This window comes from Fundidesulfovibrio agrisoli (genome assembly GCF_022808715.1).
GTDB classification, from domain to species: Bacteria; Desulfobacterota; Desulfovibrionia; order Desulfovibrionales; family Desulfovibrionaceae; genus Fundidesulfovibrio; species Fundidesulfovibrio agrisoli.
Window position 1 is genome coordinate 1 of the sequence record NZ_JAKZKX010000010.1, and the last position, 56,353, is coordinate 56,353.

The 56,353-nt window shown below is 67.4% G+C and carries 49 protein-coding genes (1 of these 49 cut by a window edge); 22 read left to right on the forward strand and 27 right to left on the reverse strand.

Annotated elements, in window-relative coordinates; all coding sequences use genetic code 11:
• Positions 1-156 precede the first annotated feature (156 nt).
• Positions 157-498 carry a hypothetical protein gene (locus MLE27_RS09065; RefSeq protein WP_243311743.1) on the forward strand — a complete coding sequence of 114 codons (342 nt, stop codon included), beginning with the start codon at positions 157-159 and terminating at the stop codon, positions 496-498.
• Between the two features lie 603 nt (positions 499-1,101).
• On the forward strand, positions 1,102-1,860 hold the full coding sequence (locus tag MLE27_RS09070; RefSeq protein WP_243311744.1) for a helix-turn-helix transcriptional regulator: 759 nt from the start codon (positions 1,102-1,104) through the stop codon (positions 1,858-1,860).
• Here the strand turns inward: MLE27_RS09070 and MLE27_RS09075 are convergent.
• From MLE27_RS09075 to MLE27_RS09085, 3 genes are all read right to left on the reverse strand, one after another.
• Positions 1,831-2,142 (reverse strand): hypothetical protein, encoded by a 312-nt coding sequence (locus tag MLE27_RS09075; RefSeq protein WP_243311745.1) that lies wholly within the window; start codon positions 2,140-2,142, stop codon positions 1,831-1,833. The two genes, MLE27_RS09070 and MLE27_RS09075, sit on opposite strands and share 30 nt — an antisense overlap.
• 273 nt (positions 2,143-2,415) lie before the next feature.
• Positions 2,416-3,639 (reverse strand): aminotransferase-like domain-containing protein, encoded by a 1,224-nt coding sequence (locus tag MLE27_RS09080; RefSeq protein ID WP_243311746.1) that lies wholly within the window; start codon positions 3,637-3,639, stop codon positions 2,416-2,418.
• A 91-nt stretch (positions 3,640-3,730) separates the two neighbouring features.
• Entirely contained in the window at positions 3,731-5,410 is a 1,680-nt protein-coding gene (locus tag MLE27_RS09085) for a putative transporter (protein ID WP_243311747.1), read from the reverse strand.
• A 232-nt stretch (positions 5,411-5,642) separates the two neighbouring features.
• Here MLE27_RS09085 and MLE27_RS09090 point away from each other — a divergent pair, with 232 nt between their 5' ends.
• The 3 genes from MLE27_RS09090 to MLE27_RS09100 all read left to right on the forward strand — a co-directional run bounded on the left by MLE27_RS09090 (position 5,643) and on the right by MLE27_RS09100 (position 8,187).
• Positions 5,643-5,993, forward strand: coding sequence for a hypothetical protein (locus tag MLE27_RS09090; protein ID WP_243311748.1), 351 nt, complete (start codon positions 5,643-5,645; stop codon positions 5,991-5,993).
• Positions 5,994-6,149: 156 nt separating this feature from the next.
• On the forward strand, positions 6,150-6,512 hold the full coding sequence (locus MLE27_RS09095; RefSeq protein ID WP_243311749.1) for a response regulator: 363 nt from the start codon (positions 6,150-6,152) through the stop codon (positions 6,510-6,512).
• A 49-nt stretch (positions 6,513-6,561) separates the two neighbouring features.
• Positions 6,562-8,187 carry a chemotaxis protein CheA gene (locus MLE27_RS09100; RefSeq protein ID WP_243311750.1) on the forward strand — a complete coding sequence of 542 codons (1,626 nt, stop codon included), beginning with the start codon at positions 6,562-6,564 and terminating at the stop codon, positions 8,185-8,187.
• Between the two features lie 20 nt (positions 8,188-8,207).
• Here the strand turns inward: MLE27_RS09100 and MLE27_RS09105 are convergent, their stop codons facing one another.
• Both MLE27_RS09105 and MLE27_RS09110 read right to left on the reverse strand, forming a co-directional pair.
• Positions 8,208-9,227, reverse strand: a complete 1,020-nt coding sequence (locus MLE27_RS09105; RefSeq protein WP_243311751.1) for a GGDEF domain-containing protein — start codon at positions 9,225-9,227, stop codon at positions 8,208-8,210.
• Positions 9,224-9,841: a chemotaxis protein CheC gene (locus tag MLE27_RS09110; RefSeq protein ID WP_243311752.1), complete on the reverse strand. Its 618-nt coding sequence runs from the start codon at positions 9,839-9,841 to the stop codon at positions 9,224-9,226. The genes MLE27_RS09105 and MLE27_RS09110 overlap by 4 nt, the downstream gene beginning before the upstream one ends.
• Positions 9,842-10,093: 252 nt before the next feature.
• On the opposite strand from MLE27_RS09110, the gene MLE27_RS09115 reads away from it, so the two are divergent.
• Entirely contained in the window at positions 10,094-10,915 is an 822-nt protein-coding gene (locus tag MLE27_RS09115) for an enoyl-CoA hydratase-related protein (RefSeq protein WP_243311753.1), read from the forward strand.
• A gap of 54 nt (positions 10,916-10,969) precedes the next feature.
• Here the strand turns inward: MLE27_RS09115 and MLE27_RS09120 are convergent, their stop codons facing one another.
• The 6 genes from MLE27_RS09120 to MLE27_RS09145 are packed head-to-tail and all read right to left on the reverse strand — an operon-like array spanning position 10,970 to position 16,445.
• Positions 10,970-11,719 carry a hypothetical protein gene (locus MLE27_RS09120; RefSeq protein ID WP_243311754.1) on the reverse strand — a complete coding sequence of 250 codons (750 nt, stop codon included), beginning with the start codon at positions 11,717-11,719 and terminating at the stop codon, positions 10,970-10,972.
• 7 nt (positions 11,720-11,726) lie between these two features.
• On the reverse strand, positions 11,727-12,704 hold the full coding sequence (gene ybgF, locus MLE27_RS09125; protein WP_243311755.1) for a tol-pal system protein YbgF: 978 nt from the start codon (positions 12,702-12,704) through the stop codon (positions 11,727-11,729).
• Positions 12,701-13,009 carry an MTH1187 family thiamine-binding protein gene (locus MLE27_RS09130; RefSeq protein WP_243311756.1) on the reverse strand — a complete coding sequence of 103 codons (309 nt, stop codon included), beginning with the start codon at positions 13,007-13,009 and terminating at the stop codon, positions 12,701-12,703. Before MLE27_RS09130 ends, ybgF begins: the two co-directional genes overlap by 4 nt.
• Positions 13,006-15,165 (reverse strand): rhodanese-like domain-containing protein, encoded by a 2,160-nt coding sequence (locus MLE27_RS09135; protein ID WP_243311757.1) that lies wholly within the window; start codon positions 15,163-15,165, stop codon positions 13,006-13,008. Before MLE27_RS09135 ends, MLE27_RS09130 begins: the two co-directional genes overlap by 4 nt.
• The gene (locus MLE27_RS09140; RefSeq protein ID WP_243311758.1) at positions 15,162-15,824 is read right to left on the reverse strand and encodes a YeeE/YedE thiosulfate transporter family protein; all 663 of its coding nucleotides are present in this window, start codon (positions 15,822-15,824) and stop codon (positions 15,162-15,164) included. Before MLE27_RS09140 ends, MLE27_RS09135 begins: the two co-directional genes overlap by 4 nt.
• A gap of 3 nt (positions 15,825-15,827) precedes the next feature.
• On the reverse strand, positions 15,828-16,445 hold the full coding sequence (locus MLE27_RS09145) for a rhodanese-like domain-containing protein (protein WP_243311759.1): 618 nt from the start codon (positions 16,443-16,445) through the stop codon (positions 15,828-15,830).
• Positions 16,446-16,635: 190 nt separating this feature from the next.
• Between MLE27_RS09145 and lepA the strand changes: the two genes are divergently transcribed.
• Genes lepA through MLE27_RS09160 form a run of 3 tightly spaced genes read left to right on the forward strand, consistent with a single transcriptional unit; the run spans position 16,636 to position 20,634 of the window.
• A complete protein-coding gene (gene lepA, locus MLE27_RS09150) occupies positions 16,636-18,438 on the forward strand; it encodes a translation elongation factor 4 (protein WP_243311760.1) in 1,803 nt (600 codons plus the stop codon).
• A gap of 37 nt (positions 18,439-18,475) precedes the next feature.
• A complete protein-coding gene (gene lepB / locus MLE27_RS09155; RefSeq protein WP_243311761.1) occupies positions 18,476-19,078 on the forward strand; it encodes a signal peptidase I in 603 nt (200 codons plus the stop codon).
• A gap of 14 nt (positions 19,079-19,092) precedes the next feature.
• On the forward strand, positions 19,093-20,634 hold the full coding sequence (locus MLE27_RS09160) for a YifB family Mg chelatase-like AAA ATPase (protein ID WP_243311762.1): 1,542 nt from the start codon (positions 19,093-19,095) through the stop codon (positions 20,632-20,634).
• Between the two features lie 702 nt (positions 20,635-21,336).
• Here the strand turns inward: MLE27_RS09160 and MLE27_RS09165 are convergent.
• The 3 genes from MLE27_RS09165 to MLE27_RS09175 form a co-directional block, all read right to left on the reverse strand.
• Positions 21,337-21,858: a hypothetical protein gene (locus MLE27_RS09165; protein ID WP_243311763.1), complete on the reverse strand. Its 522-nt coding sequence runs from the start codon at positions 21,856-21,858 to the stop codon at positions 21,337-21,339.
• A gap of 124 nt (positions 21,859-21,982) precedes the next feature.
• Complete coding sequence (locus MLE27_RS09170) at positions 21,983-24,142, reverse strand: PAS domain-containing sensor histidine kinase (RefSeq protein ID WP_243311764.1); 2,160 nt, start codon at positions 24,140-24,142, stop codon at positions 21,983-21,985.
• Positions 24,143-24,266: 124 nt separating this feature from the next.
• The gene (locus MLE27_RS09175) at positions 24,267-24,659 is read right to left on the reverse strand and encodes a hypothetical protein (RefSeq protein WP_243311765.1); all 393 of its coding nucleotides are present in this window, start codon (positions 24,657-24,659) and stop codon (positions 24,267-24,269) included.
• A gap of 424 nt (positions 24,660-25,083) precedes the next feature.
• Between MLE27_RS09175 and MLE27_RS09180 the strand changes: the two genes are divergently transcribed.
• From MLE27_RS09180 to pstA, 3 genes are read left to right on the forward strand one after another with little or no spacing between them, the layout of a single operon-like run.
• Positions 25,084-25,893: a PstS family phosphate ABC transporter substrate-binding protein gene (locus MLE27_RS09180; protein WP_243311766.1), complete on the forward strand. Its 810-nt coding sequence runs from the start codon at positions 25,084-25,086 to the stop codon at positions 25,891-25,893.
• 60 nt (positions 25,894-25,953) lie between these two features.
• Positions 25,954-26,847 (forward strand): phosphate ABC transporter permease subunit PstC, encoded by an 894-nt coding sequence (pstC, locus tag MLE27_RS09185; protein WP_243311767.1) that lies wholly within the window; start codon positions 25,954-25,956, stop codon positions 26,845-26,847.
• Positions 26,848-26,860: 13 nt separating this feature from the next.
• Positions 26,861-27,730, forward strand: a complete 870-nt coding sequence (pstA, locus tag MLE27_RS09190; RefSeq protein WP_243311768.1) for a phosphate ABC transporter permease PstA — start codon at positions 26,861-26,863, stop codon at positions 27,728-27,730.
• Between the two features lie 549 nt (positions 27,731-28,279).
• Here pstA and MLE27_RS18150 read toward each other — a convergent pair.
• Complete coding sequence (locus MLE27_RS18150; RefSeq protein WP_243311769.1) at positions 28,280-30,928, reverse strand: methyl-accepting chemotaxis protein; 2,649 nt, start codon at positions 30,926-30,928, stop codon at positions 28,280-28,282.
• Between the two features lie 204 nt (positions 30,929-31,132).
• Between MLE27_RS18150 and MLE27_RS09200 the strand changes: the two genes are divergently transcribed.
• Positions 31,133-32,341 (forward strand): PhoH family protein, encoded by a 1,209-nt coding sequence (locus tag MLE27_RS09200; protein ID WP_243311770.1) that lies wholly within the window; start codon positions 31,133-31,135, stop codon positions 32,339-32,341.
• A gap of 179 nt (positions 32,342-32,520) precedes the next feature.
• On the opposite strand, the gene MLE27_RS09205 is transcribed toward MLE27_RS09200, so the two are convergent.
• Positions 32,521-33,270, reverse strand: a complete 750-nt coding sequence (locus tag MLE27_RS09205) for a sulfite exporter TauE/SafE family protein (protein WP_243311771.1) — start codon at positions 33,268-33,270, stop codon at positions 32,521-32,523.
• A gap of 9 nt (positions 33,271-33,279) precedes the next feature.
• Positions 33,280-33,654 (reverse strand): carboxymuconolactone decarboxylase family protein, encoded by a 375-nt coding sequence (locus tag MLE27_RS09210; RefSeq protein WP_243311772.1) that lies wholly within the window; start codon positions 33,652-33,654, stop codon positions 33,280-33,282.
• A 128-nt stretch (positions 33,655-33,782) separates the two neighbouring features.
• Here MLE27_RS09210 and MLE27_RS09215 point away from each other — a divergent pair, with 128 nt between their 5' ends.
• Positions 33,783-34,706, forward strand: coding sequence for a LysR family transcriptional regulator (locus MLE27_RS09215; protein WP_243311773.1), 924 nt, complete (start codon positions 33,783-33,785; stop codon positions 34,704-34,706).
• Here MLE27_RS09215 and MLE27_RS09220 read toward each other — a convergent pair.
• Entirely contained in the window at positions 34,703-36,196 is a 1,494-nt protein-coding gene (locus tag MLE27_RS09220; protein WP_243311774.1) for a GGDEF domain-containing protein, read from the reverse strand. The genes MLE27_RS09215 and MLE27_RS09220 overlap by 4 nt on opposite strands.
• A 155-nt stretch (positions 36,197-36,351) precedes the next feature.
• On the opposite strand from MLE27_RS09220, the gene MLE27_RS09225 reads away from it, so the two are divergent.
• The 7 genes from MLE27_RS09225 (at position 36,352) to MLE27_RS09255 (ending at position 43,499) form a co-directional block, all read left to right on the forward strand.
• The gene (locus tag MLE27_RS09225; protein WP_243311775.1) at positions 36,352-36,948 is read left to right on the forward strand and encodes a GAK system XXXCH domain-containing protein; all 597 of its coding nucleotides are present in this window, start codon (positions 36,352-36,354) and stop codon (positions 36,946-36,948) included.
• A gap of 92 nt (positions 36,949-37,040) precedes the next feature.
• Positions 37,041-38,216, forward strand: a complete 1,176-nt coding sequence (locus MLE27_RS09230) for a hypothetical protein (RefSeq protein WP_243311776.1) — start codon at positions 37,041-37,043, stop codon at positions 38,214-38,216.
• 70 nt (positions 38,217-38,286) lie between these two features.
• Positions 38,287-38,604 (forward strand): amphi-Trp domain-containing protein, encoded by a 318-nt coding sequence (locus tag MLE27_RS09235; protein ID WP_243311777.1) that lies wholly within the window; start codon positions 38,287-38,289, stop codon positions 38,602-38,604.
• A gap of 3 nt (positions 38,605-38,607) precedes the next feature.
• Complete coding sequence (locus tag MLE27_RS09240) at positions 38,608-40,263, forward strand: PhoU domain-containing protein (protein WP_243311778.1); 1,656 nt, start codon at positions 38,608-38,610, stop codon at positions 40,261-40,263.
• A gap of 20 nt (positions 40,264-40,283) precedes the next feature.
• The gene (locus MLE27_RS09245; protein ID WP_243311779.1) at positions 40,284-41,159 is read left to right on the forward strand and encodes a GAK system ATP-grasp enzyme; all 876 of its coding nucleotides are present in this window, start codon (positions 40,284-40,286) and stop codon (positions 41,157-41,159) included.
• Positions 41,156-42,226 carry an HprK-related kinase B gene (locus MLE27_RS09250; RefSeq protein WP_243311780.1) on the forward strand — a complete coding sequence of 357 codons (1,071 nt, stop codon included), beginning with the start codon at positions 41,156-41,158 and terminating at the stop codon, positions 42,224-42,226. The genes MLE27_RS09245 and MLE27_RS09250 overlap by 4 nt, the downstream gene beginning before the upstream one ends.
• Positions 42,227-42,302: 76 nt before the next feature.
• On the forward strand, positions 42,303-43,499 hold the full coding sequence (locus tag MLE27_RS09255) for a GAK system CofD-like protein (protein WP_243311781.1): 1,197 nt from the start codon (positions 42,303-42,305) through the stop codon (positions 43,497-43,499).
• A gap of 76 nt (positions 43,500-43,575) precedes the next feature.
• Here the strand turns inward: MLE27_RS09255 and MLE27_RS09260 are convergent, their stop codons facing one another.
• The 3 genes from MLE27_RS09260 to MLE27_RS09270 all read right to left on the reverse strand — a co-directional run bounded on the left by MLE27_RS09260 (position 43,576) and on the right by MLE27_RS09270 (position 45,143).
• Positions 43,576-44,016 (reverse strand): hypothetical protein, encoded by a 441-nt coding sequence (locus MLE27_RS09260; RefSeq protein WP_243311782.1) that lies wholly within the window; start codon positions 44,014-44,016, stop codon positions 43,576-43,578.
• A 3-nt stretch (positions 44,017-44,019) separates the two neighbouring features.
• Positions 44,020-44,244: a hypothetical protein gene (locus MLE27_RS09265; RefSeq protein WP_243311783.1), complete on the reverse strand. Its 225-nt coding sequence runs from the start codon at positions 44,242-44,244 to the stop codon at positions 44,020-44,022.
• A 122-nt stretch (positions 44,245-44,366) separates the two neighbouring features.
• Positions 44,367-45,143 (reverse strand): hypothetical protein, encoded by a 777-nt coding sequence (locus MLE27_RS09270; RefSeq protein WP_243311784.1) that lies wholly within the window; start codon positions 45,141-45,143, stop codon positions 44,367-44,369.
• A 149-nt stretch (positions 45,144-45,292) separates the two neighbouring features.
• Here MLE27_RS09270 and MLE27_RS09275 point away from each other — a divergent pair, with 149 nt between their 5' ends.
• On the forward strand, positions 45,293-47,629 hold the full coding sequence (locus MLE27_RS09275; protein WP_243311785.1) for a GGDEF domain-containing protein: 2,337 nt from the start codon (positions 45,293-45,295) through the stop codon (positions 47,627-47,629).
• Positions 47,630-47,633: 4 nt separating this feature from the next.
• Here the strand turns inward: MLE27_RS09275 and asnB (MLE27_RS09280) are convergent, their stop codons facing one another.
• From asnB (MLE27_RS09280) to MLE27_RS09305, 6 genes are all read right to left on the reverse strand, one after another.
• Positions 47,634-49,529, reverse strand: a complete 1,896-nt coding sequence (gene asnB / locus MLE27_RS09280) for an asparagine synthase (glutamine-hydrolyzing) (protein ID WP_243311786.1) — start codon at positions 49,527-49,529, stop codon at positions 47,634-47,636.
• A 172-nt stretch (positions 49,530-49,701) separates the two neighbouring features.
• Positions 49,702-50,847: a glycosyltransferase family 4 protein gene (locus MLE27_RS09285; RefSeq protein ID WP_243311787.1), complete on the reverse strand. Its 1,146-nt coding sequence runs from the start codon at positions 50,845-50,847 to the stop codon at positions 49,702-49,704.
• Between the two features lie 303 nt (positions 50,848-51,150).
• Positions 51,151-51,954, reverse strand: coding sequence for a class I SAM-dependent methyltransferase (locus tag MLE27_RS09290; RefSeq protein ID WP_243311788.1), 804 nt, complete (start codon positions 51,952-51,954; stop codon positions 51,151-51,153).
• A complete protein-coding gene (asnB, locus tag MLE27_RS09295; protein ID WP_243311789.1) occupies positions 51,951-53,828 on the reverse strand; it encodes an asparagine synthase (glutamine-hydrolyzing) in 1,878 nt (625 codons plus the stop codon). The genes MLE27_RS09290 and asnB (MLE27_RS09295) overlap by 4 nt, the downstream gene beginning before the upstream one ends.
• A gap of 5 nt (positions 53,829-53,833) precedes the next feature.
• Positions 53,834-54,796 (reverse strand): glycosyltransferase family 2 protein, encoded by a 963-nt coding sequence (locus MLE27_RS09300; RefSeq protein ID WP_243311790.1) that lies wholly within the window; start codon positions 54,794-54,796, stop codon positions 53,834-53,836.
• A gap of 58 nt (positions 54,797-54,854) precedes the next feature.
• On the reverse strand, positions 54,855-56,353 hold the 3' portion of the coding sequence (locus tag MLE27_RS09305) for a hypothetical protein (protein WP_243311791.1). 184 nt of this gene lie beyond the right edge of the window; the window shows 1,499 of its 1,683 coding nt (coding positions 185-1,683); its start codon lies off the right edge, out of view; the stop codon is at positions 54,855-54,857.

Here is a 56,353-nt window from a genome sequence, read left to right on the forward strand (position 1 = left end):
TCGGCTTGCTTCAGGATGCTCAGGATCTGACTGTCGGAGTAGCGGGACGTCTTCATGTAAAATCTCCTCGCCTGGGTTTACGAGAAAATTCTACTTTTCAGAACAACCTTTTATTGGGGGGATTACCAACACGGCAAGAGTGGCGGCCCTCGCCAGTTGAGCTTGTGGGGTGCGACGGCCAGGTCGGTCTCCAAGGCCGCCAAGGCCTTGGAAGAGCACTCCCTCAAAGAGGTCGCCGTACTTTGGACGCCCGCCGCGAAGAAGCTGGACTTGCCTGCCGTCCAGGAATTGGAAGCCAGGTGCCGGGCTCTGGCCGATTCGGTGACGAGCGGCGCTGCCGCCACCCACAGCACAATCAGAAACGCCGGGCTGACCCACCCGTCGGATGTGGCCGCCTACCTGACGCTCCGGGAGCTGGACGACAAGGGGCGGAGCGAAGTTCCGCAGCACAGGCTGCAGGTGATAGACTTCGGCGTGAAGGCCTTGGTCGGCAAGTAGAGGCAAAACCGAAGCCCTCGCTCGGGGCTTGCTTCTGGCTCTTCGTTGCGCGGGGCAGTAGAGCCAGTTGGCTGGACACCATGATCCATGTGGCCGGCCAATGTCTCGGCGCCCGTCGTCCCTGGAAACGCTTGAGGGTGGACTTCCGTCGCCGGAAGGGGCCTGTCAACGGGCGTCGGGGGCTTTCCTTGCCGAACGGACGCCTTGCGACATCACCAAGGCTGCCGAACCCTGTCCGGGGGCTTGCCGGAACGTCCGGCACGGGCGCGGTTTGCCCGCCCTCCTCGAAATTCGGGCATCATGTGTGCTATGCTACGCCGGCCCTGGTCCGGCGGTTGCGGCTATTGCTGCCATGCGGAACGTCACAGAGGCAATGCTGGGGGAAAAGACCGCGTCTGGACTGATTGCGACATGACTGGTGAACTTGACGCGGTATGTGTTTGCATATATTCAACTGCAAGAATTGTTGCGACAGCTGGCGGACGGTTGATGTCTGCATGGAATGCCTGCCAGGCCGAGTCAGTTTGATCGTAGATGGTAACGGCGCCTGCCGACGCACACGTTGCATTGGTAACAGGGTGTTTGACGTCAAAGGATCTTGGCATGCCGTATCCGTTGGATTTCCTGCCCGGGCACGAGGCGGCGTTTCTTCTGGAAGTCATTCAAAAGCTCATCACCATCGATTCCAAAGATGACTACATAGACCTTATCAAATCTCTCAATCATATCATTCCGTTTGATTACGCAACGTCGGGGCTGGTCACGCTGGACAGCGACGGCTGCGTCATCGGCTACGACCTGTTGAACATAAACTTCTCCGAGGACTGGATCACGTCCTATGCCGAACAGAAGATTTACAGCATCGACGTGACGGTTGCCGAAAACTTCAAATACTACAAGACGCAGTGCTGGCGGGAAACATACAAAAAGCACGACAATCCCAAGCGGCTCCTGTCGTTCGCGCACGACTTCAACCTGCTCAACGGCTATTCCTGCGGGGCCAAGGGGTTCGGGCTCTACAAAAAACCGAGCATGATCTCGTTCGTGTGGAATTTCGAAAAGAACAGCGCCCATATATCCGGGCTGATAGAATACCTTACGCCGTTCATCCACATCGCGCTCAGCAATGTGCTGTATGCGCAGGTGGCAGAGGCGGCAAACAATCTGTTGACCAGAAGGGAGAAGGAGGTTGTCTCCTGGCTCAAGGAAGGAAAAAGCTCGTGGGAGATGTCAGAGATATTGAACGTGAGCGAGGCGACCATCAATTACCACGTCAACAACATCATGAAGAAGCTTGATGCTGTCAACAGGACGCAAATTGTGGCGATTGCCCTACGAAACGGTATTGTCGAGCTTGACTGATTCGAGCGGCTTCAACTCAACGCGCGGGGAGCGGTCTGTGCTTGCTTTCCTGCCGCGTCCTTCCATCGCGCTGGTTGCGATGATGGCGGAAGTCTCTTTCTGAACCTGCCCGCTTGATCCGTTGCCGACGCGCTTGCTCGAGAGCAGGTGACGGATCGACTCGATCGTCCTGATCTCGATGATCTTCTGTTCAATGTCGAGTTTCTCCTTCGATACGAGGCTCCCGAGGTGGTACACCGCGCCGGCGATCAGCAGTACGAACAGGAAAACAAGAACATCCATTTTACGCGCTCTTTGTTGCTCAGTGCTCCGGGCCTTTCACAAGACGCCCGGCGGTTCGCCTCCGGCCGCTCGTGCCCTCTTGTGCGGCGAGGGAGGGGTGGCCCATTCTTTAGGAAAGCCGTGAGGAAGTGTCACCTAGCAGATTTTATAGGTGGCTCGGGGGGGGCGTTGCAGAGCCTTGGGGAGCGGACACCCGCATCCAGGGCGCTGGCGGCAAAACAAAAAGGCCGGGGCTTTCGCCCCGGCCTTTCGCGTTCCATCATGGCCGCCCGGCTAGATGTCCAGCCCGGCGTCGTTGGCGGGCGCGGCCGCGCCCTTGGAGGATTTGGCCAGCACCTCCTTGAGGCAGCGGCCCATGCGGGTGATGCCTTCCTCGATGCGCTCCGGCGTGGAGTTGGAGAAGTTGAGCCGGAAAGCGTTGTCCGTGCCGTCCACGTAGAAGGGGCGGCCGGGCACGAAGGCCACCTTGCTGGCGATGGCCTTGTTGAACACCTCTTCGGAGTCCACGTCCTTGGGGAGTTCGCCCCAGAGGAACATGCCGCCCTCGGGCTCGGTGAAGCGGACCTCCTCGGGGAATTCGCGTTTCATGGCCGCCACCATCACGTCGCGGCGTTCGCCGTAGGTCTTGCGGATCATGGCGATGTGGGCGTCGAGGTCGTTGGTCTCCAGGAAGCGGTGCAGCACGCGCTGGGCGAAGATGGAGGTGTGCAGGTCGGAGGCCTGCTTGGCCGTGACCAGCTTGTGCATCAGCTCGCTCCCCGTGGCGATCCAGCCGATGCGCATGCCGGGGCTGGCGATCTTGGAGAAAGAGCCCATCAGGGCCATGCGCTCGCCGTCCAGGAAGGCCCGCACGGGGGGCACGTCCTCGCCCTTGAAGCGCAGCTCGCCGTAGGGGTTGTCCTCCACGAGGATGGTGTCGCTGTTCTCCATCAGCCGGGCGACCTCGCGGCGGGTGTGCGCGTCGTAGGTGGCCCCGGAGGGGTTCTGGAAGCTGGGCACGGCGTAGAAGAGCTTGGGCCGGGCGCGCAGTTGTTCGGCCAGCTCCACCAGGTCGATGCCGTGGGGTCCGAGCGAGGCCGTGAGGAAGTTGGCCCCGTAGAGCGAGAAGGCCTGGATGGCGCCCAGGTAGCCCGGGCGCTCGATGAGCACGTCGTCGCCCACGTCGAGCATCACCTTGGCCATCAGGTCCAGCCCCTGCTGGGAGCCGGTGGTGATCAGGATGTTCTCAACCGGTACGTCCATGGACCACTTGTTCTTGTAGCGCTCCGAAATGAACTCCCGCAGCTGGGGGTAGCCTTCGGTGATGGAGTACTGCAGAGCCTGGGCGCCGCTGTCCTCCAATACTTCGGTGGCGGCGCGGGCGAAGGCCTTTGCCGGGAAGTGGTCGGGGCTGGGCAGGCCGCCCGCGAAGGAGATGATTTCGGGGTTCTGGGTGACCTTGAGGATCTCTCGGATGTAGGACCGGCGAACGCCGGCCATTCTGGCGCTGAACCGCACGATGGCCTCCGATGGTCGATTGGGTGCAAAGCTTGGACCCTAGCGGATTTGCCCTCCGCCCACAACCACGCAATGCTGAAACAGCCGCCCCTCAGAGGCCGGAGGCAAGCAGCAGCACCAGCAGTTGGCCCGCCAGGATGCGCAGGATCATCACCAGCGGATAGACCGTGGCGTACACCGCGGCCGGGGCGTCGCTGCCGAGCATCTGCCCGGCGAAGGCCAGGGCGGGCGGGTCGGTCATGCTGCCCGCGAAGAGCCCGCACATGGAGGCGTAGTTGCACTTGAGGAAGATGCGCCCGATGAGCCCGGCCACGAGCAGCGGGATGAAGGTGATGCAGGCCCCGGCGAACATCCAGTAGAGGCCGTCGCCGCTGGTCACGGCGCCGATGAAGCGGTCACCGGCCTTGAGCCCCACGCAGGCCAGGAACAGGCAGATGCCCACCTCCCGCAGGATCAGGTTGGCGCTGGCGGGCATGTACCAGACCATGCCCCCGAAGTGGTGCAGGCGCGACAGCAGGATGGATACCAAAAGCGGCCCGCCCGCCACGCCCAGCTTGATGCCCGAGGGCAGGCCCGGCAGGGCCACGGGGATGGCCCCCACCACCGTGCCCAGCAGGATGCCCAGGAAGATGGGCAGCACCTGGGGGTGCTCCAGCTCCTTGGCGGAGTTGCCGAGCACCGCCTCCACGGCGGCCAGCTGCTCAGGCTGGCCCACGCACTGCACCGTGTCGCCCATGTGCAGGGGCAGCTCCGGCCCGGGGGCCAGCTCCGTGCCCGCACGGGTGACGCGCGTCACGGTGACGCCGTAGCGCTGCGACAGGGCCAGCTCCGGCACGCTGCGGCCCAGCACCGCCTTGCGGGAGACCACGAAGCGCCCGATGGCCACCGGCCCGGGCACCTGGGGCAGGTCCGTTTCGGAGCGCGGCCCCACGAGCACCCGCAGCTTCTCCAGGTCGGCGGGGCGGCCAACGGCGTGCAGCAGCATCCCCGCGCGCAGCACCGTGCCGGGGGCGGCCGCGCTCACCTGCCCGGCGAGCATCGTGCGGGATATGGCCACGCCCATCTCCGCCAGGCCGGGAACGGAGCCGAGGGTCAGGCCCTCCAGATTGGGGTTGGCCACCTCCAGGGTCATGGTCGCAAGCGGCGGGGAGAGGGCCAGGGCCTGCTCCTGCATCTGGCGCAGCTCCTCGGCGGGGTCGATGCGGAACAGGGCGCGGATGAGCAGCATCACCAGGATGATGCCGAAAATGCCGAAGGGGTAGGCCACGGCGTAGCCCAGCCCGGCCTGGCCCACGGCCTGCTCGGCCAGTGCGGGCGACACCTCCTTGAAGGCCTGGGAGGCCGCCGCCAGGGAGGGCGTGTTGGTGGTGCCTCCGCTGAACAGGCCCACGGCGTAGGGCAGGGGGATGCCCCCGTAAACCGCGAAACAGACGGTGACGGCCACGCCCAGCAGCACGATCAGGGTGGCCACCGCGTTGAGCCGGAAGCCCCTGCGGCGCAGCGAGTCCGCGAAGCCCGGGCCCACCTGCATGCCGATGGAGTAGACGAAGAGGATCAGCCCGAATTCCCGGGCGTATTCCAGCACCTCGTGCTCAAGGGACAGGCCGAAGTGGCCCAGGGCCAACCCGCTGAACAGGACGCCGCCCACGCCCAGGCGGATGCCGCAGACGCGCACCTGGCCCAGGGCCAGGCCCAGCACCACGGCCAAACCGAGCACCACCACGGCCTGGGCCGCGCCGTGGGCGAGAAACAATTGGGTGAACCAGCTCATGGAGGCTCCGTCGGGAAGTCTGGGCCGGGGCGACCCGCCCCGCGCCTAGGCCGATGGTAGCCCACTTCACCCCGGAACAGGAAGAGAAACCGGACGCTTCCGGCGGCCGGGACAGGTCATGAGCTAAGCATGGACAAGCGGGCCGTTGACGCGCCCCAGCGCCGGGCGGTATGTTCAGAACATGCGCGGCGCCAGCCCAGGCGCGGCGCGCCACTCCAGGAGGCACGCCATCATGTGGCTATTCACCCGAGACGGATTCTTCTCCCTGGCGGTCACCCCGTTCTGCGAGCCCGGGGACGTGGCCGTGCGCGCCCGGCGGCGCGAGCACCTGGAGAACCTCATGGCCCGCCACGGCGTCCAGGCCGAGATCATGGTCTTCCCCGAGGCGGACTACCGCTACCGCATCCAGATCCCCAGGGCGCAGTGGGGCAAAATCATGCAGGCCGAGGGCGAAGGGCTGGACTACGAGTCCTTCAAGGACGCCATGGGCCCCACCGCCGACGACGCGGACTACATGCGGGCCATGTCCGCCACGCGCGCGGCCATCCGCAAGATCCAGATGCGGGCCCTGCCGCCGGAGTAGCCGCCAGCCCCGCACCTCGGCTGCCGCCCGGGCCGCCTCCGGGCGGCCGCGCTGGCCCGCACCCCGGCTGTCGCCTGGCCGCTTGCCGCCCGGGGGAATAGCCGCTACTGTCCGCCCACGTTTTTCAGGGGGCGGTTTCGCCCGAGGGTGTATCCAATGCCGCAGATTCTCATCGCAGACGACTCCATGTTCCAGCGTTTCGTGCTCTCCAAGCTCGTGAAGGATCTGGGCTGCGAGCCCCTCGAAGCCTCCAACGGCCAGGAATGCCTGGACATCGGGCTGGACTCCGCGCCGGACCTCATCGTCCTGGACCTGAACATGCCAGTGCGCAGCGGGCTGGAGGTCCTTGCGGAGTTCCGCAAGGCCGGGCGCACGGCTCCCACCCTGGTGGTCACGGCGGACATCCAGTCCACCACGCGCCAGCGTTGCGAGGAGCTGGGGGCGGCCCGGCTCCTGAACAAGCCCGTGGAGGAGCACGCCTTCCGCGAGGCCGTGCTCCAGCTGCTCGAATCGCGCTGAGCGCGGGCCTTACGTATCCTCTTTCAGGGGACGCCGGACCCGGGACGCCATGGACGAATCAGCGTTGTTCGAAATCTTCAGGCAGAGCAGCCTGCAGCAGTTCGCCCAGGCTGAAACGGCCCTGCTCGACCTTGAAGCGAGCCCCTCAGCCCCCGCGGGGCCTGCCCTCGAAGTCCTGTTCAGGGCCGTGCACACGGTCAAGGGCGACGCGGGGTCGCTCAAGCTCGCCAATCTCTCCCAGCTTTGCCACGGCGTAGAAACCGCCCTCTCCGGCCTGCGCGGCGAGGGGCGGACCCTCTCGGCCGAGGCCGTCACCAGCCTGCTCGCCGTTCTGGACGCCCTCAAGCAGGCCGTGGAGCTCGACCAGGCCCCGCAGGGGCGCCTGCCGCTGGAGGGGCTGCTCGCCAAACTGCTGGAGGACGTGGCCACCCATGCCCACGGGCAACCCGACCCGGCGGTGACGGCCGCCTGTGCGCCCGCCCTCCAGGAGGAGCCGCAGCCCCAGGAGCGCGGCGCCGGCGACTTCAGCGTGCAGGCCGAGCAGCTCGACCAGATGATCGGCCACGCCAACGAGATCATGCTGCTCCAGACCCGCCTGGCCGCCCTGGCCCAGCGCGACGGCCTGCACGAATACGCCGCCCTGGCCGAGGAGCTGGCCGGGCGCAACGCGGCCATGGGCCGCAGCGTCCTGGCCATGCGCATGATGCCCTTTTCGCGCGTGGTGCCCAAATACCGGCGCATCGTGCGCGACGTGAGCGTGCGCACGGGCAAGAGCGCGGAGCTGCGCGTCTCCGGCGAGTTGACGGAGCTGGACAAGACCGTGGTGGAGAAGCTCAACGTGCCCCTGGTGCACCTGCTGCGCAACGCCGTGGGGCACGGGCTGGAGACCCCGGAGCGGCGCGCCCGGGCGGGCAAACCGCCCATGGGCCTGGTGTCACTGGACGCCCGGCAGGAGGGCGGGGAGATCGTCATCACCGTCAGCGACGACGGCGCGGGTATCGACCCGCTCGCCGTGCTGGAGCGCGCCAAGGGCATGGGGCTTTCGCCCAGTGACCATGAGCCAACGCCCCACGAGGCTCTGGAGATGGTGTTTCTGCCGGGGCTCACCACCAGCGAAGACGTGGACGACATCTCGGGGCGCGGCGTGGGCCTGGACGCGGTGCGCGCCGCCCTGGCCGCGCTGGGCGGCTCCGTGTCCGTGGAGAGCGAACCGGGCCGGGGCGCGTGCTTCACCCTGCGCCTGCCCGTGGCCCTCACCCTCATGGAGTGCCTGCGCCTGAACGTGGCGGACCAGCACTATTTCCTGCCCCTGGAGTGCGTGCTGCACTGCCAGGAGGGCTCCGGCATGGAGCCGGGCGCCGAGGCGCACCTGGGCACCTTCACCCTGTTCGGGCGCAAATGCCCCTGCCTGGCCCTGGACGTGTATTTCGGCCAGCGGGAGCGCAGCGGGTCGCTCACCATGGTGGCCGCGCGCCAGGGCGGGGAGGTCTTCGGAATCTGTGTGGACGGCGTGCCCGGGCTCAGCCAGGTGATGGTCAAGCAGCTCGACCGGGCCTTGACGGCGGGAGGATGTTTCCTGGGGGCCGCGCTCAACGACGAGGGCGGCATGTCCCTCATCGTGGACCCGCGCCACGTCATGCGCCTGCTGCACCCGGTGGCTGAGCGGGCGGGCTGAGCGGGCGGGGCGCTTCGGGCTCAGGCCTGAAGCGGGGAGGGCTCCGGTTCGCCGGGGTCCACATGGACGCGGTTGCGCCCCCCGGCCTTGGCCGCGTAGAGGGCCTGGTCCGCCCGGTAGAGCAGGGCGTACATGTCCATGGTCTCCTGCAGGCTGGCCACGCCCAGGCTCACGGTGTAGCGCACCACGTCGCCGTTGTCCGTGATGTGCGTGCCCGCCTCCACCGTCTTTCTGATGCGTTCGGCCACCCTGGCCGCGTCCTGGCCGCAGGCGGCGGGCAGGATGATGAAGAATTCCTCGCCGCCCGTGCGGGCCAGCACGTCCGTGCCCCGAAGCCCCTGTGAAGCAGCCTCCGCGAAATTCCTGAGCACCTCGTCGCCCACCTGGTGGCCGAAGCGGTCGTTGATGGACTTGAACCGGTCCAGGTCCATGGCGACGAGCGCCAGGGGCTGCCCCGTCCTGCGGGAGCGGCGGATCTCGGCGTCCAGGCGGTCGAAGAAGGCCCGGCGGTTGTCCAGCCTGGTCAGGTGGTCCTTGGTGGCCAGCTCGATGAGCTTGGCCTCCATGGCCTTGCGGGCCTCTATCTCGGTTTCGAGCTCCCGGGTGATGCGCAGGTTGTCGCTCAGACGGGTGTGCAGCTCCGTGACGTCCTGCAGGGAGAGGATCACCCGCTCCACGCCGCCGTCGCCCCCCTTCACGCCGTAGGCCACCCCGTGCTGCAGGCGCAGGCCGCCGTCGGGCAGGGGGGAGGGGATCAGGTGGTTGTGCAGATGGTAGGAGAACACGGCCGGGGGCCCGCCCAGGAAAATGTCGTCCAGTCGGGGCAGCACGGTGCCGCGGGTCAGGTTGGGGAACACCTCCTGCACCTGGCGGCCGAGCACCTTGTCCCTGCGCAGGCCGGACCAGAACTCCAGGCAGGCGTTGAAGAAGCGGACGCGCATCCCCTGGTCGAGCACCAGGATGCCCAGGGGCAGGAAATCCATGTGGCGGAAGGCCGGCTCCTCGTCGATTTCCCCGGGGGCGCGAAGCAGTCCGTTCACGCCAGGGCCCCCCGCTGGATGATGGTGTCGATGGCGGTCAGGAGGGTCTCGAAGGTGGCCACCTGGAAGATGATGATGATCTCGCCCTCCACCACGCCGGATTCCAGGGCGAGGCGGGTCTTGATGAGGAGCACCATGTTCCGCTGGTCGATCTGGGGCGTGAACAGGCGGCGCAGGCTGATCTCCTGGTAGTCGGGGGGGAAGTAGTCCACCTGCAGGTTCAGCACGTTGACGATGGCGCCCATGACGCCGTTGAGCACGATGTTGCCCACTTCCTGGATGGTGCCCACGTAGAGCGAGTCCATGTCCATGGTGCTGGTGTCGAAATCGCCGCCCACGAGCTGGTTCACCAGCCAGTTGGCGCTGGATTTGGGGAAGAGCAGCCCGGCCCAGCCGCTGAAGCCGCCCTTGAAGCCCAGCCGCACCGAGGAGAGCGGGGTCTCGCCGCGCTGGGCCAGGAAGGCCTCGAAGGCCTGCGAGTCCCAGGCCAGGATCTCGGGGATGTCCAGCTGCACGTGGGCCTTGACCATCTGGTTGATCAGCCCGGCGGCCTTGCCGATGCCGATGTTGATCAACTCTCTGAGGACGTCGTGCTGGAGGGGGGTGAGATTCACTGGGCACTCCAAATTCCGGGGCTGGGCGCAAAGCTCTTTTGACGCCGGGGTTTGTAGAACTGTTGCCGGGCCGTTGCAACCCCACATTCGCCCCCGTGCCGGGTTTCTGCGTCGAAACGGATTGCTTCGCCTGCCGTAACACTACGGATTTTAAAAACTTCACTTCACGTCCGGCGTTGTTTGGGGCTATGGTGGGGCCGAAGGCCCGGGCACCCCGCCCTGGGAATAAGCTCAAGACCGCGGGAGCGAACCATGAAGACCCATGCGCGCCTCACCACCGACAACGAGCTGTTCACCTCCACCCTGGAAAACGGCGTGCTGGTCGTCAGGAAGAAGCGGCACATGCTGCACGTCGCCAAGGACATCGCCACCGTCTTCTCGTTCTACGAATACCTCGAGTCCATGCTGGCCAGCCGGGCCTTCAAGGCCCTGGTGGTCTTCGGCCATCCCGACGAGTCAGGCCAGCTGGCCCACGGCAAGTTCCTGTGCAAGGCGCTCTCCGCCTCGCGGGAGAAGGCCATGGACATGCTCATCAACGTGGTGAACAAGTTCATGCTCACCCTCTCGTCCCTCAACTGCATCACCGTTTACGCCGGGCGCGGCACCATGTCGCTGTTCAACCTGAACCTGGGCCTGGCCTACGACTACCGCCTGGTGGCCGACGACACGCTGATCGAGAACCCCAACGCGGCCCTGGGCATGGTGACCAAGGGCAGCGGCTACTTCATGCCGAGGCTGCTGGGGGTGCGCAAGGCGACCGAGGTGCTGCAGTGGAAGAGCTTCTCCGCCGAGGAGGCCCTGCAACTGGGGCTCATCGACCGCATCGTGCCGGCGGCCCGGCTGGAGCGGGAGACCATGGAGTTCGTGGCCCAGAACCTTGCGGGCTCGCCCTCCAACCTGCTGGCCATCCGCAAGCTGCTCAAGTGCGACCTGCAGGAGCTTGAGCGCTCCCTGCAACTGGAGGACCACCTCATCAAGGAGCGGCTGGAGTCCCCCGAGTTCAGGCAGGCCTTCGCCGAGCACTGCCGCAAGGCCTTCGGCTGCGACATGGAGGCCCTGCTGGCCCAGGAGTGATCGCGGGGGAAGGGATACGGGGCCGGATGAAGCGGGCAAGCTGGCGCGTCGCGCCTACTCCTCCTCCCCTTGCAGGCCCCGGAGCAGGCAGGGGAAATTGCCTTCGTACACGCGCCCGCCGGAGTGGGTGAAGCGGCTCATCACGTCGCCGTGGACCACGCCGCCGATGTCCGTCCAGCGCTTGCAGAAGGCGTAGTCCTCCGGGAGGTAGTCCCTGGTGTCGGGGTGGATCATGGTGTCGAAGAAGGCGTAGTTGTCGTACTGCTCGTCTTCGGAGTTGACGAAGCAGTTGTGGTAGAGAAGCTGCGGGTAGGCCCCGGCCATTTCCTCCAGCACGTGCCGCCTGATGAGCATGAACCCCGTGGAGCCGTACTCCAGGGGGATCAGCCCGTGGTCGTCCACGGGGAAACCCTTCCTGAACTTCACGGTGTAGCGCAGGGCCGCGGCCTCGGCCTCCAGGTCGCTCATGTCCGGTGGCATGCGGCGCAGCTTGGCGATGTCCAGGTGCTTCACCGGGTAGATGCCGCAGATCACGTCCTTGTCAGCCTCCAGGTAGCGCAGCACGGTCTGGGCCTCGAAGCCTATGTCGGCGTCGATGAACAGCAGGTGGGTGTACTCCTCCTGGCGCAGGAAGGCGTTGGCGATGGTGTTGCGGGCCCGGGTGATGAGGCTCTCGTAGGAGGGCGTCTCGAACCCCACGCGCACGCCGTGGGCGCTGAGCGCGTCCAGGGTCTCAAGCACCGAGCGCATGTAGGCGATGGTCACGGTGCCGTCGTAGCTGGGCGTGCCGATCAGGAGCTGCACGGCGGGCCTACTTGATCTCGCGCAGCTGGATCTGGGCGCTGCGGGCCTCCGGGCTGTTGGGATAGCGCTTGACCACGTCCTGGAAGAGGATCTTGGCCGCCGGGTTCTTGTTGAGCTTTCTGAAGGCCAGGCCCTGCTTGAGCATGGCCGCCGGGACCATGTTGCTGTTCGGGTACTTCTGGATCAGATCCTGGCAGAGCAGGGCCGAGCGGGCGAAGTCGCCCTGCTGGAAGTTGATCTCGGCCTGCCAGAACAGCGCCCCCGGGGCCTGCCTGGAGTTGGGGTAGCTCTTGAGCAGCTCGGAATAGAGGCTGTTGGCCCGATCGTAGTCGCGCTGGTTGAAGCTCTCCATGGCCATGTTGTAGACGGCCTCGGCCGGGTCCGTGGTGCTGGGTTCCTGGTAGCGGCCCGGGGCGGAGGCCTGCTGAGAGCGGCCGGAAACGGGCGGCAGGTTGGGGGGCCTGTCCTCGTCGTCGGGGTCGTAGGCCGGGGAGCCGGAACTGTAGCCCTGGTTGCCGGACGGGGCGACGTAGCCGCCCTGGTAGGCGTCGGGATACCTGCCGCCGGAGGGAACCCCGGAAGGCCCTCCCTGGTACGCGCCAGAAGGTCCGCCCTGATACGCGCCTGAAGGCGGCGTCGAGGAGGGGCCGGAAGGATAGCCGGAAGCGGGATAGCCCCCCTGGGGCGGGGCGGACGGGGCGCGCGCGCCCGTATCCACGCCCAGGGTGGCGGCGATGCGCGCCACGGTCTCCTCCAGGCGGGAGACGCGGGCGTTCAGGTCCTGCAGGGAGTTGGCGTCGCCCCGGTCGCCCAGGCGGCCCTCCAACTCCTCCAGGCGCATCCTGGTTTCCTGTTGTTTGGACTTGATGGCGTTTATGTCGGCGGCGGCGTTGGCCTGGGCCATCTGCTGGTCGTCCACGGACCGCGCCGGGGCGCAGGCGGCCAGGGCGCACAGCAGCAGGACGGCGGGAATGCTCCGGTTCATGTGTCGCTCCGCAAGTGGGTTGCGACGGCCTCGGTCTTGGATGCGAGGCCGCCTTGGCGGCCTTTGCGCCAATCGGCCTTGATCGTCAAATAAATCCTTTCGTGTCCGTTCTGCCTGAGGGCCTCGAAGCAGCGGTTCACCACGCTCATGACCTCCTCGAACTCACCCTCGATGCACGTGCCCATGGGGCCGAGCTGGTAGGGCAGCCCGGAGTCCCGGATGACGGCCACGGCCTTGGCCACGGCCGGGGAGAGGCCCCCGGCCTGGCCCATGGGGAAGATGGAGAGCTCCGCGATGACGCTCACTGCTTTTTCTCCTGGCCCTGGCTCTGGGCAGGAGCCTGATGCTCCTGGACCTGCTGCGGGCTGGCGGTCTGGGGCTTGGGCGAGCTCACTGCGGGCCATTCCGGCCTGGCGGACCACTCGGTCCAGCCCGCGTCGTAGTACTTCACGTTGGTGTAGCCCAGCAGGCGCGTGAGCACCCACCAGGTCTGGGAGGCCTGGTGCCCGGTGCGGCAGTGCACGATCACGGCCTGGTCCTTGGAGGGGATGATGGCCGCGTAGGCCTTCTCCAGCTCCTCCCGGGGCTTGATGACGGTGGCCTCGCCGGACTTGGCCTGATCCTCGGTGAAGGGGCGGTTGATGGCGCCGGGGATGTGCCCGGGCCGGGCCTCGTCGCTCTTGGCGCCGGAGAAGTAGTCGGCCGGGCGCACGTCCAGGATGATGGTCTTGCCGCCGGCCATGGCCGCCTGCACCTCGCGCCCGGTGACGGTGAAGCCGTCGGGGCCGTCGGGGGCGTGGGGGCGGATTGCGGCGGCCGCCGGGAGCTGGGTGTCCTTCGGGAGCCCTGCGGCGTTCCAGGCCTTCATCCCGCCCTGCAGGATGACGTAGCGCTTGTGTCCCAGGCGCTCCAGGGCCATGGCCACCAGGGTGGCGTCGATGGGGGCCTCGCCGCTGACGATGGCCACCAGGTCGCGCGCCCCGATGCCCATCTGCGCGAAGTGCTGGGCCAGCATGGGCGCGGGCAGCAGCATGGAGGGCAGCCCGGCCAGGTTGCCGCGCAGGCTCTCCACGTTGAGCGAGAAGCTGCCCGGAATGTGCCCGCCGTTGTACTGGGGCTGGGGCCGCAGGTCGATGACCTTGAGCCCGGGCTTGCCCAGGTTGGCCGCCAGCCAGGCGGGCTCCACCAGGGCGGGCAGGGCCGAGGGGGCCTGGAGCACGCCTGCCGTGGCGGTTCCGGCGGGAGCCGCAAGCTCGGCGGGCAGGAAGAAGCCCCTGGCCTCGGCGATGGCCTTGGCCTGCTCGGCGCTCATCGGGGCCTCGCGCAGGCTGGCGGGCTTGAGCACGCGCTCGAAGAAGCCGCGCAGCCCGTCGGTGAGCATGTACACGTTGGTGAAGCCAAGGCGCGCCAGCGAGTCGCGGGCCTGGGCAGGGTGGGTCATCCCGTTGGAGTAGAGCACGATGATCCCGTGGCCGCGCTTGGAGGCCAGCTCCTCGGGGAGCTGCTGCACGGGGATGTTCACAGCGCCCTTGAGGTGGAAGGCGTCGAACTCCGCCTTGGAGCGGATGTCCACCAGGGTCAGGGCCTTGTCGCCGCTCATGATGCGCCGCGCCAGCTCCTCGGGTTCGATGTGGTCCTTGCCGGTGGCCATGGCCGCCAGCATCTGGGCCTCGGGCGAGGCGGCCTGGCCGTTCATGCTCTGGGCCTGACCCTGGGCCTGGGTAGCCGCGGCGGGCGCGGGCTGCGCGGGCGCGCGCGAGGCCGTGAGCGCCTGGCCCGGTGCCAGATTGAGCCTTGGGAGGTTCAGGGCCACCACGGCGGCCAGGCAGAGCAGGATGCTGAACACGGCCAGGAACACGCGGCTCACGCCGGGACGGGCGATGGCCGGGCCGCGCTCGATGACCTCGCTGATCCAGAACATGACCACCGCGCCCACGGTCAGGGCCAGCACAAGCTGGTCGCGGGTGATGTCCAGCGACTGATGCAGGAAGACCACCCCGCGCGAGCCGTAGCCCGCCAGGGGGGCCACCCAGGGGTAGGCCTCGTTGTAGCCGATGGAGCCCAGCACGATGCCCGCCAGGAACACCAGGGCGTCCATCCTGCCGGAGCCCAGGCCCACGGCGGCCGTGCCCGGGCACCATCCGCCCATGGCGAAGCCCAGGCCGAACAGCGCGCCCCCGGCGGCGTGCGCCCCGAGGATGGTGGGCATGAGGAAGAGGTCGTCCTGGGCCACGATGCCCAGCTTCTGCGCGGCCACCAGGCCCAGCGCGGCGGTGACCAGGGCCGAGAACATGACCTTCACCACTGACATGTCCGTGAAGTAGAACACCCCGGCCAGCCTGCGGGAGCTGCCGAACCCGGCCTTCTCCAGGCACAGGCCGAAACAGAAGCCGATGGCCAGGGCGGCGGCGAAGCCCAGGGGGGCATTGAGCTGCCCGGTGGAGTAGAGGGTGGCGATCATGTCCACTGCCTCCTGAAGATCCAGGCCGTCAGGTAGCCCGTGGCGAACAGGCAGCCCATGAACAGGAAGCTGCCCGTGAGCAGCACGGCCCCGCCGGAGAGGCCCTGCCCGGAGGTGCAGCCCTGGGCCAGGCGCGAGGCGAAGCCCGCGATAACGCCGCCGATCAGGGCCAGGGCCAGGCGGCGGACGCGCGAGGCCGTGGGGCCGCGCTCGATCATCAGGCGCATCCGCCCGCCCGAGGCGGCGGAGACCAGCCCGCCCGCGAACACGCCCGCGAGCATGAACACCAGATAGTAGGAGAGCGGGTTGGGGAACCAGGGCCCGAAGTAGGCCGAAGCCTCGGCGCGCGCGGGCAGCAGGGCGTGCTCAAGCACGGCCCCCAGGCGGGCCAGGGCTCCGGAGGCCCCGAGCCCCGCGCCCAGGATCAGGTACGAGGTCATCAGGGTCAGGCCCAGCAGCACGCCCGCCAGGTAGGGGTTCATGGGGGCCTTGTCCTGCGGGGGGGCGACCTGGAGCCGGGGGGCCGCAGGGCGGGGCGTCTCGGGCTGCTGTTCGGGCGCCACCTGCTCAGGCTGCCGCTCGGGCGCGGCCTGCTCCGCAGGGGCGGCCTGGGCCTCGGCCTGCGGGGAAACGTCTTTTTCTTTATCGGTATCGCTCATGGTCTAGCATCCTGCGCTTTTGGAGGCCGGAGGTTGGGGAGTGTCGCCGGGCTGGCCCGGGGCGGCCGGTGCCGGTGCCGGAACTGGGGCCGGGGGCGCGGGCTGCGCGGGAGGAGCCTGCTTGGCGGGGGCTGCCGGGGCCGGGGATGCAGCAGGGGTCGCAGCGGGGGCGGGAGCGGAAGACGGGGCCGCCTGGTTCAGGGGCACCTCCTTCACGGCCAGGCCGACCTCGCGGGCCTCCCACCAGCCCGCCATGCCGCCGCGCAGCACCAGCACGGGGCGCGCGGTCTTCTGGGCCAGGGCTCCGGCCAGGGCCATGGCCGTGGTGCCGTCCTTGTCCACCAGGAGCAGCGGGCCCGCGGCGGAGAGGAAGCTCTCGTCGCCGAGCACGGCCGAGGCCTCGATGTTCATGCTGCCGGGCAGGGCGTAGTCGGCGAATTCGCCCTGGGGGCGTATGTCCACGATTTCGAGCCCGGCGGGGGGCTTGGCGAGCATGGCCGCCACTTCGTCAGGCGCGGCGGCGCGGGGCAGGTCCTGCTCCTTGGCCAGGGCCGGGGCGGAGGCCAGAGGGGCGAGCCCCAGCGCGGCCGCCAGGACCAGCGGCAAAAGCGGGCGTTTCATGGGTGTTCTCCTTGGCGCATTGGTACCACCGTGCCGTTTTTTTGCAACCTGGGCGGCCCGGCATGCGGCGCGGGCCGGGGGGAAAGCCCCTTTTGGGCGCGACAGGCGTGCCGGATTGTGCGAAGCTCCAATTGACCTTCCCCCCGCCATCTTTTAGAGGGCGTTTGCACATACGCCAACAGGTGAGTTCATGGTAGACAAGTCGCGCATAAGAAATTTCAGCATCATCGCACACATCGACCACGGGAAGTCCACCCTGGCCGACCGCATCCTGGAGGTCACCAAGGTGATCACCCAGAGGGAGATGCGCGAGCAATATCTGGACAAGATGGATCTCGAGCGCGAGCGCGGCATCACCATCAAGGCGCAGACGGTGCGCATCCCCTACCGCGACCCCGAACACGGGGACTTCGTGCTCAACCTCATCGACACTCCGGGCCACGTGGACTTCTCCTACGAGGTCTCGCGCTCCCTGGCCGCCTGCGAGGGCGCGCTGCTGGTGGTGGACGCCACCCAGGGCGTGGAGGCCCAGACCCTGGCCAACGTCTTCCTGGCCCTGGACAACGACCTGGAGATCATCCCGGTCCTGAACAAGATCGACCTGCCCTCCGCCGACGCGGACCGCGTGAAGTCCGAAATCGAGGAGGCCATCGGCCTCGACGCCAAGGACGCCGTGGCCGTCTCCGCCAAGACCGGGCTCCACGTGGACCAGGTGCTCAAGGCCATCGTGGAGCGCCTCCCCGCGCCCAAGGGCGAGGTGGACGCGCCCTTGCAGGCCCTGATCTTCGACTCCTGGTACGACGCCTACCAGGGCGTGGTGGTGCTCTTCCGGGTCATGGAAGGCTCCCTCAAGGTGGGCCAGAAGATCAAGATGTTCTCCACCGGCGCGGTGTTCGAGGTGCTGCGCCTGGGCGTGTTCTCCCCCGGCCCCGTGGACGTGGCCGAGTTCGGCCCCGGCGAGGTCGGCTTCATGAGCGGTTCCATCAAGAACCTGCAGGAAGCCCGCGTGGGCGACACCATCACCCTGGCGGAGAACCCCTGCGCCGCGCCGCTGCCCGGCTTCAAGGAAGTGAAGCCCATGGTCTTCTGCGGGCTCTACCCCGTGGACGCGGGCGACTACGAGCAGCTCAAGAACGCCCTGGAGAAGCTCCAGCTCAACGACGCGGCCCTGACCTACGAGCCAGAGACCTCGCAGGCCCTGGGCTTCGGCTACCGCTGCGGCTTCCTGGGCCTTCTGCACATGGAGATCGTGCAGGAGCGCCTGGAGCGCGAGTTCCAGGTGGAGCTCATCGCCACGGCCCCCTCGGTCATCTACAAGGTGGAGCGCACCGACGGCACCGTGATCTCCATCGACAACCCCTCCAAGCTGCCCAAGACGCAGGAGACGGCCACCCTCTACGAGCCCTACGCCCGGGTGGAGATCCACGTTCCCAACGAGTACGTGGGCAACGTCTTCAAGCTCTGCGAGGAAAAGCGCGGCATCCAGAAGGACATCCGCTACCTCACGGCCACCAGGGTCATCATCACCTACGAGCTGCCCTTCGCCGAGATCGTCTACGACTTCTTCGACCGCCTCAAGTCCGGCACGCGCGGCTACGCCTCGCTGGATTACGAGCTCATCGACTACCGCGCCTCCGACCTGGTGAAGCTCGACATCCTGATCAACGGCGACCCCGTGGACGCCCTGGCCGTGATCGTGCACCGCGAGAAGGCCTACTACCTGGGCCGCGACGTGGCGCTCAAGCTCAAGAAGGTCATCCCGCGCCAGATGTTCGAGGTGGTGATCCAGGCGGCCATCGGGGCCAAGATCATCGCCCGCGAGCGCATCGCGCCCCTGCGCAAGGACGTCATCGCCAAGTGCTACGGCGGCGACATCACCCGTAAGCGCAAGCTCCTGGAAAAACAGAAGGAAGGCAAGCGCCGCATGAAGCGCATGGGCAACGTGGAGTTGCCCCAGGAGGCATTCCTGGCCGCCCTCAAGGCCGGGGACTAGCCCCCGCATCAGAAGCCAAACAAAAGGACGCTACCGAATGAATCCCCGTTGGCAGAAAGTGCTCAAGGAATACGTCGAAGCCCTGGCCGTGGCCCTGGTGCTGGCCCTGTTCATCCGCACCTTCGTTGTCCAGGCGTTCAAGATACCTTCCGAATCCATGGTGAACACCCTGCTGGTGGGCGACCACCTGCTGGTGAGCAAGTTCGCCTACGGCATCAAGCTGCCCTTCGTGGACAAGCCCGTCATCGACACGGGCAACCCGGACCGCGGGGACGTGATCGTGTTCGAGTACCCCAAGAACCGCGAGCTGGACTACATCAAGCGCATCATCGGCCTGCCCGGCGACGTGATCGAGCTCAAGAACAACGTGGTCTACCGCAACGGCCAGGCCCTGGACGAGCCCTACAAGCGCCTGGACGCCACGCCCATGGGCGGGGGCATCAAGGCCAACTACGGCCCCATCACCGTCCCGGCGGACCAGTACTTCGTCATGGGCGACAACCGCGACCACTCCGAGGACTCCCGCTACTGGGGCTTCGTGCCCCGCGAGTACATCCGGGGCAAGGCCTGGGTGATCTACTGGTCCTGGGGCGGTGGCGCCGAGATCCGCTGGGACCGCATCGGCAAGACGATCCACTAAACTTAGGAGGCGCGGTGGCGCTGTCTCGGGTGCTTTCCGCCGCCCTGGCGGGGGTGGAGGCCCACACCATCGTCCTGGAGTGCGACCTGGCCCGCCAGGGCATGCCGTCCTTCACCATGGTGGGGCTGGCCGAAGGCGCCGTGCGCGAGAGCAAGGAGCGCGTGTTCGCCGCGCTCAAGAACCGGGGCTTCAAGCTGCCGCCCTCGCGCATCACCGTGAACCTGGCGCCCGCCGACATCCGCAAGGAGGGCAGCGCCTACGACCTGCCCTTGGCCTTGGCCCTGCTTTCCGCCGCCGAAATCCTTCCCGCATCGACCCTCACCGGCTACTTCCTGGCTGGGGAGCTCTCCCTCACCGGCGAACTCAAGCCCGTCTCGGGCATCCTGCCCCTGGCCATCCGCGCCCGGCAGGAGGGCGCGCGCGGCCTGCTGCTGCCCGCGGAGAACGCCCAGGAGGCCAGCGTGGTCAAGGGGCTGGACGTTTTCGCCATCTCCAGCCTGGACGAGGCCGTGCGCTTCCTGGCCGGGGAGCAGAGCCTCGCCCCCGTGGCCTTCGACGACTCCGTGCTGGCCCCGCCCGCCGAGGCATTCCCCCTGGACTTCGCCGAGGTCAAGGGCCAGGAGCACGCCAAGCGCGCCATCGAGATAGCCGCCGCCGGGGGCCACAACCTGCTGTTCATGGGGCCGCCGGGCTCGGGCAAGACCATGCTGGCCAAGCGCATCCCCACGGTGCTGCCGCCGCTGACCTTCGACGAGGCCCTGGAGGTCACGCGGGTCTATTCCGTGGCCGGGGAGCTGGCCCGGGGCGGCAGGCTCATCACCACGCGGCCCTTCCGCTCGCCGCACCACACCATCTCGGACGCCGGGCTCATCGGCGGGGGCGGGGTGCCCCGGCCCGGGGAGGTCTCCCTGGCGCACCGGGGCGTATTGTTCCTGGACGAACTGCCCGAGTTCAAGAAGAGCGTGCTGGAGGTGCTGCGCCAGCCCATCGAGGACGGCCGCGTGACCATCGCCCGCGCCGCCGTGAGCCTGACCTACCCGGCGGACTTCATGCTGGTTGCGGCCATGAACCCCTGCCCCTGCGGCTACCACGGCGACGAGCGCCACCCCTGCACCTGCACCGGCGCGAAAGTGCGGGCCTACCGCTCGCGCCTCTCCGGGCCGCTGCTTGACCGCATCGACCTCCAGGTGGAGGTGCCCGCCGTGCCCTACAAGGACTTGAAGGCCGACTCCGGCCGGGTGGACTCCGCCACCATGCGCCAACGGGTGCTGGCGGCCAGGGACGTGCAGGCCACGCGCTTCGCCGGAACCAGAATACTCACCAACAGCCAGCTCTCGGGCAAGGCCCTGGGAACCTTCTGCCCCATCGGGGAGGAGGGACACCGCTTCCTGGAGATGGCCAACTCCCGCCTTGGGCTCTCCGCCCGGGCCCATACGCGCATCCTGCGCCTGGGCCGCACAATAGCCGACCTGGACTCCAGCGCGGACATCCGCGTGGAGCACCTGGCCGAAGCCATCAATTACCGGAATCTGGACAGGGGCGCGGGCGCGTCCTGAGGCTGGGCATTGCCCGGAGCCGGTTGCCTCGGCTTGTTGACCATCAAGAGCGTACGCAATCAAGAAGGTTGCATATCGCAGCGTTTATACTTGCCTCACTATAACCGGTTTGGTATTCGTTCATTATCGCGGGCAGGCGGCGCATAAGCACGCTCCCGTGGGTTCATGGAGGCAGGTATGCCGAGCGAGGAACTGGACAGAACCAAATGGCCCCTGATGTCGCGAATATTCTATGAGATTGGAATTATCGCGGTGGGATTCGTGATTTCTGCGGTGCTTATATGGATTATTAATCGGATGCTGGGACTGTAGCGAGGGAGACATGGAAAACGGGAAAATGGATCGCGTGCAGAATCTGATTTATTCCCTCTATTTTTCCATTTTGATTCTTGCTGGGGCGTTCATCACAAGGCTAGACACGTGTGTATTTTGTTATTTTAGGTGGTAACATGTTTGCGAGTTATGATCTGCGGAGATTGCTTGGCGTCGTTGCGTTTAATATTGTTATTTATTATGTGTACATGTATGACAATTTTAAACTCTGCAAGCTGATGTGCTATTTGCCGAAATGAGGTTGGCACATTGACGCTGATTGACTCCAAATATATCAAGGCGGGGCATTGCCAATAGAATAAAGGCAGGCCGGGCGCGGAGTGAATTCGATTGGCCCTAGCCTGCCTTTTCTGCTGTCAGCCCCCTGTGTTAGTCCTGCCTATCGCAGGTGATACCATCGCAAGTACCAGGAATCGACCTGGTGCCTTCGACGATCTCATCCCAGTGATCATAAATCGGGGGAACCAATGCCGTGGCTAGGCCAGCCCAACCAGGCGTTGTGCCTGTTCCTCCGAGCATTTTGGAAATTGCCATCCCGGCTGAACCTGAAACGATGGATTTCCCCATTGATGTGGTCGCATCCTGCACAATGGAAGGCTTCTGTGGCGGCGTCGGCTTCCAAATGTCCGCTCCGATCCGCTGGGCTTCCTCGGGCACGGCCACCTTTGGGAAGTCGTCCCGCATGTCCTTTATTGTCGCCCTGCTGGCCGGGGTGAGGCCTTCCGCATTGCCAGGATCACCCGTGTTGTTCGCCACCTGGCGCGTGGGCGCGTTGAAATCCTCCATTGGCACAAGGTCAACGCCTCCGTTGAAGCCGTAGCCGTAGGGGTCACCGTCCCTTTCCTGCTGCCTGATGTAGCTCTCCGCAATCGGGTCGAAAGTCGATTCCATGTGTGTTCTCCTTGTGGGTTCCGGGTTTTCGCCGGATTGAAGAACACACATCATACCCAGGACGGGCGGCGTGTCTCCCCATATAGGGCTATGTGGGGAGAAAGTTGAAATTATCCGCTGCGCCTCACTCCCCCCCGAGCGGCAGCCTGATGATGAACGTGGTCCCCTCCCCGGGGGTCGAGCGCACCTGGAACGTGCCGTGGTGGTTGCCGGTGACGATGAAGTAGCTCACCGAGAGCCCGAGCCCCGTGCCTTCCCCCACGTCCTTGGTGGTGAAGAAGGGCTCGAACACCTTCTTGCGCACGTCCTCCTCCATGCCGGGCCCGTTGTCCTCCACCTCCAGCGCGGCGTAGTCGCTCCCGGCGCGCAGGCGCAGCGTGATGCGCAGGGGCTCGTCCTTGACGGGGCGGTCCACCCCGGCCTGGGCGGCGTTGTCCAGCAGGTTGAAGACCACCTGCTGGATCTCCTGGGGCGAGCAGGGCACCTTGGGCATGCCGGGCTGATAGTCCCTGACGATCTCGATGCGCCGGAAATCGTACTTCTTCTTCAGGTCGTAGTGGGTGGCCGCGATCTCCAGGGTGTTCTCCAGCAGTTCGGCCATATCCGTGGGCACATGCCGGGAGGAGCTCTTGCGCGTGAAGCTGAGCATGTTCTGCACGATCCTGGCGGCGCGCTCCCCCGAGTGCCTGATGGCCTCCAGGAAGCCGAGGATCTCCCTGTTCTCCAGGTAGCGGCGCATGGCCGCCAGGTCGAGCCCGGCCTCCTGTGCGGCCCTGGCGTTGGCGGGCAGCTCCGGCTCTATCCTGCGCAGGATGTTCTGCACGGACTGCAGTATCCCGGCCAGCGGGTTGTTGATCTCGTGGGCCACGCCCGCCGCCAGCCCGCCCACGCTGAGCATCTTCTCGGTCTGCACCATGAGCTCGCGCAGGCGGACGCGCTCGGAGATCTCCGTGAAACTGACCACCAGCATGTTTTCCCCGGTCCTGAAGGCGTGCACCTCGAAGGTCCCGGAGATGACGCCGTCCTTGTAGGTGGTCTCGAATGACTGCGGGGGAAGCTCCCCCAGGGCGACACGCAGGTATGTCTCCGGGATGTGGGTTTTTTGCAGGGCCGGGAAGGCCTGCAGCAGCGTCTTGCCGTAGAGCTCCTCGTGCGTGATGCCCAATAAGCGGTCCGCCGTGGGGTTGGCCAGGGTGAAGCGGAGCTCTCCGCTTTGTTCCAGCGTGTAGAGGTGCATGGCCGAAGGGGAGCTCTCCACGATGCTGCGGAACCGCTCCTCCGAGCCGCGCAGGGCCTCCTCGGAGCGGATGCGCTCCGAAAGGTCCACGAGCATGGCCACAACCAGCCTGCCGATGCGGGCCACGTGGAATCCGATGGTGTGGACCTTACCCGTCTTGTCGGTCACTTCCCGTTCGGTCGGGGGCAGCGTCTCGCCGGACGGCTCGGGGCTGCTGAAGCGATTGTCCCAGTCGCGCCGGACCCTCTCGCGCATGTCCGGGTCGGGGTAGGCCTGCGTCCACCAGGAATCGATCATGGGCACGTCCTGCGGCATGTAGCCGAGCAGCCTGGTGAAGGCGGGGTTGATGCTGAGCGAGCCAGTCGAGAGGTCCGTCACGGCAATTGGCAGGGGGGAGGCTTCGATGAGCCTGCGGGAGTATTCCTCCTGCTCGCGCAGCAGGAGCTCGGCGTGCTTGCGCGTGGAGATGTCCACGGTGAACCCGTGGATTGACTGTTCGCCGGTGAGCGGATCGGCCACCATGCTGGCGCTGGTGGATACCCATACCGTGCCCCCGTCGGAGCGCTTTCGCAGGCTCTCGAAGTTGTACACGGAGCCGTGTTCGCGCAGCCTCTCCAACAATTGGATGCGGCGCTGCGGGTCGGCGTAGAGGTCCTCGCCGATCTTCGTGACGGCGTGCAGGAAGGCAGCGGCGTCGGCGTAACCGTGGATGCGGGCCAGGGCGGGGTTGGCGAAGAGGAAACGGCCTTCCGGCGTGGAACGGAAAATGCCGATGGGCGCGGTCTCGACGAGGTGGCTCAGCCGTTCCTCCGCCATGCGCACGGCGGAGCCCTGTGATTCGGCTTGGCGCTTGACGCGCACCAGGGCCATATAGAGCAGGATCGCCGTGACCACCACGAAGATCCAACCTTTGAGCGTGCTCGCCAGGATGAGCAGCCTGGGGGCGTTGGCGAAGAGCGCCCCCATCAGCTTGTCGGACGTGAATATCCACAACGCGCTCAGCACGGCATAGGTGACGGCGACCCTTACAGGGGTCGGGTTGAACATGCTGCGCGCCTCCCGAAAAGCTGGTCGAAGACTTGGGGGGCCCAAGGCGAAAGCCCGGGTCGGGGGACAAGTTATACCATGGGGGGGAGGTGGTCCAGCCTCAAACCCCGATCCGGCATGAAGATCAGGCCACGGCCAGATAGGTCCTGCCGCGCGCGGCGTCGGCGCGCAGCAGGTCGCGGGCCTTGGCGTAGGCACGCAGGCCCTTGCGCCAGGCCGGGTCGGGATGATCGGGGGGCGGATCCGCCAGGGCGGGCCCGGCTTCGCTCCAGGATGCCTCGAACACGCGTTCGGAGGCCTTCTGGGCGTCGCTCCCGGCCTGCGCGGCCAATGCGGCCCGGGCCAACGCCCCGCCCAGGCCCGCGCCGCCCCGGCTGTCGGGGTCCACGAGCACCTCGCGGGAGCTGTAGTCCAGCCCGAAGCCGCCGATGCGCACGCCGAAAGCCCGCGTGACCACGCGCGCGGAGAGGGCGTCAAAGGGGGGATTGGCGGAGTTGCCGGTGCGTGAAACTTCCATGGACGGTCTCCTGGGGCGGCGGCCCCGAACAGTATGCGCCACGAGATGAGGGCGCGGTTCCCGTCCATGGAAACCGAGTGAGGCGAAGAAAAGATAGGATGGAGTCGGAAGTTTGGCAAGAGGTGGGAAAAATCTTCATCTCAAGCGAAATCCGTGCCATGGTGGTGCGGAATCCGGCAGGCGGGCGGACTGAACCCAGGCGATGGGCGACCGCCCAAAGGGATAAGCAGCGTCCGTAACATTCCGCTCGCCCGGCCGGCGTCCGTAACCGCTCGCCATTTCAGGGTTCCGGGTTTCCTTGGCGACAATGTCACGCATTCTCCCGGGGGGCGTAACAGAATCGTCACATGCGGTTCCTAGCTTCCGTGCGCCGCCGGGGGGCTTCTCCGGCCGTAACCCAACCAACCACAGGGAGGCTTATCCGATGAAGAAACTCTCCGCATTCCTCTTCGCCATGCTGCTCATGGCGGGTGTCGCCCAGGCCCAGTCCATCCGCGTCGACGGCTCCACCACCGTGCTGCCCGCCATGCAGAAGATGGTCGAGGCCTACATGAAGGCCAACCCCGGCGTGAACATCACCGTCTCCGGCGGCGGCTCCGGCAACGGCATCAAGGCCATCATCGACGGCACCACCGACATCGCCATGTCCTCGCGCGAGATGAAGCCCAAGGAATTCGACGCCGCCAAGGAAAAGGGCCGCGTGGTCAAGCCGGTGGAGATCGCCATGGACGCCCTGGCCCCCATCGTCAACCCGGCCAACCCCCTCACCGACCTGAAGGCCGAGCAGCTGCAGGGCATCTTCTCCGGCAAGATCAAGAACTGGAAGGAAGTGGGCGGCGACGACAAGGAGATCGTGGTCATCTCCCGCGACACCTCCTCCGGCACCTACGAGGCCTGGCAGGAGCTCATCATGAAGGACCAGAAGGTCTCCCCGGCGGCCCTGCTGCAGGCCTCCTCCGGCGCGGTGCTCCAGGTGGTGAGCAAGAACAAGTACGCCATCGCCTACGACGGCTACGCCTACGTGAACAACACCGTGAAGGCCCTGAAGGTCAACGGCGTGCAGGGCGGCGAGAAGTCCGTGGCCGACAAGAGCTACCCGGTCTCCCGCCCGCTGTTCATCATCGTGCCCGAGTCCGCCTCCGCCGACGTGAAGAAGTTCGTGGACTTCATCATGGACCCGGCCAAGGGCCAGAAGATCATCGCCGAAGTGGGCTACTTCCCGGTCAAGAAATAGGTTCGCAACCTGAAGCGGCCCTCCCCCGCGAACCGGGGGAGGGCCTTTTTCGGAGCTTACGTGGCAATCAGCAGAAAGCTCAAGGACGACCTGATCCGCTACTTCTTCCTGGTAACGGCCATGATCTCGATCATCGCCCTGGGGCTGATCATGGTCTACCTCTTCCTGGAAGGCCTGCCCCTGTTCAAGACGGTCTCCGTGAGCGACTTCCTTTTCGGGCGGTTCTGGTACCCCACGGCGGACCCCGGCGAATTCGGGATCATGCCGCTCATCGTGGCCTCGCTGGCCGTCACCCTGCTGTCGTCCTGCATCGCCATCCCGCTTGGCGTGATGACCGCCGTGTATCTGGCGGAGATCGCCGGGCCGAGGACGCGCAGCATGTTCAAGCCCATGGTGGAGCTGCTGGCCGCGCTGCCCTCGGTGGTCATCGGCTTCTTCGGCATGGTGGTGGTCGCGCCCTTCCTGCAGGACACCTTCGACCTGGCCACGGGCCTGAACATGTTCAACGCGGCCATGATGCTGGCCTTCATGTCCGTGCCGACCATCTGCTCCGTCTCGGAGGACGCCATCTACGCCGTGCCCCGCGAACTCAAGGAGGCCTCCCTGGCCCTGGGCGCCACCCACTGGGAGACCATCCGCCGGGTGGTGCTGCCCGCCTCGCTCTCGGGCGTGTCCACGGCGATCATCCTGGGCATGTCGCGGGCCATCGGCGAGACCATGGTGGTGCTCATGGTGGCGGGCGGCGCGGCGATCGTGCCCACATCCATCTTTTCGGCCATCAGGCCCATGCCTTCCTCCATCGCCGCCGAAATGGCCGAGGCCCCCTTCCGCTCGGACCACTACCACGCCCTGTTCGCCATCGGCGTGGTGCTGTTCCTGTTCACGCTGGTCTTCAACATCATCGCCAGCCACATCGCCGAGAAGCACAAGCAGGTCGGCGCGGCGACACTCTAAGGCGGAGGCGGAAATGGAAATAAGCTCCACGCTCGTGCGCAGAAGAAAGTTCGCGCAGTGGTCCATGTGGAACGTGTTCCGGGGGGCCTCCCTGGTGAACGCGGCCGCCCTGGGCCTGATCTGCGCGTTCCTGGTGGTCAACGGCCTGCCGGCCATCTCCTGGGAGTTCCTGACCCAGCCCCCGCGCGACTCCATGACCGCGGGCGGCATCATGCCCTGCATCGTGGGCACGGTGATCCTCTCGGTGGGGGCCATGCTGGTGGCCTTCCCGCTGGGGGTCTGCGCGGCCATCTACCTCAACGAGTACGCCCGCCCCGGCCTGACCGTGCGCATCATCCGCCTGGGCATCGCCAACCTGGCGGGCGTGCCCTCGGTGGTGTTCGGCCTGTTCGGCCTGGCCTTCTTCGTCACCTTCTTCGGCATGGGGGTGAGCATCCTCTCGGGCGTGCTGACCCTGACCATCCTGGTGCTGCCGGTCATCATCGGCACCGCCGAGGAGGCCCTCAAATCCGTGCCCAACACCTACCGGGAGGCCTCCCTTGGCCTGGGGGCCACCAAGTGGCAGACCATCCGCCTGGTGGTGCTGCCCGCGGCCCTGCCGGGCATGCTCACCGGGGCCATCCTGGGGCTCTCGCGCGCGGCGGGCGAGACAGCGGCCATCATGTTCACGGCGGCCGTGTACTTCGCGCCCAAGCTGCCCAAGTCCGTCTTTTCCGACGTGATGGCGCTGCCCTACCACATCTACGTGCTGGCCACGGCGGGCACGGAGATCGAAAAGACCCGCCCCCTGCAATACGGCACCGCACTGGTGCTCATCGCCCTGGTGCTGGGCATGAACCTGATCGCCATCGTCTACCGGGCCAAGCTGCAGAAGAAGCGCTGATCCGCACGCCTGTTCTCCTGTCCTCCTGCCTGCGTGACAGCCCCCGGTTCCAGGACCGGGGGCCGTCGCCGTTTGGGGGCCTCGCACTTCTCGTCAGCTACTTGGGAGAACGCGAACCCACTTGGGATTCCAAAGGGGGGAACCCCCTTTGGCCGCCGGAGGCGATTACCGGTATTTGTCCCCGCCCTGGCTCCTGCCGAGCAGCGGTTGGCGATATTTCGCCCCTCGTCTTGTGATCTGGCGTTCCAAAGTGGATACGTCCCGGGCGGCAATAGAGCCAGCGACCAGATATCCCCTTCCGGCGGAATCGTGCGGGGCCGCAGCCGGAGTGGGAGCCGGTACGGACAGGACCGAAGCTTGGCCGAGTTGGGCGTGGGCTCTGATTGTAGCACCCGTAAGAGCCAAATCGCTGGCGCACAAATCTGCAAACGTGAAAAGCCCCAACCCGGGGCCTTTCGTGGCGCTCCAGGTGGGGCAGGGTGGGGGCGGGGTGGCCAGGCCTCCCCGGGGATCATGCGGCAGCGGGAAATCCGGCCGCCAGCGTGCGCGTTACATGCGCACGCTGGGCAGGGCGGCTGTCACGCGCGTGGGGCGGTCCAGCAGGGCCTTGGCGGGCCTGGGCTGACGCTCGGCAGCTTTTAGAGCCGGTGCGGGGAGTCCGGCCGGGCCGCCGGGCAGGGCGGGTGACCCCGACTCCTCCGGCGCGGCGTCGGGGTTGACCATGGAGTCGATGAGCGCCTTCAGCCCTCCAGCCTGGGAGGCCAGGTAGACCACGGCCTCGGCGGTCTGGACCATGCCCTCGCTGGTCTCCTGGGCGATGGCGCTCACGTCGGCAACGGCCGCGTTGACCTGCTCGTGCGCGGAGGACTGCTGCTCGGCGGCCTGGGCGATGTGGCGCACCTCCCTGGCCGTTGCCGAGGTCAGCTCCACGATGCGCGCCAGGGATTCCCCGGAGCGCTGCACCTGCTCGTTGGCCTGCTGGATCGCCTTGAAGGAGCGCTCGCTGCCCTCGATGTTGAGCCTGGTGAGGCCCTGGATGGAGCTGATGGCCTGGTCCACCTCGCGGGTGGCGGCCATGGTCTTTTCGGCCAGCTTGCGCACCTCCTGGGCCACCACGGCGAAGCCGCGACCGGCCTCGCCCGCGCGGGCGGCCTCGATGGCGGCGTTGAGCGCCAGGAGGTTGGTCTGGTCCGCGATGTCGTCGATGACGCCGATGATCCTGCCGATGGCCCCGGCCTGTCCGCCCAACTCGTGCATGCTCGTGAGCTGCTGCTGCGAGAGGCGGAACACGCTGTCGATGGAGCCGATGCACTCCGACACCACCTCGGAGCCCTCGCGGGCCTGCTCCTGCGCGGCGTCGGAGCTGGCGGCGGCGTCGGACGCCCCGCCCGCCACCTCGACCAGGGAGGCGTTGACCTCCTCCATGGCGGCGCTGGTCTCGGCCAGGCGCGCGGTCTGGTGGAGCGCGCCAGTCTGGATGCTCTCCACCTGGCCGGAGAGCTCCTCAGCCCCCTGGGAGACGTGCAGGGCGATCAGGTTGGCCTGCTCGGCCACGCGGGTGATCTTGCGGTTCTGGGCGGCGATCAGGTCCTGCTGGCGGCGGATCTCGGTGAGGTCTGTGAACAGGGTGAACACGCCCAGGGGCGCGCCGTCCAGGTCGTGCAGGGGGGCGCAGTCCTGGCGGACGAAGAAGGCGCGGCCGTTCGCCCCCGCGCCCGGGGTCTGGGCGTCCAGCACGGGCTCGCCGCGTTCACGGCTGCGCCTGGGCGCTTCGGACAGGGCGGTGCAGGCGGCGAAGAATGCGTCCAGCTCGCGCCCGGCGTACTCCTCGGGCTCGCCGTCCAGTTCCATGAGTTCAAGCAGGGCGGGGTTGACGAAGCTCACCTGGCCCCGGGTGTCCGTGACCAGGCAGGGCACGGTCATGGCTTCGAGGATGCCCTGGGAGAAGCCGAGCTTGTTCTTGAGCTCGCCCACCATGCGGGTCAGGCCGCCGGCCAGAGTGGCAAGCTCCGCCTTGAAGCGGCCGGAGAGCTCGGCATGCAGGTCGCCCTCCGCGATGCGCTCCAGGAAGACCCGCAGGGACTCGAACGGCTGGCGGATCTCCCGGTTGACGAAGCCCAGGGTGGCGAAGAGCACGATGACGGCCGTCACCAGCCCGAGCACCAGGCTGGCCTTGGTCAGGCGGCTCACGGCGGCGAAGGCCTCGGCCTCGTCCACCACGGTCACCAGGGCCCAGGTCACGTCGCCGGCCTTCACGGGGGCGTAGGCGGCCAGGACGTTGCGCCCGGTGACGTCGGCCATCAGGCCGCCGCCGGTGGCCCCGGCCAGGGCCTGGGTCACGGCGGGCATGTCCATGCGCCCCTTGGCGGGGGCCGCGAAGGAGGCCGCCACGGAGTGGGTCTCGGGCCGGGCGGCGAAGTCGGAGCGCATGAGCAGGTCCGCCCCCACCAGGAAGCTCTCGCCGGAGCCGGACTCGCGCTGGCCCGAGGCCAAGGCCGGGGCCATGCCCGAAGTCATGCCCGCCGTCATGCCCGTGGACATGACGGCGGCAAGATCCCTGGGGGTGAGGCGCAGCAGGGCCACGCCGTCGACGCCGCCCACGTGGTTGCGCACCGGGCAGGCCACGAAAGCCGTGGGCGCGCCGTCCAGGGGGGCGTAGGGGGCGAAGTCCTCGAACACGGCCTCGCCCTTGAGGGCGCGCCGCCAGGCCTTGCCCAGGGGGGAATCCTTGAGGGGGCCCTTGTCCAGATCCTCCCCGAGTTCGCGCCCGTTCTTGGCGGAGAAGAGCACGCGGCCGTAATCGTCGGCGAGCAGGGCGTCCTCGTAGCCGAGCACCGTGACGAAGGGGGTGAAGGCAGGGGTCACGAACTGGAGCAGGTCGACGTATTCGGGGTCGGTCACGTCGGCGCGCACCCCGGGCTTGACCTTGCCGGTGAAGCTGTCGCGCAGCATGCCGATGGCGTTGTAGACCTCCTTCACGGAGGCGTAGATGCGCACCTCGGCCATCCAGCGGGCCACGAGCTGCGCCAGGGCCTGCCCACGGGAATCACGAACGGACTCGACCTGGCTGAATGCCTGCTGGGCGAGGCTGTCCGAGGCCTGACGAACGCTGTAGACCCCCATGAACAAAAGGGGCACAATGCCGATGAGCAGACAGAAACCCACCAGTTTGGAGCGCAGGGTGAGGCGTGTTTTCACGGGATACTCCTTCAAGAATGACGGCCGCGAAACTAGCCCCGGAGGGTGATGACTTGAAGGAATCAAGGTGACGCTTGTGTGACGAACCGTACGATCCCGTGCTGCCGCGCGCCGGAGGGCGCGGGTCATGGTTTCGTCACATGGCGGGGATACTCTGCAACTGCCGCGTGAACGCGGTCATACCGTCCGTACAAGGAAGGCCCTATGACCCCAGATGGCAGCGTCAAGCGCAAGAATTACGTCATCGACACCAACGTCCTCATCGAAAACCCCAATTCGGTCATGGCGTTGCGCAACGGCAACGAAAACAACATCTTCATCCCCTACCACGTGCTCATGGAGCTGGAGACGCTCAAAAACACTCCCAAGCTCCGCCACATCGTCTCCAAGGTCATCGCCAACCTCATCGAAAACCGCGAGCACATCACCTTCATCCGCAACGGCGAGTCAGAATCCCCCTTCACCAACATCGTCGACAACTACATCCTGCGCGAGATCGAGTCCGCCCAGGACATCCCGGACCCCATCCTCGTCACCAACGACCGGCTGCTCCAGCTCCAGGCCTCCCTGCGCAACATCCGCAGCGAGGAGCTGCGGGACTCCAAGCCCTTCGAGTCCGAGTCGCAGCTGTACACGGGCATCGTGGACGACCCCAAGGACGCCCCGCCCAACTCCTTCTTCTGGCGCGACGGCAAGGCCGTGCTCCTGGGCCCGGACGGGGAGAAGACCATCAGCTACGTCAACGACGTCTGGAACCTCAAGCCGCGTACCGCCTACCAGAACCTGGCCCTGGAGCTGATCGTGGCCGAGCATGTGGACCTGGTCTCCATCCAGAGCGAGGCCGGGTTCGGCAAGACCTACCTGGCCCTGGCCGCCGCGCTCTATCTGACGCTGGAGCGCAAGCTCTACGACAAGATCTTCGTGGTGAAGCCCACCATCGAGATCGGGGCGAAGATGGGCTTCCTGCCGGGCGACGTCTCCGAGAAGATGGAGCCCTACATGAAGTACGTGTTCGACCTGCTGCTCAAACTGCACAGGCTGCGCCCGGCCAACAAGCTCTTCCACAACCCCAACGAGGAGGTGCTGCGCTTCAACGCCAAGAAGTTCGAGGTGCTGCCCCTGGCCTTCGTGCGGGGCATGAACATAGAGAACGCCGTGGTCATCATCGACGAGGCCCAGAACCTCTCCCGGACGGAAGTGCGGGCGGTGCTCACCCGCATGGGCGAGGGCGTGAAGTGCGTGTGCCTGGGCGACACCTCCCAGGTGGACAACCCCTACCTGAACGAGGCAAACAACGGGCTCAACTGGATCGTGCGCAAGTTCAAGGGCTTCGCCAACTACGGGCACATCGTGCTCAAGGGAGACCGCTCGCGCGGGCCCATCACGGACATGGTGCTCAAGAGCAAGCTGTAGACGCTCGCAGGATATGAATCAGCCGCCAGCCGGTGCGGACCGGCTGGCGGCGTTGGTTTCCGGCTGGCCCGGCTGGTTGCGTTGCGTCCCGAAGGCGGTAGCGCCGGCCGCGCGGCGGGGCTGTTATTCAAATACAGCACCGCCGCGCGGCCGGCGCTACCACCTTCGGGGCGCGCAGTTCACTGCGCCAGCAGCAGCGCAACCCCGCCCTGCCAGAGCATGGCAAGGCCCGAGGCGGCCAGCAGGGCCAGCAGCACGCGCCGGAACGCCTTGTCGCCCACGCGGCCGCAGAGCGCCGCGCCGGAATACAGCCCCAAAGCCAGTGCGGGCATGGACCAGGCGTACATGGCCAGCACCGGCGGCGTCACCAGCCCCTGCAGGCCCTGCACGCCCACCGCGCCGATGCCCGCCAGCAGGAAATAGGTGGTCAGAGTGGCGCGCGCGGCGTCGCGGCCCCAGGGCTGACAGGCCACCCAGGCCACTATGGGCGGCCCGTTGACCCCGATGCTCACCCCCATGCAGCCCGAAACCAGCCCCGCCACGGTGGCCCAGCCTTTGCGCGGCGGCCCGTCGCACCTGGGCGGACGCAGCGACTGCGCAGTCAGCGCCAGGATCGTCGCCCCAAGAAGCGCCTTCAGAGCCGAGTCCGGGGCGTCGCGCAACATGAGCCCTCCCACCGCCATGCCGGGCACGGCCCCCAGCAGCAGCCTGCGCACGGCGCCGCCCTGGATGTGGTGGCGCAGCCGCTGCGTGAGCATCACGTTGATGGTCACGGCCATGAGGCAGCCCACGGGCACCGCCGTACGGACGCCGAGCATCGCCACCAGCAGGGGCATGGCCACCAGGGTGGAGCCGAACCCGGCGAAGCCCTGGGTGAACCCGGCCAGGGCGGCGATGCCCGCCAGGGCCGCAATGAGGGATGCGTCCACGGCCGATTCCTATCGTTCGCCGCCAGCGCGCAGCGCCTCGGGGCCGAACACGTCGGCCATGACGTCCAGGGCGAAGCGGGCCGACACCGTGGCCGGGCCGCCGCCCATCTCTATGCCCACCTCCACGGCCTCCAGCACCTGCCGTGGCCCGGCCCCGGCGGCGGCCGCCTGCTCGATGTGCCACTGCATGCAGGAGCGGCAGTCGATGACCACCGAAATCCCCACGGCGATGAGCTCCTTGACCTGTTTGGGCAGCGCGCCGTCGGAATAGGCGGCCTTTTCCATGTCCAGGAAGGCCTTGTACACCGGGCTGCCCATGGCCAGCAGCCGGGCGTGGGCCTTCTTGCGCTCCCTGGTGAGCCGGGAAAGTTCCTCGTCGGGCATGGCCGTCCTCCCTGTTCGCAGATTCAGAACAATCAGGCATGATGAAAGCCGTTGCCTTGAGGGGTAATCCCGGGATAGGCCGTTGGCAAACGAATAGTCTCGAACGCTTGGTTCAAGGAAATCGAACAATGCTGGATCTGCACCTGTTGCGCACATTCCTGGCCGTGGCGGCCGGGCTCTCCTTCCGGCAGGCGGCGGCGCGGCTTCATTACGCCCCCTCCACCGTCACGGCGCAGATCAAGGCCCTGGAGGAGCAGGCGGGCCAGCCCCTGTTCGTGCGCTCGGGCCGGACGGTGCTGCTCACGGAGCACGGGGCGCGTCTGGTGCCCCAGGCCCGCAGGCTCCTGGACGTGGAGCGCGAGGCCCGGGCCGCGCTCACCGGCGGGGAAGGGGAGTCTGGTGAATTGGCGGTGCGCGTCTCGGAGAGCCTGGGCATCCGGCTGATGCCGCGCGTGCTGCCCATGCTGCGCGCCCGCTTCCCGCACGTGCGGGTGTCGCTCTCCACGCGCTCGCTGCACGGCCTGGCGCGCGACGTGCTCCACGGGGTCACGGAGCTGGCCGTGATCCTCTCGGAGCCCTTCGCGGCGGAGGGCGTGGAGGTGGAGGCGCTGCGCAGGGTGCCGCTGGTGGTCATCGCCGCGCCCGGGACCGCCCCCGGCGGGGGCGGGAGGGTCTGCGCCCGTGATCTGGACGGGGTGCCCCTGGTGCTCACGCCCCATGTCTGGAGCGCGCGCGGCCTGCTGGACCGCTCCCTGGCCAGGGCCCACGCCAGCACGCCGGGCGTGGTGGAGTGCGCCAGCGTGGAGATGGTCAAGGGCTGCGTGGCGGCGGGGCTTGGCATCTCCCTGGTGCCGGGATTCACGGTGGAGCGCGAGGCAGCGCGCGGTGAGCTGGAGGTGCTGGGCTGGGCCGGGGAGGAGCTTTCGGTGCCCGTGCTGCTGGTCAAGGCCGGGGGAAGGAGCCTGTCCGGGGCGGCGGCGGCCTTCGAGGCGGCCGTGCGCCGCTGCGTGGGGGACGACCCCGGGCTGGGCGGGATGTCGCCCGGCTTTTAGCCGGCCATGCGGCGGGGTTCGGCCGCGGCGTTGGCGGCGCGCTGGTCCTCGCGGGCCGGGGCCACGCCCACGCGGTCGCGCCCGGCGTTCTTGGCCGCGTAGAGGGCCTGGTCCGCCTGGGAGAGCAGGCTTGCGGTGGTGGCGGGCTGGCCGGGAACGAAGGAGGCCAGCCCGATGGAGACGGTCACGGGGATGGCGCGCCCGGCGTAGCGGGTGGCGGCGTCCGCCACGCGGCGGCGCAGCCTTTCGGCCAGCATCCAGGCGTGCGCCCTGCCGGTGTGCGGCAGGATCAGGGCGAACTCCTCGCCGCCGAAGCGGGCCACGAAGTCGGTCTCGCGCAGACCGGACTCCAGGGCCTGGGCGGCGTTGCGCAGCACGGCGTCGCCCGCCAGGTGGCCGTGGGTGTCGTTGACCTGCTTGAAGTGGTCCAGGTCCGCCATCATGAGCACGAAGCCTTCCTTGTGGCGCATGTGGCGCTTGAGTTCGTGGTCGAGGCGGGTGTCAAAGCTCCGGCGGTTGTGGAGGCCGGTGAGCCCGTCGCGGTCCGCACGGCGCTTGAGGCGCAGGAAGTCCAGCACGTTGCGCAGCCAGGGCGAGAGCTGGAGCACGGCCTGGCGGGCCAGCTCCTGCTCGTTGCGGTCCAGGTCGCGCTCCAGGAGCACGGAGACGCAGCCGAAGGGCTTCTCCCCGCTGTGCAGGGGCACCAGCAGGGCCAGGCCGGGCTCGGTGCGCGCGGCAGGGTCACCCCCGGGAATTTCATGCACGCTGTAGGCGCTGGGGGGCAGGCCGCCCACGCGGGTGGCCAGGTCCTGCAGGTAGTCCAGGCGGGCGGCCTTGGCCGTGGCGGGCGCCTCCGCAGGCAGGAACAGCTCCATCTCCGGGGCGTCGTCCCAGAATACGGCCAGAACCTCGCTGACGGGGAAGAGCTTGGTCAGGCCGTCCCCCAGGGCGGCCAGGATCTCGGGCATCTCCAGGCTGGAGACAGCCCTGGAGAGCAATCCCTGGCGGAAGGCCAGCAGGGAGTTCTCGTGGGCCATCTGGTCGCGCTCGCGCTGGGCGTCGGCCAGGAGCGCGGCCATCTCGTCGAAGAGTTGCGCGGCCTGGCGGGCGTTCTCCAGCGCGGAGACGATGCGCGCCTTGGGCATTGGCGCCTTGAGGCAGGCCACGAAGCCCTGGGCCAGCACCTCCTCGCGCGAGGGCGGGGGCGTGTCCCCGGCCACCAGCACCTTGCGGGCCCCGGCCAGCCATGCGGGCGGGTTCTGGCGCAGGGTGCGCCAGAGGTCCAGGTCCACGAACACGGCCAGGGGCGCGGCGCGGTCGAAGTCGGCCTGGCTGGGCAGGTCGCGGGCCTCGAAGCGCTGCAGCGGTTCGCTCTCGCCGACCGCCAGGCGGATCTTCCGGGCGGGCTGGCCGGATACCCCCAGCAGCCAGACGGGGCGGGTTCGCTTGCCGGTGACGCGCTTGCGAGGAGTGCGTGGTGCGGTGCTCATGCCTTAGGGCAAGCAAGTTTGGTGCCGGAAAATCTTGCCCGGCGGGCCGCTCGGGGGGGGCGGTAACACGTTCGTCATGATGACGGGATAGAGAATAGTTGGACATCGGCGCGCCGGGTGCTAGAAAAGGAGCCTGGAACATCGGGAGGATCACCATGAGCATGACAGGAAAACACAAGATCGAATTCGCGATCCCCGAGAGCGGGCTGGCCGACTGGCTGCGCGCCCTGGCCGCGCAGATAGACGCGGGCGAGCTTGGCTCCGGCGAGGCGCCCGTGAGCCTGGAAGGCTACCGCGGGATGAAGATCTCCGTGAAGCCCGCCTTCGGGGGCGACCTGAGGGCCAAGCTCTCCATCAAGTTCCCCAAGCCCGTGCGGAGCGCGGCCTCCGTGCTGGAGCCGGGCGTTCCGGAGCCGGGGATCGTCGAGGGCGAAGACGAGGACGAGGACGAGGGTGAGGGCGAAATGCCCAGGTACAAGTCCCTCAAGAAGCATATGAAGTCCACCTTCAAGACCATCGGCGCGGCCCTCGCCGCCGGGCAGACGCCCCCGGCGGCCGAGTTCGCCAGCTTCATAGCAGACTCCAAACTGATGGTGGCCTACCCAGGCAAGGGCGATGAGTTCTACCCCGAATACCTGGAGAAGACCCAGGCCCTGGAAGCGGCTTTCGCCGCGGGCGACCTGGAGGGCATGAAGGCCATGCACCAGGAGCTGGCGCGGCTCAAGCGGGAGTGCCACTCCCGCCACGCCTAGGGCCCGCGCGCGAACCGCCACGGCGCATCAACCCTTCCGCCCCGGGGCCGGCCGGTCTTGCCGCGCCCGGGGCGACAGCATAGAGGCTTCGCATGTCCACACCATCCATCGAACTGGTGAAGCCGGGCTCCCCGGCCTGCGCCAGCATTGACCTGGCCGCCATCCCCCGCGAGGTCACCGACTGGGACCTGGAGACCTATCTCGGCCTCACCTGCGCCGGGGTCACGCCCGAGCAGGCCGAATCGATCAGAAACCCCAAATCGCGTTTCCCGCGCCAGGAATACGTGCTCGCCGTGCACTGGCACCCCGAGCAGGTGCCCATGCCCATCATCAGGGAGCGCATCGGGGCCATGTTCCCCTCCAGCCGCGACGAGCTTATCATCCCCACCCAGCACAACCAGCTGCTCACCTGGGGCGACTACGCGGGCGTGGAGGTGGACTGCTTCTCCCACGGGTTCAACCGCAAGGTGCAGCTGCTCATCCACCTGCGCGCCGACAGGCTGGAGCGCGCGGGCGTGCTCGCCAACATGCTGCGCCACACCTTCAAGTACCGCTCGTCGCAGCTCTACGAATACCTCGACGCCATGTGCGAGCCCGAATGGGCCGAGCGCCGCCAGCAGGCCGCCGGGATCGCCGGCTCCGACGAGGACGTGGTGGAGTTCGTCTCCATCTACGCCCGCAGGCTCAAGGAGCTCGTCATCTTGAACGAGTCCCGCACGCCCGAGGACGCCTTCAAGAACAAGCTGGTGCGCAACTATTTCGACTGCCTGCGCCAGATCCACGACCCGCGCCTGGTGAACAAGGCCCAGGTGTACGCCAAGGCCGTGAAGGAGGTCGTGAAGGAGAACTTCTCCCTGGCCTACTTCTACCGCGCCTCCGAGGTGGTGGAGGAGGCCCGCTCCATCGGCGCGGGCATCGTCATCCCCCACCCGGAGCAGTTCTGGCCCATCCTGCTGCGCAACTACGACGTGGACGGCATCGAGGTCTGGAACCCGCAGTCCCAGCAGTACACCGAGTTCCTCATTAACGTGGTCATCGACCAGAACAGGCGCGGCTACCACAAGGACAGGCCCATGCTCATCTTCATGGGCGACGACTGCCACCTGAGCGAGAAGCTCAAGGCACCCGAGGAGCAGGACAAGGACAAGGTCGCCCGCGAGGTGGGCCTGCAGCCCGCCTGGGACGACCTGGGCATCGCCAAGGGGCTCATCATGTCCGGCGTGAGCCGCAAGACCGTCATGGACGAATACCGCGCCCGGCTCGGCTAGCCCGCGCGGGCGCAGCAACCCCTCCGCCGGTGCGCGCCGCCGCACCCGGCCGGATCAGGAGAATATCGTCATGCAGTGCGACGACAACGACAAGGCGGCCAGCCCCGCCACGGAAGGCAAGTTCACCTTCGAATCGGCTCAGGACGTCGAGACCCTGGTGGGCTACCTCAGGGCCATCACCGACGGCTTCGAGGCGGGCTCCATGCGCTTCACCCGCAAGGACCTTGATCTGGTGCTCTCCCCCAAGGGGCTTGTCGGCTTCGCGGTGGAGGCCAAGGGCAAGGAAGGCCGCATGAAGCTCACGCTCAAGTTCCACTGGCGCGAGAACGTGGAGGCCAAGGAACCCGAGGAGGACACCCTCACTATCACTCCCGGGGACGCGAGGTAGGCGATGAAGTTTCTGGACGGCGTGGAGGAGAACTTCCGCTTCATGGTCCTGGAAGTGACCAAGCAGGTGGAGAACGCCCTCAAGGTCCTCGAACACCCGGACCCCGGCCTCGTGGTCAAGATCGAGAGCCGGGACGACTACATAGACAACCTCAAGAGCGTCATCGAGAACAAGTGCTTCTCGCGCATCCACACGGGCTTCGGGGGCGACAAGCGCGCCATCGACCAGGCCCGGGCCGTGAACATCATCACCGCCAACCTGGAGCGCATGGCGGACCACGCCGTGAACATCGTGATGCAGCAGCAGTACCTGCGCGATCCGGCGTTCATCAAACGCTACGACTACCAGGCCTTCTTCGCCGAGATCATGAAGGCCCTGCACCTGGTGATCCGGGCGCTCTACAACCAGGACATCGCCCTGGCCTTCAAGATCTGCCGCGTGGAAGTGACACTGGACACCCTGTTCAAGACCAACTTCGACGCCATCCTGGCGGACCTGCGCAAGGGCGAATCCCCCGAGAACTGCATCACCTGCCACAACATCTTCCGCTATCTGGAGCGCATGGGGGACACCATCCTCAACATCGGCGAGGCCATCATCTTCGCCGCCGTGGGCGAGAAGTTCAAGATCCACCAGTACGAGGCCCTGAAGCAGACCCTGACCCAGCTTGGGCAGGAGGTGCCCATCTCCGACGGCGAGTTCCACTCCATCTGGGGCACGCGCTCGGGCTGCCGCATCGGCAAGGTGGAGGGCACGGGCGGCAGGCAGCGCGGCTCCCGGGCCAGCGGCGTGCTCTTCAAGGAGGGCAACGCGGCCAAGCTGCGCAACGAGGCCCAGAACATCAACCGCTGGAAGTCCATCATGCCGGGGCTGCCGCCCACCATCCAGGCCTTCCAGGAGGACGGCGACTCGGCCTCCATGCTCATGGAGTACCTGGGCGGCTGCACCTACCAGGAGGTCGTGCTCACGGGCGCGCCGGACATCGCCGCCAACGCCACCTTCATCCTGCTGCAGACCGTGCACCAGCTCTGGAGCGACACCATCAGGAAGGAGCCGGTGCGGGGCGGGTACATCAAGCAGTTGCAGAGCCGCCTGGAGGACGTCTACCGCATGCACCCCTCCTTCAAGACCCCGCGCATGGGTCTTGAAGGCCTGGATATCCCCGCATTCGAGGAGCTGCTGGCCAGCGCCGCCGAGCTGGAGCAGGGGCTCGAGGCCCCGTTCTCGGTGTTCATCCACGGCGACTTCAACATCAACAACATCGTCTACAACCACGAGGAGCAGCGCATCCACTACATCGACCTGCACCGCTCCAAGGACCAGGACTACGTGCAGGACGTCTCCGTGTTCCTCATCTCCAACTTCCGCCTGCCCGTGCTGGACCTCCGCCTGCGCGAACGGCTGGACCGCGTGATGCGCGAATTCCTGCACTTCACCCGCGCCTTCGCGGCGGAGTTCTCCGACGACACCTTCGAGGCCCGCCTTGCTTTGGGGCTGGTGCGCTCCTTCGTCACCTCCAGCAGGTTCGAGTTCAACCAGCGCTTCGCCAAGGAGATGTACCACCGGGGCGTGTTCCTGATGCAGAACCTGCTCGCGCACAGCCGCTCCAGCTGCCCCTGGCGCGGCTACCGCCTGCCCGAGGCAGTGCTCATCTACTGATCGGATTTCCGGAGAGAGACATGAAAAAGATTGGCGTTGTGGGCATTACGGACGGCTGGTCCTCCGAAGTTCTGGCGGACGCCTGCCGCAAGCACACGGGCTTCCGCCTGCTCATCGACATGGACAAGGCCGTGCTGGACTTGGAGCGCGGCACGGTGCGCTACAACGGGCAGGACCTGCTGGAGCTGGACGCGCTCATCGTGAAGAAGATCGCGCCCCAGTACTCACCGGACGTGCTCGACCGCCTGGAGATGCTGCGCTTCCTGGAGCTCAAGGGCTTGCCGGTGTTCTCCAAGCCAACCTCCATCATCAGGCTCATCGACCGCCTGAGCTGCACCGTGACCCTGCGCGCGGGCGGCCTGCCCATGCCCGCCACAATCATCACCGAGGACGTGGACGAGGCCCTGGACGCCGTGGAGCGTTTCGGCAAGGCCGTGTTCAAGCCGCTGTACTCCACCAAGGCCCGGGGCATGGAGGTGATTTCCGCCGGGGAATCGGCAAGGGCGCGCATCGAGGCCTTCCAGCAGGCGGGCAACGCGGTCATGTACCTGCAGAAGATGCTGCCCCCCCTGGAGAAGGACCTGGGCGTCACCTTCCTGGGCGGGCAGTACCTGGCCACCTACGCCCGCAAGTCCGGCGGCTCCAGCTGGAACACCACCACCAACGCCGGGGGCAAGTACGTGGCCGTGGAGCCCTCCCCGGAGATCGTTGCGCTGGCGCAAAAGGCCCAGTCGCTGTTCGACATGGCCTTCACCTGCGTGGACATCGCGGAAACGGCCGACGGCCCCATCGTGTTTGAAGTGTCGGCCTTCGGCGGGTTCCGGGGCCTCCTCGACGCCTGCGGCATCGACGCCGCGGACGCTTACGTCAAATTTGTTCTGGAGAGCCTCGCATGAACCTCACGTTGCAAGGGGTCCTGGCCCCCATCCTCGCCGCCAACCCCTGCCCGCACACCCTGGGCCTGCACTTCGGGAGCTACGCCCTGGACGTGCGCTCCAACGAGCCCGCGCTCGTCGCCTGGCTGGCGGACTACTACCGCGACTTCCTGCGCCAGGGCGGCCCGGCCGTGTGCGAGGTGCTGGCCATCGAGGGCAAGCCCCCGAGGCTGCATCTGGACTACCAGCTCAAGGAGCCCGAGCCGGGCAAGACCAAGATCAAGGAGGAGTGGGCGGCCCTCGATGGCGGCCGGGCCGTGCACAAGCGCCTCACTGGCATGGCCTTTCTCTTCGGCGAGGGCCTCAACGTGGCCGTTGGCCCCTGCCTGGAGAACCCCAACCAGGTGGTCAACTTCATCAACAACCGCTTCATCGAGCACAGGCTTAACGAGGGCTGCCTGCTGGGCCACGCGGCGGGCGTGTCGCACGAGGGCCAGGGCCTGAGCCTGGCCGGGTTCTCGGGCATGGGCAAGTCCACCCTGGCCTTGCACATGATGAACCACGGCCTGCACTTCGTCTCCAACGACAGGGTGATGATCGGGCGCAACAACGGCGACCTCATGATGTACGGCGTGGCCAAGATGCCCCGCGTGAACCCCGGCACCGTGCTCAACAACCCGAGCCTGGCCTCGGTGATGCCGGATTCCGACAGGGCCGCCTTCAAGAACCTTCCCCTGGAGGAGCTCTGGAGCCTGGAGCACAAGTACGACGCCTTCATCGATACCTGCTACGGCCCCGGCCGCTTCGACCTGGAGGCCCGCATGAAGGGCCTGGCCATCCTGAACTGGACGCGCGGCGGGGGCGAGCTGAACGTGGCCCGGGTGGACATCGCCCGGCGGCGCGAGCTGCTCCCGGCCTTCATGAAGAGCACGGGGCTCTTCTTCGAAACGACCGGCGACCTCACCGTGCCGGACTTCTCGGAGGAGGCCTACGTGGAGATGCTCTCGGGCTGCACCGTGCTGGAGGTGACCGGCAGCATCGACTTCGAGAAGGCGGCCGCCGAGCTGGCGGCGTTCCTGAAAGGCTGAACACATAGCGGGCGTCCGGCCGCCCGACACCGGCGGAGGCGTTCTGTAAGACCGCCGCGACGCCCGGGGCCAAAGCATGACCAAAGTATCCGTCACTCACACCGTCACCCTGCCGGACCCGGTGCGCATCGCGCGCTACCTCAAGGCCCCGGAGCTTGGGCCCAAGGCGCTCTTCTTCAGCGGGGGCACGGCCCTGCGCGACCTCTCGCGGGAGCTGGTGCGCTACACGCACAACTCCGTGCACCTGATAACGCCCTTCGATTCCGGCGGCTCCTCGGCCAAGCTGCGCAAGAGCTTCCACATGCTGGCCGTGGGCGACCTGCGCAACCGGCTCATGGCCCTGGCGGACCGCACTCTGCACGGCAACCCGCAGATCTACCGCCTCTTCGCCCACCGCCTCCCCAAGGACCAGTGCCAGGACGATCTCGCCGCCATCCTCGACGAAATGATCTCCGGCAAGGCCCCCCTGGTGGCCGACGTGCCGGACCCCATGCGCAAGATCATCCGCACCCACCTGGGCTTCTTCCGCCACGCCATGCGCGACCACAAGTTCGACCTGCGCGGCGCGAGCATCGGCAACCTGATCCTGGCCGGGGGCTTCTTCAACTACAACCGCCAGATCGACCCGGTGATCTACATGTTCGCCATGATGGTCAAGGCGCGCGGCACCGTGCGGCCCATCGTCAACCGGGACCTCACCCTGGCCGCCGAGCTGGCCGACGGCACCGTGCTGGCCGGGCAGCACCTGCTCACCGGCAAGGAGGAGGGGCCCATCAAGAGCCCGGTGAAGCGGGTCTACCTCTGCGCCAGCCAGAAGGACACGACGCCGGTGGAGGTGGAGATCCGCCGCAAGATCAAGGACTCCATCCGCTCCTCCGAGCTGATCTGCTACCCCATGGGCAGCTTCTATTCGAGCCTGGTGGCCAACCTTCTGCCCAGGGGCGTGGGCGACGCCGTGGCCAAGGCCCAATGCCCCAAGGTGTTCGTGCCCAACCCCGCGGGCGACCCGGAACAGCTCGGCCTGGGCCTGGGCGAGAGCGTGCGGCGGCTGGTGGAGTACCTGCGGGCCAGCTGCTCCAAGCCGCGCCCCACGAGCGCGCTGCTCAACTTCGTGATGCTGGACAAGAGGCTTGAGATCTACCAGCACCCGCTGGCGCTCAAGCAACTGGAAGGAATGGGGATAGGGATCATCGAGTGCGACCTCGCCAGCGAGGAGAACGCCCCCCTGTTCGACGAGCGCAAGGTCATCGAGCATTTGCTGTCGTTGGCGTAGGAGAACACCCGGCTTTGCAGCCGTGCTGTAGGTCTACTTTAAGCCCCGTATCTTGGTCGTGACGGACTTCAGCAGGCTATTCGGTCCGTGCCTTTGTGACGTGCCAGGCGAAACAGTCGGCGAGAGACTCCGGGATGCCGGGAGCATTCTCAAGAACCCACCGTTTGATTTCATCCTCTTCGTATATTGTGGCGGCTCCGCTCCAAATGGTGACAAAATCACTTTGGAGCGGGTTGCCTGAATAGAACAAGAAGGGATTGTCGGATATTTGTGTTTCGACGTAGACGATACTCCAATCTCCAAAGTAAAAGTATTGGAGTATCTTGATGGATGGTGCGTTTAGCTGCTTCTTGATTATGGGGGGCAGTTTTGTTTTGAGCTCGTTGTCGATTTCTCTGATTATTCCATCACATGGGGCGGCAAGGGCAGCCGCATCAGGGCACAGTGATGTAAGGCAGAAAGCCAATGTAAATGACACGATTGCATTGGTTAAAATTGTTGTGCTGCGAATACGCATGGTTCACATTTTATTTTGTTGCTTGTTCTCGACCACCCAGCCCAGAATGGCACCAACAAATCCAAAAAGAACGCAGAGAACACCACCACCCACGCCGATCGCCGCGACCCCATAGCCGAGCATAGCGAGCCAACGTTGCTCGAAATGCCATCCTCCAAAATCGATAGCAGCCCCCAGCAAAGCGACTGCAAAACAAATCAGTCCATATTTCAGGTGCTTTGTTAGCATAATGGAGTCATCTATCCCAATTGGGGCACTGGTCGGCGCAAAGACATCGGGGTTGGAGGGTGCCAGCCAAGCAGGCTTCCTGGGTGGATCGCCACGCGCACTCCCGGGCAATCCATGGCCGCTTACTCCGCCTTCAACCACTTCATGGCCCTGCGGGCCTCCTCGTTGCGCAGCTTGCTGATGGCGCTGCTCAGCGCGTCCAGCTGCGTCTCCACGTCGTCCAGGGCGGGTATGTCCGGCAGGTCGGGCAGGCCCAGCGCGTCCAGGTCGATGGCCTGGAAGGCCAGCTCCCTGTCCAGCTTCCTCACGTCCTCCCAGCCCATGCCGCCCACCACGGCTTCCTTCTCCACCTCCGCCGGGTCCATGGACTTGGCGAAGTTCAGCACCGTGCTGGGCGATTGCCCGGTGTTCACCCCCTCCACCTCGGCGTTGATGGTCGCGGCCAGGGCCTTGAGGCTGTCCAGGTTGGGCAGCAGGATTTTGCGCGCCGGGTTGTGCGGGTCCGAGCCGTAGGCGCCGTGCAGGTAGTCCTGCGTGGCGGCGCGCACGGCCATGTAAACGTAACGCACGCTCTTGGCGTAGCGCCCGGCAAAGGTCAGGCCGAAGGGCGGGGTGAAGCGCCACGGCTCGCCCACGGCTGCGGCCTGGGCGGGCAGGGCGGCGACGTCCACGCCGCACTCCCGGAAGAAGCCGACGGCCAACTCCTCGTCCACCAGCAGGGCGAACAGCGCGGCCCAGTGCCGCAGGGCTCGCAGCCCCATCTCGCGCACGTCGCCAGCCAACGCCTTGAACCCCTCCAGCCGCGCCTCCACCCTGCGGCGGCGCGCGAAGAAGTTCTCCGCCATCTCGCTCATGGTCTCGTTGTAGAAATCTTCCAGGAACGATTTGTTCTTGGGCATGCGTGCCTCTCCCAGTGATCCACACCTACGGGGCGGGGGCGTTCTTGGCAAGGCCCGGCGCAGGGATGTAACAATGCCCGTCACGCGTTCTTCACATTCCTTTCACGTCTCCGCCAAGCTGCGGGTGCATTTGGGTATACCAAGACAGCATGGCAGTGAGCATCATGGACTTCAAGCCGCGTCTGGAACAGCGCTTCTTGCGCACCGGCAAGCCCACCCCTCCCCTGGGGCGGACGCTGACCCTTTTCGACCCCCCGCATCGCGACATCCTGGAAAACATGCTCTCCCTGGGGCAGCCCGTGGGCATCATGCTCTTCGAGATTCAGGACTTCTACATGTTCTCCCGCATCTACGGGCAGGATGTGTCCGACGCCCTGGCCGCGGCAATGGAGGGCGAGCTGGCCTCCCTGGCCAGGGAGCAGGTGCAGGGCCTGCCCCTGGTGCTCCTGGAGCGCCTGGAGGGCGACAAGCACCTGCTGGTGCTGGGCGGCGTGGGGCTTCGGCGGGAGGCCCTGACCCACACGGCCTCCATCATGCGCCTGAACCTGCGCGCGCGCCTGAAGCGCGAGGCCCTCAACCTCACCGGGCAGGACCTGGAGCTGGCCGTTGGGGTGGCCCGGCTGCAGAAAGGCTCCGGCCGCCGCGGCCTGGAGCAGGCCATGCACACCGCCCTGGCCGACGCCCACGGCATGATCCGGGGCACGGCCAACCCCACGGCGGGGGGGCTGCTGGGCGAGTTCCGCGCCGTGCTGGAGACCGGCGGGGTCCGCGCCGTGTACCAGCCCGTGGTGGACCTGCGCGGCGGGGGCATCTTCGCCTGGGAGGCCCTGGCCCGCGGGCCCGTGGGCAGCACCTTCGAGAACCCGGCCATGCTCTTCGGCTTCGCCGAGGAGAACAACCTGGTCTTCCCCCTGGAGCGGGCCTGCCGCGCCGCCGCGCTGACAGGCTTCGGCAACCCCGGCTCGGGGCGCAAGCTCTTCCTCAACGTGCACCCGCGCACCCTGGTGGACCCGCAGTTCAACCCCGGCGAAACGGTCCGGCTGCTGGATTCGCTCGGCCTGGAGCCCCACGACGTGGTGCTCGAGATCACCGAGCGCCACTCCACCAAGGATTTCTCGCTCTTCCACCGCACCCTGGACCACTACCGGGGCGAGGGCTACAAGGTGGCCGTGGACGACGTGGGCACGGGCTATTCCGGCCTGTGGTCCATCGCGGAGATCCGCCCGGATTTCATCAAGCTGGACATGTCCCTGGTGCGCGGCATCGACTCCAACCCGGTGAAGCGCGCCCTCATCGAGACCTTCCTGACCTTCTCCGACAAGGTGGGCTGCAAGGTGGTGGCCGAGGGCATCGAGACGCCCACCGAGCTCACCTCCCTGGTGGCCATGGGCGTTCATTACGGCCAGGGCTACTTCCTGGCCCGGCCGGGCGCGCCGCGCCCGGAGCTGAGCCCCGAGGCCGCGCGCCTGATCGTCACGGGCAACCGCCGCTCCATGGCCGAGTTCAAGTGCTCCGCGCCCATCGGCGGCCACGCGGACCAGGCCGTGCAGGTGCAGGCCACGGCCAACGTGGGCGAGGTGAAGCGCTTCCTGGAGCAGCACCCCCAGGTGAGCTCCGTGGCCGTGATATCCGGCAGGCGGCCGGTGGGCCTGGTGACGCGCCACCAGATGGACAGGGTGCTCTCCTCCCAGTACGGGCTGGCCCTCTATACCAACCGGCCCGTGACCCGCATCATGGACAGCCAGCCCCTCATAGTGGACTGGAACACTCCCGTGGAGGTGGTGGCTCAGGCCGCCATGAACCGCGAGGGCTACAAGGTCTACGACCACGTGCTGGTCACGCGGGAGGGCAAGCTCTCCGGGCTGGCCTCCGTGCAGAAGATCCTGGACGCCCTGGCCCAGGTGCAGATGGAGCTGGCCAAGGGGGCCAACCCGCTCTCGGGCCTGCCCGGCAACGTGGCCATCGAGCGGGAGATGGAATCCAGGGTGGGCAGCGGCGAGCCGGTGAGCTTCATCTACGCCGACCTGGACAACTTCAAGGTCTACAACGATTCCTATGGGTTCAAGGCGGGGGACGAGATCATCCTCATGGCCTCGCGCATCATGGCCTGGGCCCTGCGCCGCCACGGCTCCCCCAAGGACTTCCTGGGCCACGTGGGCGGGGACGACTTCGTGCTGGTGACCACCCCGGACAGGGCGGACAGAATATGCAGGGGGATCACCCGCTGCTTCAAGCGGCTGGCCCCCTCCTGCTACGGCGACGAGGACAGGGCGGCGGGCTACATCACGGGCAAGGACCGCTCCGGCAAGGAGGGGCGCTTCGGCTTCGTGAGCGTCTCCTTGGCCATCGTGGACTGCCAGGGCAACTGCACGCTCGATTCCATCTCGCACCGCTCGGCCGAGATGAAGAAATATGCCAAGAGCCGGCCGGGCAACGTCTGGGTGCGCGACAGGCGCGGCCCCTCAGGCCTCATCGCGGCCGTCTGAGCCCTCAGGCAGCATCGAAGCGGCGCAGCCACAGTTCCAGCGCGGCCAGGGCCCACAGCCGCTTGCCGTGATCCGCCCGGCCCCCGGCGTGCTCCTCCAGGATGCGCGCCAGGGCCTCGGGCCGCAGCCAGCGCCGCGCCGCCACACCCCCCAGCAGCAGCTCCCGGCACCAGCCGGAGAGATCCTCCCGCAGCCACTTGCCCACCGGGATGCCGAAGCCCCGCTTGCCCCCGGCCAGCACCTCTGGCGGCAGCAGGTCCGCGAAGGCCCCGCGCAGCAGGTGTTTGCCCGTGCGCCCGCGCAGTTTCATGTTTCCGGGCAGGCGCGCGGCCCAGTCGGCCAGGTCGGCGTCCAGCAGGGGGGAGCGGCCCTCCAGCCCGTGGGCCATGCACATGCGGTCGGCCTTCACCAGCAGGTCGCCGGGCAGGTAGGCGGCCATGTCCACGGCCAGGGTGCGGTCCAGGAAGTTTTCGGCGCGGGCCCGGTCGAAGTATCCGGCCAGCAGGGCCTCGGCGCCGTCCCCGGCCAGGGCCTGCCCGCGCGGCTCGTCCCGCCAGAGCGCCGCGGCCTCCTCGGGCGCGAAGTAGGAGCCCCAGCGCACGATGCTGGCCTTTGGGCTGATCCGGGCCACCTGGGCCAGGCGCTTGAGCCCGGCCACCCAGTCGGCCTCGATGGGCTTGTCGCCGCGCTGGGGCAGGCGGGCCAGCAGGGCGGGCAGCAGGCGCTGCGTGAGCGCGGCGGGCAGCGCCGCGTAGAGGTTGGCCAGCGGGTCCAGCCAGTAGCGCTGGTAGCCCGCGAACAGCTCGTCCCCGCCGTCGCCGTTGAGCGCCACGGTGACGTGCTCGCGGGTCATGCGCGCCAAAAACCAGGAGGGCAGTGCCGAGGGGTCGGCGAAGGGCTCGCCCGCGTGGGCCACCACCTGCTCCAGGGTGTCGGGCACGTGCCCGTACTCCAACTGGAACTCGTGGTGCTCGGTGCCGTAGCGTTCGGCCACGGCCCGGGCCTTGGGCAGCTCGGAGAAGGCCTGCTCCCTGAAGCCGATGGAGAAGGTCTTCACCGGCTCGGCGCACAGCCCGGCCATGATGGCGGTGATGATGCTCGAATCGATCCCGCCGGAGAGGTGCGCTCCCAGCGGCACCTCGGACATCAGCCTGATGCACGTGGCCTCGGTGAGGCGCTCGCGCAGCTCCTCGGCCAGCTCCTCCTCGGTGCCGCCCCACTTGGGCTCGAACTCGGGTTGCCAGTAGCGCGTGAGGCGCAGCCCGGAGGCGTCCCAGGTCAAATGATGCGCCGGGGGCAGCTTGGCCGCGCCCTTGAAGGCGCAGAGCGGGTCCGGCACGTATTGCAGGGTGAGATACAGGTTCAGGGCGTGCAGGTCCGGCTCGCGGGAGACGCCGGGGTGGGCCAGCAGCCCGCCCGGCTCCGAGGCGAACAGGAAGCCGTCCTGCCCGGCGGCGTAGAAGAAAGGCTTCTTGCCCAGCTTGTCCCGCGCGGCGAACAGGGTCTGGCTCCGTTCGTCCCAGATGGCGAAGGCGAACATGCCGCGCAGGCGGCGGGCGCAGTCCGGCCCGTACTCCTCGTAAGCGTGGACGATGGCCTCGGTGTCGGAGCGGGTGGCGAAGGCGTGGCCCTTGGCCTCGAGCTCCCGCCTGAGATCGAGGTGGTTGTAGATCTCGCCGTTGAACACGATCCAGACCGAGCCGTCCTCGTTGCACATGGGCTGGTCGCCCGTGGCCAGGTCGATGATGGCCAGGCGGCAGTGGGCCAGGCCCGCGCGCTCCCGCAGGTGGAAACCGTGGCCGTCCGGCCCACGGTGCCCGATACCGGCGGCCATGCGCGCCAGAACGGCCCTGTCCGGCGACTGGCCTCGGGGAGCGATGATGCCCGCTATGCCGCACATACGGCCGTCTCCATACCCGGACAGGGGTTCCAAGGGGCGCAGCCCTTTGGCCGCCGGAGGCTTCTTCCGGCAAGTATGAACGCCGGAGGAGAAGATGCCTCCGGCGGGCAAAGGGAGTTCCTCCCTTTGCAATCCCATATCGCTTCGCGTTCAGGGCGGTGGAGGCGTCGCATCAGCGATGCCCTCCGGCCAGACGGGCGCACAGTTCCAGATAACGCGAGGCGGCCGAAGCCCAGGAATAATGGCGCTCAACGCGCTCGCGGCCAGCCGCGCCCATGGTTTCGAGCAGGGGGATGTCTGTCAGCAGGGGAGCCAGGGCTGCGGCCAGGGCCGGGGCGTCCTCGGGGGGGACGAGCCGGCCGGTGAGGCCCGGCAGCACCAGCTCCTCGCTGCCCGCGATGGCGCTGGCCACCACCGGAAGGCCAGAGGCCATGGCCTCCAGCACGGCGTTGGGCATGCCCTCGTCCCGCGAAGGGAACACGAAGAGGTCCGCCCCGCGCAGGGCGCGCGCCAGCTCCGGGCGGCGCATCCAGCCGTGGAAGAAGATCTTGTCGCGGATGCCCAGGGAGGATGCCTGCTGCTCCAACTCGGGGCGCATGGGGCCGTCGCCCGCCAGGTGCAGTTCGAAGGGTGCCGCGGCCATGTCGCCCAGGGCAGCGAGAAGGATGTCCAGCCCTTTCTGGTAGACCAGTCTGCCGTGGAAGAACAGTCGCACCGGGCCGGGCGCACGCTCGCCGCTGCGGGGGTGGAAGAGCGCCGTGTCCGCCCCGTTGGGGATCACCGGGTATTCCAGGCCGGGCTCGAAGCGCCGGGCCAGGGCGGCCAGACCGCCGCTGTTGGCAACAACCGCGCCAGCCTTGCGCCACAGGAGGCGGATCAACGGGCCGGTGAGCCTGTGCATGGCGGCCAGGTCGTAGGGCTGGAACCCTGGCACGTCGCCGCCGCGCAGCGAGACCACGTAGGGCGTGCCACCAAACGCCTTGACCAGCCAGGCGGGCGGGCCGCAGGGGATGCCGAAGTAGGCCAGCACGGCATCTGGACGGAAGCGCCGGGCCATGAGCGGGGCGTGGAGGCAGGCGCTGGCCATGAAGGCGGCCATCTCCCAGGGGGCGCATTTCTCCTCGTGGCGGCGGATGGTGGGGATGCGGCGGATCTCGAAGCCGTCCGCGCGCTCGCGGGCCGGAAAGCCCCTGAATGCCGAGGTGAGCACCAGCACCTCTGCGCCCTGGCGGGCCATCTCGCGGGAGATGTTGGCCGTGGCGTTGCCCGCGCCCCCGCCCAGAGGGGGGTATTCGTAATTGATGGCCAGAATGCGCATCGCGTCCGGAGTCCTCAGAAGCCCGTCAAAGCGTTGAATAAAATCAAATTAATACGGGATTCCAAAGGGCGAAGCCCTTTGGCCGCCGGAGGTCTTTCCTGGCCCATCATGGCGCCAGCCCTGGCCTCCCCGCGCCGAACCGTCGGCTGTATTTGAACAACATCCGCCAGTTCGGCGCGCAGAGGCCAAGGCCGGACCCGGCGCGGCTCATCCCGGCAGGGCGCCATGGCGGCAGTTGGACACCTGTCCAGGTCAAGCCGCGTTCGCGCCTGTGTCGCTGTCGCGTTCCTTTGGAACATCACCTCAGACCACGGCCTCGCAGAAGATCGACGCCACGGTGGTGGCCAGCATGTCCGGGTCGCGCCCTGCGAACTCCCTGTCCAGGAAGGGCTCCACGGCCCTGAAGGCGCGTTTGTCCGTCTCGCGCCGCAGCACCTTGGCGGCGAACCCGGCGTCCCCAAGCGCCTGAAGATGGTCGTCCAGGCGGTTGCGGGGCAGGTCCCCGGGGTCCAGGAGGTTCTCCCAGATAGCGCGCGGGAACGTGAGGAACTGGAAGGGATATTTGAAGAAGTGGTCGCGGTAGTCCACCTTGTGCAGCATGAATCCGCCCGGGGCCAGCACGCGCCTGCACTGGCGCATCAGGCCCAGGGGATCGCGCACGTGCTCCAGCACGGAGTTGGAGACGATCACGTCCGCGCTGGCCTCAGGCAGCAGGCTGAAGTCGCGCAGGCGGCGCACGTTCTGCGGCCCGGCCTGGGGGAAATGCACGCGCACACGCTCCAGCAGGGCCGCGTCGCGCCCTGGGTCGAACAGGGCGTAGGGCTCCACCCCGGTCCAGGAGCCGCCGAAGAGGGCGGTCCAGGCGTAGCCGGTGGCGTTGGTGGCCCCGCAGCCCAGCTCCACGGCGCGCAGGCCCTCCAGGGGCTTCCAGGCCTCGGCGGCCAGCTCGGCGTAGCCTTTGACCACGGCCTCGGGGTCGCCCAGGGCGGCATTGACCCGCCAATAGGGCAGGATGCCGCCCAGCTTGTCCAGCGCGGCCCCGGAGAGCAGGAAGCGCCGGATGAGCCGCAGCGGGACGTACTCCATGTTGGACCAGATCATGCTCATGCCGCGCCTCCTGCGGGTTGCGGATTGCGCCCCCGGTGCCTGCCCAGCACCCAGAGGTTCCAGAGCATGAGCCTGTGGTCGGCTTGGCCCCGGCGGTGCTCCTCCAGGCGGGCGGCGGCCCAGGCCCGGTTGACGCCGTTAGGCAGGGCAGCGAGGTCCGGGGCGAGCCTGCCCTGGTGGAACCACAGGCCCACGGGCGCGCCGAAGCCCTTCTTCTTGCGGTCCAGGATGTCGGCCGGGACCAGGGGCTCCAGGGCCTTGCGCAGGATGTACTTGCCACGCCCGCCCCGGAACTTGAAGCGGTGCGGGATGCGCCGCACAAGCTCCACCAGGTCCGCGTCCAGGTAGGGGGCGCGCACCTCCAGGGAGCAGAGCATGCTGGCGCGGTCCACCTTGGTCAGGATGGCGTCCTGCAGGTAGAAGCGGGCGTAGAACTCCAGGGTCTTGTCCACCAGGTCCTTGGGGCCGGTCTCCTCCCAGGCGGCGATGGCCTCGGAGTAGACCTCCTCCGGGTCGCACGGCCCGGCCAGCAGCTCGGGCAGGTCGCGCGGCTCCACGGGGCCGAGCCACACCGGGTTCCACAGCGGCTTGGGGTAGCCCAGGGCGCTCAGAAAGCGGTTGACCTTGAAGGAGACGTGCATGTTGGAGTGCCCCACGGGCAGCCGCGCGGCCAGCATGCGCAGGGCCATGTGCACGGGCTTGGGGCAGAGCGCCGAGTATGCTTCGGCGGCGGCCAGGGCCTTGAAGGGGTCGTAGCCCGCGAACAGCTCGTCCGCGCCGTCGCCGCCCAGGGCCACGGTGACGTGGGGGCGCGTCTCGCGGCAGAGCAGGTAGGTGGGCAAAAGCGAGCTGTCGCCCATGGGCTCGTCCAGGCGGGCGGCCAGGTCCGGCAGCAGGTCCAGGGCGCGGTCCAGCCCCAGGGTGTCCTGGTTGTGCAGGGTGCCGTAGAGTTTGGCCGCGCGCAGGCTGTGGGCGGACTCGTCGAAGCTGGCCTCCTCGAAGCCGATGGAGAAGGTGCGCAGGCCCTCCACGCGCCGGGCGGCCAGGGCCGTCACCGAGGAGGAGTCCACCCCGCCGGAGAGGAACACGCCCAGGGGCACGTCGCTCATCAGGCGGCGGGCCACGGCCTTGTCCAAGAGCTCCCTGAGTTGCTCGGCCCACTGGGCCTCGGGGTCGCGGGGCAGGGCCTCCATGGGCTCCACGCGGTAGGCCCAGTAGCGCGACACGCGCCCGGAGAAATCGGAGAGGTCGATGGCGAGGTTGTGCCCGCCGGGCAGCTTGACAACACCCTCGTAGAGGCTGTTGGGGGCCGGGATGAAGCCGTGGGCGAAATACTTGCGCAGGGCGAGGGCGCTCACGGTGGCGGGTACGCCGGGGTGGGCGAGCAGGGCCGTGAGTTCGGAGGCGAAGGCGAACAGGCCCGGGCGCAGGTGGTAGTAGAGGGGCTTCTTGCCGAAACGGTCGCGGGAGAGGAAGAGCCTGTCGGCCCCGGCGTCGTGGATGCAGAAGGCCCACATGCCGCTGAGGCGCTCGGGCATGGCCTCGCCCCACTCGCGGTAGCCGTGCAGCAGCACCTCGGTGTCGCAGTGGTGGGTCTGGAAGCGGTGGCCCTTGGCTTCGAGCTCGGCGCGCAGCTCGGCGTGGTTGTAGATCTCGCCGTTGAAGGTGACGGTGAGCCCGCCGTCAACGGTGCTCATGGGCTGCGCGCCCGATGCCACGTCGATGATGGCCAGCCTGCGGTGCCCGAAGCCCACGTTGCGCCGGGCGTGCAGCCAGAAGCCCGCGCCGTCCGGGCCCCGGTGGGCCTGGCGGGCGTTCATGGCCTCCAGCGCGGCCCTGTCGCCCTGGCCCGCGAAGCCGCAGATGCCGCACATGGGCGTCAGTCCTTGCAGGAGCAGTTGCGCGTCTTGTCCACGATGTAGGTCGGCTTGTTTTGCGACTCGTGGTAGGTGCGCATGAGTATCTCCGCGATGAGGCCCATGAAGATGGACATGAAGCCCATGAGGAAGAACAACGTGACCACCAGGGGCAGGGGGGTGGCGATGAAGCTCTTGTCCGCGAAGATCTTAAGATAGAGCATGAGCAGGAACATCAGGAAGGCGATGAACACCGAGACCAGCCCGAACCCGCCGAAGAGGTGCATGGGCTTCTGGGCGAAGGTGTCCAGGAACTTGACCACGATCAGGTCCAGGATGACCTTGATGGTGCGGTCGATGCCGTATTTCGAGACCCCGTGCACGCGCGGGTGGTGGGTGACGCCCACCTCCGTGACCTTGGCCCCCTGCCAGGTGGCGTAGATGGGGATGAAGCGGTGCATCTCGCCGTAGAGTTTCACGTCCTTGATGATCTGCTTGCGGTAGGCCTTGAGCGAGCAGCCGTAGTCGTGCAGGTGCACGCCGGAAATCTTTGAGATGACGAAGTTGGCCACCTTGCTGGGCAGGTTGCGCTTCAGAGGGTGGTCCTGCCGGTCCTTGCGCCAGCCGGAGACCACGTCGTAGCCCTCGGCCAGCTTGGCCAGCAGGCGGGGGATGTCCGCCGGGTCGTTCTGGAGGTCGCCGTCCATGGGGATGAGGATGTCGCCCTCGGCGGCGTCGATGCCCGCCATCATGGCCGGGGTCTGCCCGAAGTTGCGGCGCAGGTGGATCACCTTGACCCGCGGGTCGCGCTGGGCCAGCTCCCGCAGGCGGTCGGCGGTGCCGTCCCTGGAGCCGTCGTCCACCATGATGATCTCGTAGGGGGTGTCCATCGCGCCGAGCACTTCCTGCAGGCGGGTGTGCAGGGGGGCGATGTTGTCCTCTTCGTTGTACAGGGGAATGATGATCGAGAGAGAGTTTTCGCGCATAGTTGGGTAGCCGATTACACCCAAGCGGCCCGCGCATCAAGGGCGGCGGGGGAACAGGTCAGGAGGCGGGGCGCAGGGCGCGCACGTCCACCAGGAAGCGGCCCCCGCCCGCCGGGATGCGGGGGAAGGCGGACTCGTCCAGCAGGGCGAAGCGCGTGCGGCCTCGGGTCATGTCCTTGATGGCCGCGCCGAAGGGCTGGAAATAGGGGCTGGCGGCCAGGAAGTGGGCGCTGAAGTGTTCCGGGTCCACCAGGATGTAGTCCACCTTCCAGGCCTTGGCGAAGGCGGCCACGTCGGCCGGGTCCTGGGAGTAGTAGGCGGTGAAGAAGCCCTCCAGGCGGGGCAGCAGTTGGTCCCACAGGCCGCGGCTCCAGACGTGGGAGAGCTCGAAGGTGGCCAGGGCGTTGCGCCGGGAGAAGGTCATGACCACGTCCATGAGCTCGGGGTGCCCGGCGATCATGGCGCTCTTGGGCGTGGAGGCCTCCACGGCGGCGCAGGTCTCGGCCAGGTCGGAGTAGTCGTAGAGGGCCACGTTGTGCAGCCTGGCCCCGCCCGCAAGCGCCGCCAGCAGGATCAGGGCCGCCGTGGCCTTGCGCCCATGCGGCCGCACCCAGCGGCTCCAGGCTCCCGCCAGGCAGATGCCCAGCAGCAGGGCGTAGAGCAGGTTGAGCGGATACTGCACGTAGCGGTCCGGCAGGAAGAGCGTGAAGGCCACCATGCGCGCGGCCACGTAGAACAGCAGGAAGGCGGCCCCCACGCACCACAGCGGGCGCAGCCGCTTCAGGAGCAGCCTGTGGTTGACGGCGCGCAGCCCGAACCAGAGCGCGGGCGCCAGCAGCACCAGGGTGACGATGCCCGCGGCCAGCCCGAACTCCTTGAACAGGCCCACGCCCTCGAAGGGGTAGTAGACGAAATCCAGGAAGGGGTTGGGCAGGGGGGCGATTTCCAGGCGGCCCTTGGGGCCGAACTCGGGCCTGCCGATGGTCTCGGCCAGGCTGACCAGGGGGCCGAATCCCAGCTCCTGCACGTGGGCGTTGGCCCACCAGGCCGCCGCGACCCCGGCGAGGGCCGCCAGCCACCCCGACACCCACAAACGGGTGGGCTTGAGCCTCCCCTTGAAGAGCTTCTCCCCGTCGCACAGGCCCCCGGCCAGGAAGCAGGGCAGCCCGATGTAAGGGATGAAAAGACCCTGGAGCAGCACCGCGAACATGGCCCAGCCGCCTGAAAGCAGCAGCAGCACGTAAAGCGCCAGCAGCGGGCTGGCGAAGGCCCGGGCCAGGCCGCCGGAGATGTTGTCGATGAAGAAGGGCATCAGCCAGACCATGCCCATGCAGGCCCAGGACACGGCCCGCCCGCCCAGGCGCAGGCCGATGCCGCGCACCAGCAGGCACTGGGCAACGAACAGAATGCCCGTGAGAATCTTGGAGAAGGCGATGGGGCCGACGAGCGGCGCGACGAGCCTGTAGAGCGCCTTGACCCCGGGGCTCACGTAGGCCTGGGCGTAGTCGTTCAGCAGGGAGGGCGGATAGAGCTGCGGGTCGAGCCAGCGCTGCATCC

What these genes read in the sequence shown, in the direction of transcription:
- MLE27_RS09070 (WP_243311744.1), top strand. Translation starts at nt 1,102, where the DNA reads ATGCCGTATCCGTTGGATTTCCTGCCCGGGCACGAGGCGGCGTTTCTT.
- MLE27_RS09075 (WP_243311745.1), bottom strand. Translation starts at nt 2,142, where the DNA reads ATGGATGTTCTTGTTTTCCTGTTCGTACTGCTGATCGCCGGCGCGGTG.
- MLE27_RS09085 (WP_243311747.1), bottom strand. Translation starts at nt 5,410, where the DNA reads ATGAGCTGGTTCACCCAATTGTTTCTCGCCCACGGCGCGGCCCAGGCC.
- MLE27_RS09090 (WP_243311748.1), top strand. Translation starts at nt 5,643, where the DNA reads ATGTGGCTATTCACCCGAGACGGATTCTTCTCCCTGGCGGTCACCCCG.
- MLE27_RS09095 (WP_243311749.1), top strand. Translation starts at nt 6,150, where the DNA reads ATGCCGCAGATTCTCATCGCAGACGACTCCATGTTCCAGCGTTTCGTG.
- MLE27_RS09100 (WP_243311750.1), top strand. Translation starts at nt 6,562, where the DNA reads ATGGACGAATCAGCGTTGTTCGAAATCTTCAGGCAGAGCAGCCTGCAG.
- MLE27_RS09115 (WP_243311753.1), top strand. Translation starts at nt 10,094, where the DNA reads ATGAAGACCCATGCGCGCCTCACCACCGACAACGAGCTGTTCACCTCC.
- ybgF (WP_243311755.1), bottom strand. Translation starts at nt 12,704, where the DNA reads ATGAACCGGAGCATTCCCGCCGTCCTGCTGCTGTGCGCCCTGGCCGCC.
- MLE27_RS09135 (WP_243311757.1), bottom strand. Translation starts at nt 15,165, where the DNA reads ATGATCGCCACCCTCTACTCCACCGGGCAGCTCAATGCCCCCCTGGGC.
- MLE27_RS09140 (WP_243311758.1), bottom strand. Translation starts at nt 15,824, where the DNA reads ATGAGCGATACCGATAAAGAAAAAGACGTTTCCCCGCAGGCCGAGGCC.
- MLE27_RS09145 (WP_243311759.1), bottom strand. Translation starts at nt 16,445, where the DNA reads ATGAAACGCCCGCTTTTGCCGCTGGTCCTGGCGGCCGCGCTGGGGCTC.
- lepA (WP_243311760.1), top strand. Translation starts at nt 16,636, where the DNA reads ATGGTAGACAAGTCGCGCATAAGAAATTTCAGCATCATCGCACACATC.
- lepB (WP_243311761.1), top strand. Translation starts at nt 18,476, where the DNA reads ATGAATCCCCGTTGGCAGAAAGTGCTCAAGGAATACGTCGAAGCCCTG.
- MLE27_RS09165 (WP_243311763.1), bottom strand. Translation starts at nt 21,858, where the DNA reads ATGGAATCGACTTTCGACCCGATTGCGGAGAGCTACATCAGGCAGCAG.
- MLE27_RS09170 (WP_243311764.1), bottom strand. Translation starts at nt 24,142, where the DNA reads ATGTTCAACCCGACCCCTGTAAGGGTCGCCGTCACCTATGCCGTGCTG.
- MLE27_RS09175 (WP_243311765.1), bottom strand. Translation starts at nt 24,659, where the DNA reads ATGGAAGTTTCACGCACCGGCAACTCCGCCAATCCCCCCTTTGACGCC.
- MLE27_RS09180 (WP_243311766.1), top strand. Translation starts at nt 25,084, where the DNA reads ATGAAGAAACTCTCCGCATTCCTCTTCGCCATGCTGCTCATGGCGGGT.
- pstA (WP_243311768.1), top strand. Translation starts at nt 26,861, where the DNA reads ATGGAAATAAGCTCCACGCTCGTGCGCAGAAGAAAGTTCGCGCAGTGG.
- MLE27_RS09200 (WP_243311770.1), top strand. Translation starts at nt 31,133, where the DNA reads ATGACCCCAGATGGCAGCGTCAAGCGCAAGAATTACGTCATCGACACC.
- MLE27_RS09210 (WP_243311772.1), bottom strand. Translation starts at nt 33,654, where the DNA reads ATGCCCGACGAGGAACTTTCCCGGCTCACCAGGGAGCGCAAGAAGGCC.
- MLE27_RS09215 (WP_243311773.1), top strand. Translation starts at nt 33,783, where the DNA reads ATGCTGGATCTGCACCTGTTGCGCACATTCCTGGCCGTGGCGGCCGGG.
- MLE27_RS09220 (WP_243311774.1), bottom strand. Translation starts at nt 36,196, where the DNA reads ATGAGCACCGCACCACGCACTCCTCGCAAGCGCGTCACCGGCAAGCGA.
- MLE27_RS09225 (WP_243311775.1), top strand. Translation starts at nt 36,352, where the DNA reads ATGAGCATGACAGGAAAACACAAGATCGAATTCGCGATCCCCGAGAGC.
- MLE27_RS09230 (WP_243311776.1), top strand. Translation starts at nt 37,041, where the DNA reads ATGTCCACACCATCCATCGAACTGGTGAAGCCGGGCTCCCCGGCCTGC.
- MLE27_RS09235 (WP_243311777.1), top strand. Translation starts at nt 38,287, where the DNA reads ATGCAGTGCGACGACAACGACAAGGCGGCCAGCCCCGCCACGGAAGGC.
- MLE27_RS09240 (WP_243311778.1), top strand. Translation starts at nt 38,608, where the DNA reads ATGAAGTTTCTGGACGGCGTGGAGGAGAACTTCCGCTTCATGGTCCTG.
- MLE27_RS09245 (WP_243311779.1), top strand. Translation starts at nt 40,284, where the DNA reads ATGAAAAAGATTGGCGTTGTGGGCATTACGGACGGCTGGTCCTCCGAA.
- MLE27_RS09250 (WP_243311780.1), top strand. Translation starts at nt 41,156, where the DNA reads ATGAACCTCACGTTGCAAGGGGTCCTGGCCCCCATCCTCGCCGCCAAC.
- MLE27_RS09255 (WP_243311781.1), top strand. Translation starts at nt 42,303, where the DNA reads ATGACCAAAGTATCCGTCACTCACACCGTCACCCTGCCGGACCCGGTG.
- MLE27_RS09260 (WP_243311782.1), bottom strand. Translation starts at nt 44,016, where the DNA reads ATGCGTATTCGCAGCACAACAATTTTAACCAATGCAATCGTGTCATTT.
- MLE27_RS09265 (WP_243311783.1), bottom strand. Translation starts at nt 44,244, where the DNA reads ATGCTAACAAAGCACCTGAAATATGGACTGATTTGTTTTGCAGTCGCT.
- MLE27_RS09270 (WP_243311784.1), bottom strand. Translation starts at nt 45,143, where the DNA reads ATGCCCAAGAACAAATCGTTCCTGGAAGATTTCTACAACGAGACCATG.
- MLE27_RS09275 (WP_243311785.1), top strand. Translation starts at nt 45,293, where the DNA reads ATGGCAGTGAGCATCATGGACTTCAAGCCGCGTCTGGAACAGCGCTTC.
- asnB (WP_243311786.1), bottom strand. Translation starts at nt 49,529, where the DNA reads ATGTGCGGCATAGCGGGCATCATCGCTCCCCGAGGCCAGTCGCCGGAC.
- MLE27_RS09285 (WP_243311787.1), bottom strand. Translation starts at nt 50,847, where the DNA reads ATGCGCATTCTGGCCATCAATTACGAATACCCCCCTCTGGGCGGGGGC.
- MLE27_RS09290 (WP_243311788.1), bottom strand. Translation starts at nt 51,954, where the DNA reads ATGAGCATGATCTGGTCCAACATGGAGTACGTCCCGCTGCGGCTCATC.
- asnB (WP_243311789.1), bottom strand. Translation starts at nt 53,828, where the DNA reads ATGTGCGGCATCTGCGGCTTCGCGGGCCAGGGCGACAGGGCCGCGCTG.
- MLE27_RS09300 (WP_243311790.1), bottom strand. Translation starts at nt 54,796, where the DNA reads ATGCGCGAAAACTCTCTCTCGATCATCATTCCCCTGTACAACGAAGAG.